General features: G+C 70.1%; 51 protein-coding genes and 1 pseudogene (1 of these 52 running past the window's edge). 17 read left to right on the forward strand and 35 right to left on the reverse strand.

Features of this window, described 5'->3' with window-relative positions:
* The 4 genes from AC16DP_RS41365 to AC16DP_RS41380 form a co-directional block, all read right to left on the reverse strand.
* A partial coding sequence (locus AC16DP_RS41365; RefSeq protein ID WP_483957047.1) for a protein kinase domain-containing protein occupies positions 1-606 on the reverse strand: 606 nt, incomplete at its 3' end.
* 194 nt (positions 607-800) lie between these two features.
* Entirely contained in the window at positions 801-1187 is a 387-nt protein-coding gene (locus AC16DP_RS41370) for a translation initiation factor (RefSeq protein ID WP_329727297.1), read from the reverse strand.
* A gap of 13 nt (positions 1188-1200) precedes the next feature.
* Entirely contained in the window at positions 1201-2544 is a 1344-nt protein-coding gene (locus AC16DP_RS41375; protein WP_329727296.1) for a vitamin K epoxide reductase/DsbA family protein, read from the reverse strand.
* Complete coding sequence (locus tag AC16DP_RS41380; protein WP_329727295.1) at positions 2541-2867, reverse strand: cupin domain-containing protein; 327 nt, start codon at positions 2865-2867, stop codon at positions 2541-2543. Before AC16DP_RS41380 ends, AC16DP_RS41375 begins: the two co-directional genes overlap by 4 nt.
* Positions 2868-2905: 38 nt before the next feature.
* Here AC16DP_RS41380 and ygfZ point away from each other — a divergent pair, with 38 nt between their 5' ends.
* The gene (ygfZ, locus tag AC16DP_RS41385) at positions 2906-3967 is read left to right on the forward strand and encodes a CAF17-like 4Fe-4S cluster assembly/insertion protein YgfZ (protein WP_329727294.1); all 1062 of its coding nucleotides are present in this window, start codon (positions 2906-2908) and stop codon (positions 3965-3967) included.
* A 391-nt stretch (positions 3968-4358) separates the two neighbouring features.
* Here the strand turns inward: ygfZ and hppD are convergent, their stop codons facing one another.
* Both hppD and maiA read right to left on the reverse strand, forming a co-directional pair.
* On the reverse strand, positions 4359-5522 hold the full coding sequence (gene hppD / locus AC16DP_RS41390; RefSeq protein WP_329727299.1) for a 4-hydroxyphenylpyruvate dioxygenase: 1164 nt from the start codon (positions 5520-5522) through the stop codon (positions 4359-4361).
* Positions 5523-5538: 16 nt separating this feature from the next.
* A complete protein-coding gene (gene maiA / locus AC16DP_RS41395) occupies positions 5539-6219 on the reverse strand; it encodes a maleylacetoacetate isomerase (protein WP_329727293.1) in 681 nt (226 codons plus the stop codon).
* Positions 6220-6321: 102 nt separating this feature from the next.
* On the opposite strand from maiA, the gene AC16DP_RS41400 reads away from it, so the two are divergent.
* Positions 6322-6903 (forward strand): TIGR02265 family protein, encoded by a 582-nt coding sequence (locus AC16DP_RS41400; protein WP_329727292.1) that lies wholly within the window; start codon positions 6322-6324, stop codon positions 6901-6903.
* A 3-nt stretch (positions 6904-6906) separates the two neighbouring features.
* Here the strand turns inward: AC16DP_RS41400 and AC16DP_RS41405 are convergent, their stop codons facing one another.
* Both AC16DP_RS41405 and AC16DP_RS41410 read right to left on the reverse strand, forming a co-directional pair.
* Complete coding sequence (locus AC16DP_RS41405; protein WP_329727291.1) at positions 6907-7962, reverse strand: hypothetical protein; 1056 nt, start codon at positions 7960-7962, stop codon at positions 6907-6909.
* A 220-nt stretch (positions 7963-8182) separates the two neighbouring features.
* Complete coding sequence (locus AC16DP_RS41410) at positions 8183-8725, reverse strand: HYR domain-containing protein (protein WP_329727290.1); 543 nt, start codon at positions 8723-8725, stop codon at positions 8183-8185.
* A 353-nt stretch (positions 8726-9078) separates the two neighbouring features.
* On the opposite strand from AC16DP_RS41410, the gene AC16DP_RS41415 reads away from it, so the two are divergent.
* From AC16DP_RS41415 to AC16DP_RS41435, 5 genes and pseudogenes are all read left to right on the forward strand, one after another.
* The gene (locus AC16DP_RS41415) at positions 9079-10476 is read left to right on the forward strand and encodes an efflux RND transporter periplasmic adaptor subunit (RefSeq protein WP_329727289.1); all 1398 of its coding nucleotides are present in this window, start codon (positions 9079-9081) and stop codon (positions 10474-10476) included.
* An 18-nt stretch (positions 10477-10494) separates the two neighbouring features.
* Positions 10495-11241, forward strand: coding sequence for an ABC transporter ATP-binding protein (locus AC16DP_RS41420; protein ID WP_329727288.1), 747 nt, complete (start codon positions 10495-10497; stop codon positions 11239-11241).
* Positions 11238-12470 carry an ABC transporter permease gene (locus tag AC16DP_RS41425; RefSeq protein WP_329727287.1) on the forward strand — a complete coding sequence of 411 codons (1233 nt, stop codon included), beginning with the start codon at positions 11238-11240 and terminating at the stop codon, positions 12468-12470. The genes AC16DP_RS41420 and AC16DP_RS41425 overlap by 4 nt, the downstream gene beginning before the upstream one ends.
* Positions 12470-12808 (forward strand): annotated as a pseudogene (locus tag AC16DP_RS41430) (TolC family protein); the annotation flags it as partial. The gene AC16DP_RS41425 and the pseudogene AC16DP_RS41430, both read left to right, overlap by 1 nt.
* A gap of 10 nt (positions 12809-12818) precedes the next feature.
* Positions 12819-12962: a hypothetical protein gene (locus tag AC16DP_RS41435; RefSeq protein WP_329727286.1), complete on the forward strand. Its 144-nt coding sequence runs from the start codon at positions 12819-12821 to the stop codon at positions 12960-12962.
* Between the two features lie 15 nt (positions 12963-12977).
* On the opposite strand, the gene AC16DP_RS41440 is transcribed toward AC16DP_RS41435, so the two are convergent.
* The gene (locus tag AC16DP_RS41440; protein WP_329727285.1) at positions 12978-13499 is read right to left on the reverse strand and encodes a hypothetical protein; all 522 of its coding nucleotides are present in this window, start codon (positions 13497-13499) and stop codon (positions 12978-12980) included.
* 814 nt (positions 13500-14313) lie between these two features.
* Here AC16DP_RS41440 and AC16DP_RS41445 point away from each other — a divergent pair.
* Positions 14314-15198: a hypothetical protein gene (locus tag AC16DP_RS41445; RefSeq protein WP_329727284.1), complete on the forward strand. Its 885-nt coding sequence runs from the start codon at positions 14314-14316 to the stop codon at positions 15196-15198.
* 19 nt (positions 15199-15217) lie between these two features.
* Here AC16DP_RS41445 and AC16DP_RS41450 read toward each other — a convergent pair whose 3' ends face one another.
* From AC16DP_RS41450 to AC16DP_RS41465, 4 genes are all read right to left on the reverse strand, one after another.
* Positions 15218-16612, reverse strand: a complete 1395-nt coding sequence (locus AC16DP_RS41450; protein ID WP_329727283.1) for an MFS transporter — start codon at positions 16610-16612, stop codon at positions 15218-15220.
* Positions 16613-16651: 39 nt separating this feature from the next.
* A complete protein-coding gene (locus AC16DP_RS41455; RefSeq protein WP_329727282.1) occupies positions 16652-17422 on the reverse strand; it encodes a 3-hydroxybutyrate dehydrogenase in 771 nt (256 codons plus the stop codon).
* 11 nt (positions 17423-17433) lie between these two features.
* Positions 17434-18846, reverse strand: coding sequence for a hypothetical protein (locus AC16DP_RS41460; protein ID WP_329727281.1), 1413 nt, complete (start codon positions 18844-18846; stop codon positions 17434-17436).
* A 104-nt stretch (positions 18847-18950) separates the two neighbouring features.
* Positions 18951-20387, reverse strand: a complete 1437-nt coding sequence (locus AC16DP_RS41465; protein ID WP_483957048.1) for an esterase/lipase family protein — start codon at positions 20385-20387, stop codon at positions 18951-18953.
* Positions 20388-20697: 310 nt separating this feature from the next.
* On the opposite strand from AC16DP_RS41465, the gene AC16DP_RS41470 reads away from it, so the two are divergent.
* Both AC16DP_RS41470 and AC16DP_RS41475 read left to right on the forward strand, forming a co-directional pair.
* Positions 20698-21591, forward strand: coding sequence for an Ig-like domain-containing protein (locus AC16DP_RS41470; protein ID WP_329727279.1), 894 nt, complete (start codon positions 20698-20700; stop codon positions 21589-21591).
* A gap of 344 nt (positions 21592-21935) precedes the next feature.
* A complete protein-coding gene (locus tag AC16DP_RS41475) occupies positions 21936-26909 on the forward strand; it encodes an ATP-binding protein (RefSeq protein WP_329727278.1) in 4974 nt (1657 codons plus the stop codon).
* A gap of 15 nt (positions 26910-26924) precedes the next feature.
* Here the strand turns inward: AC16DP_RS41475 and AC16DP_RS41480 are convergent, their stop codons facing one another.
* From AC16DP_RS41480 to AC16DP_RS41500, 5 genes are all read right to left on the reverse strand, one after another.
* Positions 26925-27839: a class I SAM-dependent methyltransferase gene (locus AC16DP_RS41480; RefSeq protein WP_329727277.1), complete on the reverse strand. Its 915-nt coding sequence runs from the start codon at positions 27837-27839 to the stop codon at positions 26925-26927.
* A gap of 244 nt (positions 27840-28083) precedes the next feature.
* Positions 28084-28623 (reverse strand): GspE/PulE/PilB domain-containing protein, encoded by a 540-nt coding sequence (locus AC16DP_RS41485; protein ID WP_329727276.1) that lies wholly within the window; start codon positions 28621-28623, stop codon positions 28084-28086.
* A 318-nt stretch (positions 28624-28941) separates the two neighbouring features.
* On the reverse strand, positions 28942-29571 hold the full coding sequence (locus tag AC16DP_RS41490) for a hypothetical protein (RefSeq protein ID WP_329727275.1): 630 nt from the start codon (positions 29569-29571) through the stop codon (positions 28942-28944).
* 30 nt (positions 29572-29601) lie between these two features.
* Positions 29602-29994 (reverse strand): hypothetical protein, encoded by a 393-nt coding sequence (locus AC16DP_RS41495; protein WP_329727274.1) that lies wholly within the window; start codon positions 29992-29994, stop codon positions 29602-29604.
* A gap of 163 nt (positions 29995-30157) precedes the next feature.
* Positions 30158-30484 carry a hypothetical protein gene (locus tag AC16DP_RS41500; protein WP_329727273.1) on the reverse strand — a complete coding sequence of 109 codons (327 nt, stop codon included), beginning with the start codon at positions 30482-30484 and terminating at the stop codon, positions 30158-30160.
* A gap of 109 nt (positions 30485-30593) precedes the next feature.
* Between AC16DP_RS41500 and AC16DP_RS41505 the strand changes: the two genes are divergently transcribed.
* The 3 genes from AC16DP_RS41505 (at position 30594) to serA (ending at position 34150) form a co-directional block, all read left to right on the forward strand.
* Complete coding sequence (locus AC16DP_RS41505; protein WP_329727272.1) at positions 30594-30971, forward strand: SpoIIAA family protein; 378 nt, start codon at positions 30594-30596, stop codon at positions 30969-30971.
* A 144-nt stretch (positions 30972-31115) separates the two neighbouring features.
* Positions 31116-32792, forward strand: a complete 1677-nt coding sequence (locus tag AC16DP_RS41510; RefSeq protein ID WP_329727271.1) for a trypsin-like serine peptidase — start codon at positions 31116-31118, stop codon at positions 32790-32792.
* A gap of 107 nt (positions 32793-32899) precedes the next feature.
* Complete coding sequence (serA, locus tag AC16DP_RS41515) at positions 32900-34150, forward strand: phosphoglycerate dehydrogenase (protein ID WP_329727270.1); 1251 nt, start codon at positions 32900-32902, stop codon at positions 34148-34150.
* On the opposite strand, the gene AC16DP_RS41520 is transcribed toward serA, so the two are convergent.
* Both AC16DP_RS41520 and AC16DP_RS41525 read right to left on the reverse strand, forming a co-directional pair.
* Positions 34147-34731, reverse strand: a complete 585-nt coding sequence (locus tag AC16DP_RS41520) for a Uma2 family endonuclease (RefSeq protein ID WP_329727269.1) — start codon at positions 34729-34731, stop codon at positions 34147-34149. The genes serA and AC16DP_RS41520 overlap by 4 nt on opposite strands.
* 264 nt (positions 34732-34995) lie before the next feature.
* Positions 34996-36396: an FAD-binding oxidoreductase gene (locus tag AC16DP_RS41525; protein WP_329727268.1), complete on the reverse strand. Its 1401-nt coding sequence runs from the start codon at positions 36394-36396 to the stop codon at positions 34996-34998.
* A 121-nt stretch (positions 36397-36517) separates the two neighbouring features.
* On the opposite strand from AC16DP_RS41525, the gene AC16DP_RS41530 reads away from it, so the two are divergent.
* Positions 36518-37411: a hypothetical protein gene (locus AC16DP_RS41530; RefSeq protein ID WP_329727267.1), complete on the forward strand. Its 894-nt coding sequence runs from the start codon at positions 36518-36520 to the stop codon at positions 37409-37411.
* Between the two features lie 118 nt (positions 37412-37529).
* On the forward strand, positions 37530-38303 hold the full coding sequence (locus AC16DP_RS41535; RefSeq protein ID WP_329727266.1) for a hypothetical protein: 774 nt from the start codon (positions 37530-37532) through the stop codon (positions 38301-38303).
* Positions 38304-38306: 3 nt separating this feature from the next.
* On the opposite strand, the gene AC16DP_RS41540 is transcribed toward AC16DP_RS41535, so the two are convergent.
* The 13 genes from AC16DP_RS41540 to AC16DP_RS41600 all read right to left on the reverse strand — a co-directional run bounded on the left by AC16DP_RS41540 (position 38307) and on the right by AC16DP_RS41600 (position 51985).
* Entirely contained in the window at positions 38307-38792 is a 486-nt protein-coding gene (locus AC16DP_RS41540; RefSeq protein WP_329727265.1) for a hypothetical protein, read from the reverse strand.
* 12 nt (positions 38793-38804) lie between these two features.
* Complete coding sequence (locus AC16DP_RS41545; protein WP_329727264.1) at positions 38805-39866, reverse strand: COG1470 family protein; 1062 nt, start codon at positions 39864-39866, stop codon at positions 38805-38807.
* The gene (locus AC16DP_RS41550) at positions 39866-40381 is read right to left on the reverse strand and encodes a phage tail protein (protein ID WP_329727263.1); all 516 of its coding nucleotides are present in this window, start codon (positions 40379-40381) and stop codon (positions 39866-39868) included. The genes AC16DP_RS41545 and AC16DP_RS41550 overlap by 1 nt, the downstream gene beginning before the upstream one ends.
* Positions 40368-42959, reverse strand: coding sequence for a putative baseplate assembly protein (locus AC16DP_RS41555; RefSeq protein ID WP_329727262.1), 2592 nt, complete (start codon positions 42957-42959; stop codon positions 40368-40370). Before AC16DP_RS41555 ends, AC16DP_RS41550 begins: the two co-directional genes overlap by 14 nt.
* Positions 42959-43393 carry a GPW/gp25 family protein gene (locus tag AC16DP_RS41560; protein ID WP_329727261.1) on the reverse strand — a complete coding sequence of 145 codons (435 nt, stop codon included), beginning with the start codon at positions 43391-43393 and terminating at the stop codon, positions 42959-42961. Before AC16DP_RS41560 ends, AC16DP_RS41555 begins: the two co-directional genes overlap by 1 nt.
* A complete protein-coding gene (locus AC16DP_RS41565; protein ID WP_329727260.1) occupies positions 43390-43728 on the reverse strand; it encodes a hypothetical protein in 339 nt (112 codons plus the stop codon). The genes AC16DP_RS41560 and AC16DP_RS41565 overlap by 4 nt, the downstream gene beginning before the upstream one ends.
* Positions 43729-45249, reverse strand: coding sequence for a phage baseplate assembly protein V (locus AC16DP_RS41570; protein WP_329727259.1), 1521 nt, complete (start codon positions 45247-45249; stop codon positions 43729-43731).
* On the reverse strand, positions 45246-46007 hold the full coding sequence (locus tag AC16DP_RS41575) for a CIS tube protein (RefSeq protein ID WP_329727258.1): 762 nt from the start codon (positions 46005-46007) through the stop codon (positions 45246-45248). Before AC16DP_RS41575 ends, AC16DP_RS41570 begins: the two co-directional genes overlap by 4 nt.
* 1191 nt (positions 46008-47198) lie before the next feature.
* Complete coding sequence (locus AC16DP_RS41580; RefSeq protein WP_329727257.1) at positions 47199-47687, reverse strand: phage tail protein; 489 nt, start codon at positions 47685-47687, stop codon at positions 47199-47201.
* Positions 47680-48897 carry a phage tail sheath family protein gene (locus AC16DP_RS41585; RefSeq protein WP_329727256.1) on the reverse strand — a complete coding sequence of 406 codons (1218 nt, stop codon included), beginning with the start codon at positions 48895-48897 and terminating at the stop codon, positions 47680-47682. The genes AC16DP_RS41580 and AC16DP_RS41585 overlap by 8 nt, the downstream gene beginning before the upstream one ends.
* A gap of 1 nt (position 48898) precedes the next feature.
* Positions 48899-49582, reverse strand: a complete 684-nt coding sequence (locus tag AC16DP_RS41590) for a carboxypeptidase-like regulatory domain-containing protein (protein ID WP_329727255.1) — start codon at positions 49580-49582, stop codon at positions 48899-48901.
* 135 nt (positions 49583-49717) lie between these two features.
* Positions 49718-50959, reverse strand: a complete 1242-nt coding sequence (locus AC16DP_RS41595) for a hypothetical protein (protein ID WP_329727254.1) — start codon at positions 50957-50959, stop codon at positions 49718-49720.
* Between the two features lie 126 nt (positions 50960-51085).
* Positions 51086-51985 (reverse strand): SRPBCC family protein, encoded by a 900-nt coding sequence (locus AC16DP_RS41600; protein ID WP_329727253.1) that lies wholly within the window; start codon positions 51983-51985, stop codon positions 51086-51088.
* 224 nt (positions 51986-52209) lie between these two features.
* On the opposite strand from AC16DP_RS41600, the gene AC16DP_RS41605 reads away from it, so the two are divergent.
* Complete coding sequence (locus AC16DP_RS41605; protein WP_329727252.1) at positions 52210-52902, forward strand: hypothetical protein; 693 nt, start codon at positions 52210-52212, stop codon at positions 52900-52902.
* A gap of 11 nt (positions 52903-52913) precedes the next feature.
* Positions 52914-53480: a hypothetical protein gene (locus AC16DP_RS41610; protein WP_329727251.1), complete on the forward strand. Its 567-nt coding sequence runs from the start codon at positions 52914-52916 to the stop codon at positions 53478-53480.
* A 60-nt stretch (positions 53481-53540) separates the two neighbouring features.
* Here AC16DP_RS41610 and AC16DP_RS41615 read toward each other — a convergent pair whose 3' ends face one another.
* Both AC16DP_RS41615 and AC16DP_RS41620 read right to left on the reverse strand, forming a co-directional pair.
* The gene (locus AC16DP_RS41615) at positions 53541-54326 is read right to left on the reverse strand and encodes a hypothetical protein (RefSeq protein WP_329727250.1); all 786 of its coding nucleotides are present in this window, start codon (positions 54324-54326) and stop codon (positions 53541-53543) included.
* Positions 54323-57053: the 3' portion of a hypothetical protein gene (locus AC16DP_RS41620; RefSeq protein WP_329727249.1), read on the reverse strand. Its footprint extends 1103 nt past the window's final position; 2731 of the gene's 3834 nt are visible here — the last part of the coding sequence; its start codon lies off the right edge, out of view; the stop codon is at positions 54323-54325. Before AC16DP_RS41620 ends, AC16DP_RS41615 begins: the two co-directional genes overlap by 4 nt.

Raw genomic sequence — 57053 nt, forward strand, 5'->3', positions numbered from 1 at the left:
CACCACGTTGTCCGGCTTGAGGTCTCGGTGCACCACGCCCACCGCGTGCGCCACCCCCAACTGCTCCGCCAGCGCCAGCACCGCCCGGGCCGCCCACGCCGCCCCGGGGTTGTGGCGCTCCACGTACGTGTCCATGGGCAGGCCGGGCACGTAGGGGGTGGCGACGTAGAGGAAGAGCGGCCCGGCCTCCGGGTGCTCGCCGTGGTGCCCATGGCAGTCCACCTCCACCAGCTGCACCCGGTGCAGCCGCAGCAGCACCTCCAACTCGCGCCACGCCCACGCGCCCGCGTGCGGCAGGTACAGCAGCTTGAGCGCGTACAGCCTCTCGCCACGCCGGGCGCGGAACACCGTGCCGTAGCTGCCCGCCCCCAGGCGCTCCTCCAGGGTGAAGCCCGCCACCCCCTCCCCCACCTTCGGTAGGAATTCCTCTTGCGCCCCGGGCCGGCACAGCCGGTTGCGCAGCTGCCGCCACCGCCACCGGGCCACGGCCTGACGCCGCTGCTCCGTACGCCCCACCGCTGCCTGCTCCATGCGCACCACCTCCGAGGTGGGGCAGCGTAGCATGACGCCCCCCGTCACCGGCCGCGCGTGGGCCTTCCTCACCACGGGAGCGCGTCCCCGGGAGGCCCTCTCACTGGTAGACGTCTACCAGTGGTGTGGGTGGATGTGTGCCTCCGATGGTAGACGTCTACCACTGAAGGGCCCTCTGGGGCCACTCGGGACGGGAGCCGCTCCGGCAATCCGCGGCCTGTCTGAGGGGGTCGTGCCGACGCATCCACGCGCTGGAACGAGCGAAGCGCTCACCCCACCGTGACGCGGCGCACGCCGCGGGCCTCCAGGAGCGCGGGGAGGCGCTCGCGCTGGTCGCCCTGCAGCACCAGGGTGTCCTCCTCCACCGTGCCCCCGCAGCCCAGGCCCCCCTTGAGGGCCTTGAGCCACTTCTCCAGCTCGGCGGCGGGCAGCCCCAGCTGCTCCACCACCGTCACCTCCTTGCCGCCCCGCCCCTTGCGCTCCATGCGCACCACGGCGCGCGCGGGGCCCTTGGGCCCTTCAGGCTCCTTGGCCTTCACGGGCGCGGGAGCCGGCCCCGCGGGCAGCTCCTCGCGCTTGAGGCCGAGCGCGGCGAAGGGGTTGTGGAAGGGCGCCGCCGGAGCGGGCGCCTCGGGCTTCTTGTCGCGCTTGCCCATGGCGTCCGTCCGCTCAGTGGGGGTGATCGTGCGCCTGCAGCGCCTGCTGCGCGGGCGCGGGCAGCACCTTGAAGGCCGCCGCGTCCGGGTTCCCGTCCGCCATGATGAGGGCGTAGAGGAACGACGGGATGGCTTGCGCCTCGCGGCCGTTGATGACCACCAGCGGCGTGCCGTGCAAGTCGTGCTGCCGGGCGAACGCGATGTCCTCCGCCAGCTTCTTCTCCGTCTCCGCGCTGGAGATGCACGCCTCGAGCTGCGAGCGCGTCACGGTGCCCGAGGACATGATGCTCAGCACGTTCTGCGCATTGAGCGTGGCCTGGGCGGCGAAGAGCTTCTCGCGCAGCTCCCAGTAGTCCGGAGCGTCCTCGGTGCAGATCTGCGCCTTGGCGGCGAGGCAGCGGGTGCCGGAGCCATCGGTGGCCTGCGGGGGCATGGTGCGGTTGCACTGGGAGTCGAGCGGGAACTGGCGCGCCTCCAGCGACAGCTTGCCCTCGGGGAGGCGCTTCTTCATGAGGGCGAGCACCTCCACCAGGTTCTTGCAGTGGGGGCAGCGGCTGTCCGTCCACTCCACCATCTTCACCGGCGCGTTCTCCGGGCCGTAGCGGCGGCGCGTGGCGGACGGGGCCGGCAGCGGCGTGTCATTCTTGTAGCGGGCGAGCGCGTTGGCCACGGCCTGCTGCTCGGGCTGGGACAGGCTGGTCAGGTACGCCTCCAGCGAGCCGGGCGCGGCGGTGGAGGTCATGGTGGCCACCTTCTCCACGGCGGCGCTGGCCTTGGGCGTCTGCATGCCGGGCATCAGCAGCGCCACGTAGGCGGCGGCGGCGAAGCCTCCCGACCACTGGAGCGTCCGGCCCCACTCCCCGGCCTGCGGCAGCACCGGACCGGGCAGGCCCTTCCAGGCCACGGCGGCGAAGGAGAGCGTGAGGGCGTAGGTGGCCAGACACGTGGGACACAACGCCCCGGCGCTCGCGCTGGCGAGCCCGAAGACGAGGCTGGCCCCCACACCGGCCACGGCCGTCAGACGCAGGCCGTTGGTGGCGGGACGCACGGTGTGCCCGTTGCTCCGCCACACCAGGAAGAGCGCCGAGAGCGCCACGGCGACGATGCCCCACACCAGGCCGAGCGCGGCCACCGGCATGCCCAGCCGCTCGTGCACGCCGCTGGCGAAGGCGGAGTTCCACACCGTCTCGCAGTTGATCTTCTCGGAGATGCCGCAGGCGGTGGTCCCACCGCCGCGCAGGGTGAGGAGCTCCTTCCACTGGTAGATGGAGAGCGCGGCCTCGGCGAGGCCCAGGCCCAGCAGCGCCGCGGCACCGCGGACGGGGACAGGAGGGGGCGGATTGGCCTTCTTGCTCATGCGTGCTCCGGAGGGGGGGTCATCAGGACGAGGAGGCGGGCGTTGTCGGGGCCGTCATTGGTGACGCCGTGTTCGACGCCCGCGGGTGCGAAGAGAGCGGCGCCGGGGCCATGCGAGGCCTCGTCCGCGCCGATGCGGAAGCGGCACCGCCCCTCGAGGACGAGGTACACCTTGTCCGAGGTGGCGTGCCGGTGGGGCTTCTGACTCTGGCCGGGCGTCAGGCAGTACACGTCCAGGAAGAAGCGCTCGGACTTGAAGAGGTTGAGCTTCTGGAGCTTCTCGGCCGAGAAGCCCATGAAGTCCGACAGGTGTCTCACATCCATCGTGGCATTCACTCCCGGGCCTCTATATAGCGACGGTCATGGAACCGCTGTCTCTGCATTTTCTTCATGAGCAGGCAGGAGCCCATTTCCTGGAGGTCCATGGCCGGGAGGCCGTGGCCGACTACGGGGACGTGGAAGCCGAGTACCGGGCGGCCCGGCAGGCGGTGGCCCTCCATGATGCCACCTACCGGGAAGCGCTGCGCATAACCGGCGAGGACCGCATCAGCTTCCTGCATGGGATGGTGACGCAGGACGTGAAGGGGCTGGCGGCCGGGGTGGCGACCTACGCGGCGATGATCACCGTGAAGGGCTCCATGGTAGGTGACGCCCGTATCCTGCGGCGCGAGGCGGATCTGCTGCTGGACGTGGAGCCCGGGATGGGCGCCAAGGTCCAGGAATTCCTGGGGAAATTCCTCATCTCCGAGGACGCCGAGCTGCACGAGGCCACGGGCGAGCTGGGGGTCCTGAGGCTGCTCGGACCCCGGACGGCCGAGCTGATGGGCGCCGTGTCGGGCGGTCCCTTCGCCCCCCTGCCCCCGGACGCCACCCGGCCCCTGTCCCTGGCGGGGCAGGAGGTCCTGGCGGTGGGTCGCCCCGGACAGGAGGGCGTGGACCTGCTGGTGCCTCGGGGAGGGCTGGAGGCGGTGTGGAAGGCGCTGGTGGCGGCGGGTGCGGCCTTCGGGCTGAAACCGCTGGGTTGGCGGGCGCACGAGATGCTGCGGGTGGAGGCGGGGGTGCCGCGCTACGGACAGGACATGGTGGAGACCACCATCCCGCTGGAGGCGAACCTCACGAACGCCATCTCGTACAACAAGGGCTGCTACATCGGGCAGGAGGTGATTGCCCGAGCCACCTTCCGGGGCCACATGAACCGGAAGCTCGCGGGCCTGCTGCTGGGGAGCACCGAGCCGGCACCGGGCACCGAGCTGAAGAAGGACGGCAAGAAGGTGGGCTGGGTGACGAGCGTGGTGCGCTCGCCGCTGAAGGGACAGACGGTGGCACTGGGGTACGTGCACCGGGACTACCTGGAGCCGGGCACGGTGCTGGCGGTGGGCGACGGACCGGCCGAGGCCACCGTGGCGGCCCTGCCCTTCTCCTGAGCCACTCCGCCCGAACCTCACGAGGCCCTTGCTCCTTCGCCGTGCCCAATTTCCCCTCGCCCTCCGGGAGAGGGACGGGGTGAGGGTATTTGAGTCACCCGGCCATTGCTCCCATTTGACTTCCGGGTACGTGGTGTGGTTCGGCTCGTCGAACCTGACCTACTCGAGCGGCCCGAACGCGTTCAACGAGACCGGCACCGTTCACCCGCTCTACGGACGGGTACTACAACCACTTCAACGACGCCTATAACACCGGCCCCCTGCAGGTAGTGCACGGGCCGTGGGCCACGGGTTGGAGCACGGGCCCCGATACCCTCACCCCGACCCTCTCCCGAAGGGAGAGGGGATAGGGGGACAGTGAGGAGCAAGGGGACTGAGGGGACAGTGGGGCTCAGGCCCGCCCTTCCGCGTTCTGCTGACGCTCAATGCTCTCGAACAGCGCTCGGAAGTTGCCGCCTCCGAAGCCCTGGTCTCCCTTGCGCTGGATGATCTCGTAGAAGAACGGGCCCGCCCCCGGATCCTTGTAGAGCGACGCCGCGTCCTTCATGAAGATCTGCAGCAGGTAGCTGTGCTCCCCCGCGCCGTCCACGAGCACCTCCAGGTCGCGCAGCACCTGGATGTCCTCGTCGATCTTCTTGATGCCCAGGTCCTGGATGCGCTGGGGCAGCGCGTCGTAGTACGTGCCCGGCGTAGGCATGAAGGAGATGCCCGCCTTCTCGCGCATGTCCTTCACCGCGGTGAGGATGTCCTTCACCACCAGCGCCAGGTGCTGCACCCCGTCACCCTTGTGGTCCTCGTTGAAGATGTTGATCTGCGAGGCCTTGAAGAAGGGCCGCAACGGCTCGTTGTTGGCGAACTTCACCCGGCTCACCGGATCCCACATCACCTCCGAGCGCAGCCCCGAGCCGTGCGCGCGCTTCTGCTGCGCGGCCACGTCTTCCGTGTGGAATTGAATCTCCCAGAACTTCTCGAAGCCCATCACGTGCTCCATCCACAGGAGCATCGGCTTCATGGTCTGGAAGTTGGACGTGATGTGGTCGATGTGCGTGAAGCCGTAGCGGTTGTTGCCCCCGCGCGGCTTCTCGTGCTGCACGAAGCCCGGGTAGAGCGCCTTGTAGCCATCCCGCTGGATGAAGCGGAACGTCGTGTCACCAAACGGCGTGGTGATGGAGAACTGCGCCAGCTTGCCGCCCTTGTCGTCCGTGTAGCGCTGGATGTCCGTGATGAAGGTGGCGCCGCGCTGCTCCAACAGGCGGTACGTCTTGTCGATGTCCTCCACCTGGTAGTTGAGCGTGCCCACCCCGTCCGGGTGCTTGCGCAGGAAGCGCCACGCGCGGCCCCCCTCGCCCACCGGCTGGCTCACCACCAACACCACGTTGCCCGCCTGGAAGACGGCCGACTTCTGCCGGCCCTCCTTCTCCAGCTGCGGCGAGGACACGCCCTGCTCGGCGAAATCCAACCCGTCCACGTAGAAGCGCCGGCTGCGCTCCAGGTCGTGCACGTACCAGTGGACGCTCTCCAACCCCTTGATGCCCAGCGACTCGAGCTTCGCCATCATCGACTCCTTCGATTCAAGCCGGCACCGCGTCGGGCTGCCGGTCCGCATGTGCCGCCTGGAAGGCGGGAAGGCTGGCGCACGCCGCTTCAATACGGGTGAGCAGCGCGTACGGCCCCAGGTCTACTCCGAAACGCCGGGCCCCGTAGAGTTGGGGAACCAGGCAGATGTCCGCGAAGGACACTGCGTCCCCCAGGCAGTACGCGCCCGCCGTCTCCTGCACGGCCGCCTGGAAGGCCGCCAGGCCCCGGTCGATCCAATAGGCGCACCACGCCTTGTCGTCCCCCTTCAGCTCGCCCTTGATGCGCTGCAGCACGGACAGGTTCTGCAACGGTTGGATCCCCGAGTTCACCATCTCCGACAACATCCGGCAGCGCGCCCGGAGGAAGGGATCGGCCGGCAGCAGGGCGGGCGAGGGATGACGCTCCTCCAGGTACTCGAGGATGGCCATGGACTGGCCCAGGCGGTGCACCTTGCCGCCCTCGGTGACCTCCAGCGTGGGCACGGTGCGCATGGGATTGACGGCGCGGTAGGCGTCGGAGTTCTGCTCGCCTCCGTCCCGCACCAGGTGCACGGGCACGTACTCGTACGGCAGGCCCTTGAGATTGAGCGCGATGCGCACGCGCCAGGAGCACGACGAGCGCCAGTAGCTGTAGAGCTTCACGGTTTCACCACCTTCTGGAGGTGGATGTGTCATGCCGGAATCCCCCACTCCGAGTAAAGGTTGGATAGTCATCCCCTACCCGGAGTCCCGATTTCTCGACCCGGCGTGATGTACCGGTAAGCTGTCACTCCAGCCATGCCCTCGAACAAGAACGAGCTCGCAGCCCGCATCGCCCTCACCAAGCCCACGGACTCCGTGCGGGGCATCTTCTTCCGGGTCGTGTTCGAGCTCATCGAACGCAAGGGAGGCCCCCAGGCCCTGCGCCAGGTGCGCAGCGGCTCGCTGGCCAAGGACATCGCGGACCTGCGGACCTACCCCGCCTCGGACTACCTCACCATGCTCTACGGCGCGGCGGACGCGCTCGAGGGGCAGCTGGGCAACGAGAACAGGGTCTTCAACGCCTGCGGCCGCGCGTGCGTGCAGAACTTCTCCACCGGCCCGGGCCAGGTCGTCTTCGGCATCCTCGGCAAGGGGGACCCGCAGCGGCTCTTCGCCCAGACGCGCGTGGCCTTCAGCACCGTGGTGACGTACGGCAAGCGCGAGCACAGCCCCGCCGGCCCCAAGGGCTGCATCCTCAGCTACCGCGGCGACATGCAGCCGGCGGCCTACCACGTGGGCATCTTCGAGGGCGCGCTCGAGGCCCTCGGCTTCAAGGGCACCGTGAGGGCCAACGTGCTCGGCCTGGACTCGGTGGACTACCAGATCAACTGGGAATGAGGCTCACTCCAGGCAGGTGAGCGTCAGCTCCATCACGCCCACCAGGCGCTCACCCACCGAGGCCCAGCAGTAGAAGCGGTAGTCGCGGCCCTCCACCCCGTGGAGGTGGCTGCCGAACGTCACCGACTCACCGGCGTAGGCGAGGCTGTCGGCGCGAACCTCGCCCCGCGTCACCAGGTAGCGCGCCTCCGGGTTGCCCACCAGCTGGCGCAGCAGCGAGCCCGCCAGCCCCGACAGGCCGCTCATCACCACCGCCACCGGCAGCACCGGGTGCATGGCGAAGTGGCCCTTGCACAGCTCCGCGCTCACCGGGCCCAGCGTCGCCTTCAGGCACTCCCCGTCCCGCACGTAGCCGTGCAGCGGCGGCGGCTGGCGGTGGGGGTTGGTCCGCATCGCGGCGAAGTCGCCGGACGTGCAGCGCGGCCCGCGCTCGGCCCGGGGCTCGCGGCGCATCTCCTGGCGCGCCCCCTGGAAGAGGCGCAGGAAGGCCGCCGCGGACAGCACGTTGTAGTCCACCTCCAGCGAGAAGAGCGCCTGGCCCCGCGCGTCCGTCAGCCGCGTCTGGGCCGTGGCCATGCGCTTGTCCCGGAACTCCGCCTTCGCCGTGCCCACCAGCAGCTCGGTGGCCCGGGGCAGCGGGCCCGCGTGCAACCGCTCCAGCCGCGCGCGCCGCGCCAGGTAGTAGTGCTGCCCCTCCTTGGGATTCACCAGCGACGACGCACACGAGCCCAGAATCGCCAGGTGCCGCCCCACCTCCGCCGCGTTGATGGGCGAGGCCTCGCCCCCCGTCTCCTGCTCCACCGGCACCCGCGCCGTCAGCTCGCCCTCGCCCACCGCCCGCACCTCGCTCAGCGCGTAGTACGGATCCCTCACGCAGATGCGCGCGAACAGCTCCTGCCGGTTCAGCTCCTCGGGAAGCCGCGGCGTCTCCGGCATGAAGTGCACCGGCTCTCCCCACACGCTGGCCAGCGCGGGCGGGGCCATCGCGACGATGGCGGGCGTGGACCGCGAGGACCGGGGGGGGACGGCCAGAGACGAATGCTGCTGTGCGTTACCCATACTTCTTCCCTCGTGTTGGAGCCTCCGGGGGGCAGAGGACTCTTGGGACACAGAGAGGTGTCGGTTCCGACACACCGTGGGTGGACTCTAACCCACTCCCCCAAACTCAGGTAGGGGAAAAATTTGCCGTGAGCCCAAACCTCGTCATGGGCCGGACAGGCGGGCCAGGAAAGCTGATGGGAACTGGGAGCTTTCCCGGCCCGGTGTCACGCGCCGGACGCTACGGCAGGGAGATGGCGGCGCTCACGCGGATGCCGAAGTCGCACGAGGCGGTGTTGCCGGACGCGTCCGTGGCGGTGCACGTGACGTTCGTCAGGCCTGGCAGGAAGAGCGAGCCGGAGGGCCGCGAGCAGGTGACGGTCGCCGGGCCGTGGTCCGGGTCATGGCTGCCGTTGTCCACGCTGGCGTAGCCCTGGCAGGAAGCATCCGCGGGCACGGTGACGTCACGGCAGAGGGCCACCGGCGGCAGGTTGCCCGGAGGCACCTCGCAGGTGAGGTCCACCGAGGCGGAGGCGGTGTTGTTGTCCTCGCGGCACTCGGCGTCGCGGCCCGAGCCCGTGCCGTCATCGTCCACGCGGACGAAGAGCTCGGCGGTGCCGGAGCCGGGAGAGGCCACGGAGGTGGTGACGAGGACGTCCGTGCCCGCGGGCAGCGCCTCGGCGAGCCGGGCCACGGCGAGCAGCGTGCCGCCCGAGGCCGGGTTCCCCGCGGAGAAGGCCACCTTCAGGCCCGCCGCCGCCGTCGCCTGGCCCTGGTTGCGCACGCGCGCGGGTTGAGCCTCCCGAAATCCCTCTCCGCTCGGAAATATTTCGTCATCTCCTCGAAGCGCGCGGTTAACAACCGGTGTGCATCTTCCAGGATGCGACCCGGGAGCAAGCGTCCAACCGTCCCTGAATGGTCAGGCGGTGAGACCTCGTCCCCCTCCAAGTGCTCCCGGGTCGTATCTTCTTGTTTCACGCCCTGTTCATCAGTGAGCCGGAGAAGATCCCCTGACGAGAGAGGCATCGCTCGGCGGACCTGACGCAGGGCAAGCGGCCATGATGGCGGACCTCGCCCGTCATCTTTCGTAATAACGGCGAGATTCACCGAAACATCGCGACGCATAGATCTCGGCCCATGAGGTCAACGACCGAGCTACCGCGACGCGAAGAGCAGTCCCCTCCCCTCCAGCCCAGGTCCCTGCCGGTGGAAGACACCCGGCGCTGGCACCTGCCCGCCCGGTGGCCCTTGTGGCTGGGCGTCATCGCCGTGGTGGTGGCCGCGGGCGTGTGGCTGCTCGAGCCCAAGGCGAAGGACCCGGCCGCCAGCTTCGAGACGGCGGCGGTGCAGCGGCGCGATGTCGAGTCGCGCGTGACGGCGACGGGCACCGTGTCCGCCCTGGTGACGGTCCAGGTCGGCAGCCAGGTGTCCGGCCGTATCCAGGAAATCCTCGTCGACTACAACTCGCCGGTGAAGAAGGGCCAGGTGATTGCCCGCATCGATCCGCAGCTGCTCCAAGCCGCGGTGGAGCGGTCCCGGGCCAACCTCATCGCCGCGAGGGCCAACGTGCAGAAGGCGCGCGTGGAGGCGGACAACTCCCGCCGCCAGGCCGAGCGCTCCAAGACGCTGCGTGACCAGCAGTTCATCTCCCAGTCGGAGCTGGACACCGCCGAGTCCGCCGCCCAGGTGTCCCAGGCCCAGGTGACCTCGGCCGAGGCCGCGCTGGCCCAGGCCCAGGCGGCACTCAACGAGGCGGAGGTCAACCTGCGCTACGCCACCATCGTGTCGCCCACCGACGGCATCGTCATCTCGCGCAGCGTGGACGTGGGCCAGACGGTGGCGGCCTCGCTGCAGGCCCCCACCCTGTTCACCATCGCCGAGGACCTGCGCAAGATGCAGGTGGACACCAGCGTGGCCGAGTCCGACGTGGGCCGGCTCCAGGACGGCATGCGCGCCACCTTCACCGTGGATGCCTGGCCGGGGGTGAACTTCGAGGGCGTCATCCGGCAGATCCGCAACGCCTCGCAGACGGTGCAGAACGTCGTCACCTATGACGCCGTCATCGACGTGGCCAACCCGGAGCTGAAGCTCAAGCCGGGCATGACAGCCAATGTCACCTTCGTCACCGCGCACCGGGAGAACGTGGTGACCGTGCCCAACGCGGCGCTGCGCTTCCGGCCTCCAGCGCCTCCCGAGGGAGCGGCCCCGCAGGGCCCTGGCGTGGGCGGTGCGGGTGCTCCGAATGGCCCGGGAGCGTTCGAGAAGCCCGCCCCCGGCACCAAGACGGTGTTCGTGCTGCGCGACGGGAAGCCCCGGCCCGTGCGCGTGAAGCCCGGCGTGACGGACGGCACGTACACGGAGGTGGAGGGCGAGCTGCGCGAGGGAGCTCAGGTCATCACCGCCATGGCCGCGGGCGCGCAGTCCACGCAGGGCACGAGCCAGGGCTCCGGCCAACGGACGGGCGGCATGGGTGGCATGGGTGGCATGGGCGGCGGCAGGTCCGGTGGGGGATTCCGTCCCCCGGGGCCCTTCTAGGCAGGCGTGAGGCGCGACATGAACGGTCAGCGACAGCAGATGCCGCTCATCGCACTGCGGGGCGTGAGCAAGATCTACCGGACGGGAGACGTGGAGGTGGCGGCCCTGCGGGGCGTGGACTTCAACGTGGAGCCGGGCGAGTTCGTGGCCATCATGGGCTCGAGCGGCTCGGGGAAGTCCACCCTGATGAACATCCTCGGCTGTCTGGACCGGCCCACCTCGGGCCAGTACTTCCTGGACGGCCAGGACGTGTCGCGCCTGGACCGCAATGGCCTGGCCATCGTGCGCAACCGCATGCTGGGCTTCGTCTTCCAGAGCTTCAACCTGCTGGCGCGCACCAGCGCCCTGGAGAACGTGGAGCTGCCCCTGCTCTACGCCGGGGTGCCCGCGCGCGAGCGCAAGCGGCGGGCCCGTGAGGCACTCGAGCGGGTGGGCCTGGGCGCGCGCCTGGAGCACCACCCGCGCCAGCTCTCCGGTGGCCAGCAGCAGCGCGTGGCCATCGCCCGGGCGCTGGTGAGCCAGCCCCGCGTCATCCTCGCCGACGAGCCCACGGGCAACCTGGACTCGCGTACCAGCATCGAGGTGATGGCGCTCTTCCAGGAGCTCCGTCACGAGGGCATCACCCTCGTGCTGGTGACGCACGAATCGGACATCGCCAGCCATGCCGGGCGCGTGGTGGTGGTGAGGGACGGACGCATCATCTCGGACAAGCGCCAGCAGCCGGTGCCCGCGGAAGTGCCGCCGCTCGAGGAGGCCGTGTCATGAACGTGCTCGAGACGATGTCGCTGGCGGTGCGCTCACTGCTGCGCAGCAAGATGCGCTCCTTCCTCACCGCGCTGGGCATCATCATCGGCGTGGGCGCCGTCATCGCCATGGTGGCCATCGGCGATGGGGCCCGGGCCAGCGTCCAGAAGGTGTTCGACGCGATGGGCACCCACATGCTCATCGTCATGTCCGGCTCCACCAACTCGGGCGGCGCGCGGGGAGGCTTCGGCAGCCAGCCCACCCTCACCTGGGACGACCTGGAGGCCATCCGCACGCAGCTGCCGAGCGTGCGCGCCGCCGCCCCGGAGATGCGCACCAACACCCAGGTGTTCTCCGAGGACCAGAACTGGACCACGAGCGTCACGGGCACCACGCCCGACTACTTCGACGTGCGCGGCTGGAGCATCGCCACGGGCCGGCGCTTCACCGAGGCGGACGTGGAGGCGGGCACCAAGGTGGCCGTCATCGGCCAGACGGTGGTGGAGAAGCTGTATGGCGCGGGCTTCGACCCGGTGGGCCAGGTCATCCGCATCAAGAAGACGCCCTTCACCATCATCGGCATGACGGCGCGCAAGGGACAGTCGCCCATGGGGCAGGACTACGACGACAGCATCCTCGTCCCCGCCACCACCTTCCAGCGGCAGCTCCAGTCCCAGAGCCTGGGCAAGTACATCACCGGCGTCCTCAACGTGCAGGCGGATGCCAGCGCCGGCACCGCGAAGGCCCGGGAGGACATCAGCACGCTGCTGCGCGAGCGGCACCGGCTGGGCGAGAACACCCCCGATGACTTCGACGTGAGGGACCTGTCCGAGCTGGCCAACAGCCGCCAGCAGAGCACCGAGACGCTCAGCCTGCTGCTGGCCTCCATCGCCGCCGTGTCCCTGGTGGTGGGCGGCATCGGCATCATGAACATCATGCTGGTGAGCGTCACCGAGCGCACCCGGGAGATTGGCGTGCGCGTGGCGGTGGGCGCGAGGCCCCGGGACATCCTCGCCCAGTTCCTCATCGAGGCGCTGACGCTGGCCCTGCTCGGAGGGCTCATCGGCGCGGCGGTGGGTCTGGGCGTGGCCCGCGTCCTCGCCAACCAATTCCAGTGGCCCCTGTTGATCCGCCCGGAGGTCATTCTCATCGCGCTGGGCTTCAGCGCGCTCGTGGGCGTGGGCTTCGGCCTCTACCCCGCGCGCAAGGCGAGCCAGCTCGATCCCATCGACGCACTGAGGTACGAGTGATGCGAAAACTCCTTCCCCTTCTCGCCCTGCTGCTCGCCGCCAGTCCGGCGTGGGCCCAGCAACGCGTGCTCACCCTGGAGGAGGCCCTGCGCACCGCCACCGAGCGGCAGCCGCAGCTGCGCCAGGCCCAGGCCAACACCACCGCGGCCAACGCCCGCGTGGACCAGGACTTCGCCCCGCTGCTGCCCCAGGTGAGCGCCAACCTCACCTACCAGCGCTCCCTGTCCGAGGGCGGCTCGGTGAACACCACGACCCCGTCCGGCTTCATCAGCCGCGAGGGCGTCAACGCGGGCGCGTCCGTCAGCCAGCTCATCTGGGACTTCGGCCGCACCACGGGCCGGTGGGGGCGTGGGCAACATCATCGAGCTGTCCGACGCGCAGCTCTCCGCCACCAACGCGGCCGTGCAACGCGTCCAGGCCACGTACAACCTGGCCACCGCGCGCACGGAGCTGGCGCGCGCCCTGGGGCGGCGGCCCGGCCCCACCGGGTGAACAATTTCCCATCCTCTACGGCTGGTACGGATAGCGCGCCAGAACCTTCCCGTCCGGGGAGACAGCGTACAATTCGAACCAGTCGGGTGTCGGGCTCACGCCCGCGGCGAAGCGTCCACATCGCTCCGGACGTTGGTTGATACGGACGAAGTAGAGCCCGCCCTGCTCGCCAACGACGGCCTCCAAGGCCTGGGCGGAATAGGTACAACTCCCCGCATACTCCTTCGGGAAGCGAGCCAGCACGTGTTGCATCGCCGCATGTGCCGCGAGCACGGCGGGGCCCTCCAACGTGGCCAACGGACGCACGTCAACAGGCCAGTGAATACCGGCTGCGAAGAGGGGCCTGCGCGCGAAGATGTCCGCATACAGTTCCGAGATGCCGAGCTGGAGACTCGACTCCCCGCGTCCAACTCCGGGGAACTGGATGAGGAACGCCGGTGCTCCCCCGTCCGCCTCCGGAGCGTTGGATGGAGGGGCCTCGCTCCCCCCATCCACCAGAAGCGAAGCAAAGAGGACGAGGTAATTGAGCTTCGACATATCACCACTCGAAGAGGGGGCGGGTTTCTACTTCAACGCGGGGATGCACTTCGGAGAGGCGCCTCCAGGGCTCAGCATGCTGGAGGGCTGAGGCTGACAGGTCGCCTGGAAATCCCAGCGCTTCGAGTCCTCGCTCCATTTGAATACCTCACCCGCTGGATTCCATTTGTAGAAGCGTGGAGTGTCTCGTCGACCCGTGGCGAGCCAATGCCACACCGGAATCAACCCTCCTCGCGAATCACGGACCATCCTGCCACTGGGAGTCGCCCCGTAGGCCACCATCATCCAGACTCCCTCACCTGACTCTACCAGGGGAAAGATGGTCAGATCCGGGCCGCTCATGATCGTTCCGCAGGGGTGGTTGTGAGCGAAGCCGAGAACGGGCAGGTCCGCCCATCAAGGCCTTGAGTGTCGGTACGACCAGGTCATCCGGAATATCGGATGCATCCGAGACCACGGCGGCGATGTCGTCATGCTTCCAGGGTCCAGGTGCCACCGCGAGACCGGGCTCTCCCTCCAGAATGGGTAGCTCGGTTCGCAGGAAGTAGGCTCTTGGCCCTGAGCATGACAGGGAGAGCATGAGTGTCGCGCAGACACCCTGGAGCGGGAGGAGCTTCATCCACGCACAGCCTAGCATCGGCCCTTCGGGTCCCCTCCTCTCCCTCCGGGCCCGGGGTGACGCGCCGCACCAATATGAACAATTTCCCAGATTTCGAGAGGTGTCCGTATTGAACGGAAAATCTTGGTGGTAGGGTTTTCCCCACGCTCGTCTGGAAGACAGGCGGGCGTGAACCCCCCACACAGGAAGTTCCCCATGCACATCCGTACGGCAGTCATCGCGGCGACGGCCACCGCCGCGCTCCTCGTGGCCCCGGAGGCCTCGGCCACCAACTACACGCTGTGGATCCACGGCAAGAATGGCGGCGGTACCCAGCGCGGCAACTACGCCGACTTCTCCAACTGGGGCCCGAGCACCGTCGCGGCCGGCGTGAACAAGAAGGCCGTCAACTGGGATGGCCGGCAGAAGATCTCCGTGGAGAACTTCCGCATCCGTGACGCGCTGGACTGCTTCTGCACCGGCTCCAACTGGTGCTACATCGCCGTGCACAGCGCGGGCAACCTGCAGATCGGCTACGCGCTGTCCCTGTACGGCGGCTCGGCGCGCTACAAGAAGAACGCCGTCCCCAACTCCACGGGCGTGTGCGGCAACACGGACGGCACCACGCAGGTGGGCTGGAACATCAAGTGGGTGGACGTGGCCTCGGGCGCCGGCGGCGGCAGCGAGCTGGCCGACAACGGCGAGTGGGCGACGAGCGATCCCATCGTGGGCGACCTGACCACCAGCACGGCGCGCTCCATGTACAACCACAACACCACGCGCTCCAAGTGGTTCTACATGTTCGCCGCCGCCAAGGGCACGCTCTACTCGGGCATCCTCTCCGGCCAGGATGACGAGGCCGTGGCGTACCACTCCACCGGCGGCGTCTCCGTCAAGGGCGGCTTCTGCAACCCCGGCGACTGGTTCTGCGACGGCACCCTCAACACGGGCACCGCCGCCACCAGCAACGGCAAGGCCAAGTGGAGCTACCACACCGTGCAGTTCCGCGATGACGGCGAGAACCACGACCACTACCAGAACGGCAACTGGGAGAACATCGTCGGCGTGGTGCGCGCCGACATGGCCGCCTACGCCTACTGAGACGCAGGCGGCCTGAAGCTCAGGCCACCTCGCGCCGCTCGCCAGTCCCCTCGGCTCCCGCTGACGGAGCCGGGGGGGCCGGCTCGGAGAGGTGCCCGCGGAACGTCTCGGCGGAGAGGTACACGGAGACGAGGGTGACGAGCGCCAGGCCCACCATGTAGAGCGACACGGGCCAGGGCTTCCCCCCGGTCTGCGACAGCAGGAAGGTGGCGACGAGCGGTGACAGGCCACCGGCGAACACGGAGGCGAGCTGGTAGCCCAGCGAGGCCCCGCTGTAGCGCACGCGCGTACCGAAGAGCTCCGAGAAGAAGCTGGCCTGGGGCCCGTACATGGCCGCGTGGGCGATGATGCCTAGCGAGATGGCCACCACGATGAGGGCCGTGGACTTCGTGTCGATGAGCCAGAAGAAGGGGAAGGCCAGCAGCGCGCAGGCCACGGCACCGCCGAGGTAGACGGGGCGGCGGCCCACCACGTCCGACAGGGCCCCGAAGGCGGGAATGGCCACCAGGTGCACGGTGGTGGCCGCGAGCACGCCGTTGAGCATGGTGGCCTTCTCCAGCTTCAGCTGCTCGACGCCGTAGGTGAGGACGAACGTGGTGACGATGTAGAAGAAGCCGTTCTCCGCGAAGCGCGCGCCCATGGCGAGGAGGATCTGCCGCGGGTAGGTGCGCAGCACCTCGAGGATGGGGAGCTTCTGCGGGCCGGCGCTCTCGGCCTTGGACACCTGGTGGGCGGCCTGCTGCGCGCGGAAGGCGGGGGACTCGGCGACGCTGACGCGGATGAAGACGCCAATGCCGATGAGCACCGCGCTGAAGAGGAAGGGCACGCGCCAGCCCCACGAGACGAACTGCTCCTCGGGCAGCTTCGAGAAGAGGGAGAACACGGCGTTGGCCACCAGCAGGCCCGCGGGCGCGCCCATCTGCGGCCAGCTCCCGTAGAAGCCGCGCCGGTTCGCCGGAGCGTGCTCCACGGCCATCAGCACCGCGCCACCCCACTCGCCGCCCAGGCCGAAGCCCTGGAGGATGCGCAGCAGCACCAGCAGGATGGGCGCCCCCACGCCGATGCTCTCGTAGGTGGGCAGCAGGCCGATGGCGAACGTGGCCAGGCCCATGATCATCAGCGTGGCGCTGAGCATGGACTTGCGCCCGAGCTTGTCGCCGAAGTGCCCGAAGATGATGCCGCCGAGCGGCCGCGCCACGAAGCCCACCGCGAAGGTGGCGAACGCGGCCAGCGTGCCCATCAATGGGTCGAAGGACGGGAAGAAGAGGCGGTTGAAGATGAGCGCCGCCGCCGTCCCGTACAGGAAGAAGTCGTACCACTCCACGGCGGTGCCGATGAAGCTCGCGGCGGCCACCTTCCAGATGTTCGTGTGCTGCTCCTGCGCGGGCGCCTGGGAGGCGTTGGGTACCGTCACGGTCTTTCCCCTGTCATGAAGTGGTACGCGTGCTGCGTTTCAGCGGGCCGTCCAGCCGCAGTCCATCACCTGGGCGGCCCCGGTGATGCCACCCGCGGCCTCCGAGCACAGGAAGGACACGTACGCGGCCACCTCGCTCGGCTCCAGCAGGCGCTTCACCGCCGCGGGGGCCAGCATGACGCGCTCGATGACCTCCGTCTCCGTCATGCCGTGCACGCGGGCCTGGTCGGCGATCTGCTTCTCCACCAGCGGCGTGCGCACGTAGCTGGGGCAGAGGGCGTTGACCGTCACGCCCTTGTCGGCGGCCTCCAGCGCCACCGTCTTCGTCAGCCCCATGAGGCCGTGCTTGGCGGAGACGTAGGCGGACTTGTACGGCGAGGCCACCAGACCGTGCAGCGAGGACACGTTGATGATGCGGCCCCACTTGCGCGCGTACATCAGCGGCAGGGCGTGCTTCGTCAGCACGAAGGGCCCCACCAGCATGATGCGGATCATCTGCTCCCAGCGCTCCTCCGGGAACTCCTCCACCGGAGACACGTGCTGGAGCCCGGCGTTGTTCACCAGGATGTCGAGCCGGTCCCACTCCCGCTGGGCCCGGTCCACCAGGGCCTTGCACTCCTCGCGCGAGGACACGTCGGCCCGCTGCGCGACGGCGCCCGGAATCCCCGCGGCCACCTCGCGCGCACCGGCCTCGTCCAGGTCCGACACCAGCACCCGGGCCCCGCGGGCACCCAGGTCCTCGGCCACCGCCCGGCCAATTCCACTCGCCGCGCCCGTCACGAGCGCGGTCCTTCCCGTCAGCTCTCCCATGGACATCCCTCTCAGAGAATCATGCGCAGCGTGAGGAAGCCCGACAGGTCGCGCTCCTTCAGCTCCGGCTTGCCGTCGATGTCACGCGCGTAGGTGGCCACGCGCGCCCCCAGCGCCACCTGGTCGAACATCCACCATGTCGCGCCCACGTTGAAGTAGGTCATGGCCGTGCGGGTGACGGGCTCGCTGGAGGGCGTGCCGCCAGTGGGGGGCACGAAGGAGGGCGTGTGGTCCGCCACGCGTACGACGTAGAAGCCCACGCCCGAGCGGCCGGAGAGGAAGACATCCAGGCCGCCCGACATCGTGAGCGCGTCGAAGGGCGTCCGCAGCAACTGGTTGCTGTAGCCCGCCACCGAGTTGACGACGTCGTTCTGCACGCGCGCCACGTTGAAGAAGGGCGTCACCTCCACGGGCAGCGCCGGCACCATGCCCTTGAGCTTGAGCTTCACGCCGCCGCGCAGGTTGTAACCCTCCAGGGGCGGATCCTGCGTGGAGGTGGCCTGGTAGTTGATGCTGAAGACCTGGGCCATGGCCTTCACCTCGAACCAGGGGTGCTCGTAGGAGAGCGAGGGGCTGATGACGCGGAAGTGGATGTCGTCATCCGGCTGGCCGTTGCGGAAGTTGCCCAGGGGCCGCTCCCAGAAGCGGCTGTTGCCGCCGAAGGAGCCACCCACCATGAAGGAGGCCGAGGTGCTCAGCGGGTTGGCCTCGGTGTAGCTCAGGCCGGCGGTGAGGCCCCAGCGCGTGTAGCGCGCCTGCACGCCCTGGCCGCGGTTGAAGCCGCTGTAGAGCAACGGGTCACGCGTGTACTTGTCCGCCAGGAGCACGTCGCCCATGTGCGCGGAGAAGTAGTCCACGCTGGCCGGGTCCAGGATGATGCCCGCCTCCACCGTGGCGCCCCAGCGCTGCAGGCGCAGCACCTGGTCACGCACGGACATGGAGGCCGTGCCCTCCCAGATGCCCGAGCCGTGGTTGCGGATGTTGCGCTCGAACTCGCTGCGGAAGGTGACGTAGGGCCCCAGCCGTCCCTCGGCGCCGAAGCGCGCGATGGCCACCGTGGTGATGCGGCTCTCCTTCTCCGGGTTGGGGTTCACCAGCAGGTTCTCCGACTGGAGACCGCCCGCGATGGAGAGCACCGGGCTGATGAAGTACGTGTCGCTGCCCAGGGCGAAGAGGGGCCGGGTCGCGGGCGTCGGCGCCCCCAGCACCAGCGCCGTCGGGTCCTGCTTCGCCTCGGCATCCGGCTTCGCGGGAGCCTGCGGCGTGAGGGCGGGAGCGGCGGGAGCGGCCTGCGTGACGGGCGCGTCGGCGGACGCCGGAGCGGCGGCCTCGGCGGTCTGGGCGTGGGCGGAAGCCGACAGCAGCGCGGACGCCAGCGTGCACACGAGCGCCACGCGAGACGCGGTGGGGAGAGAGGAAGTCATGGGGGGGAGAGAACTTTCTTGGGGGCTGCTCTCCAGAAGGGGAACCGCCGCCCGCGCGGCAGCCACGGGCGCGGGCGGCGGAGCAAGACGGACAGGGACCGCGGCTACTTCGCCAGATAGCCCATGGTGAGCTTCAGGCCCGCCGCCGAGCGCAGGGAGCCGAAGTGGTTGGCGATGAAGCCCTTGTTGAAGTAACCGCTGGTGTCGTAGTCGTTGAGCGTCGTCAGCTTGTTCACCGAGCAGTCCGCCAGGTCGATGCGCGAGGCGGACTCGGACACGTACAGGTCCTGGTAGTTGGCGCCCTGGTCGATGTCCGTCATGGTGATGGTGTAGTACTTCACCACGTTGCCGCCGCACTGGCCCGTCTTGCCGAAGGCGTAGTCACCATCCGCGCACGGCGTGGCGAACAGGTCGCGGGGGCCGTTGAGCGGCTTGTGGAAGTACGTCTGCTGGTAGTTGGTGCGGCTGCCCATCTCGCACACGATGGTGCCACGCATGGTGCGGTTGTTGGCGCACAGGGAGCTGGGCGGATCGAAGGTGGACACGCCGTGGTTGGCGCCCGAGCCGAGGATGACGTGGCTCACCCGCGTGAAGGGGTTGATGGACTCCGGCTTGCCGTCCACGTAGTCCACGTACAGCCGGCGCAGCGCATCCCGCACCACCGTCACGCCCAGCGAGTGGCCGATGATGGCCACCTTGCGGTTGGGGTTGTTGAGCATCACCGCCTTGATGAGGGACTGGAGGATGGGCGTGGACCAGCCATGGTCGATGTTGCCCGCCGCGTTCTCCGTGCTGCTGTTGGCGGTGGGATCCACGGTGGCGACCAGGTCCGTGCGGAAGTCCACCGCGATGACGCGGTAGCGCTCGGCGATCAGCGCCTCGGCCAGCTGCACCCGCGCCTCGGTGTCCGGGTTGAACTGCACCTTCTCGAAGGCGGAGTTGATGGTGGTGCCCGCTGGCAGGAGGAACTTCTCCCAGGAGTGCGGCCGGGTGGAGTTGCCGTGCACCAGGATGACGATGGGCTTGGAGGTGTCCTCGTTGCTCTGGGTGTACTCCTTGGCGGCGCAGTTGTAGCCGGGGATGCGGGCCACGTCCCCGTCGATGTGGTTGGCCGCCTTGTTGGGACCCCCGAAGACGCCGTCCCCGGTCCACTTGCCGTCGTTGTTGCCGTCCGTGTACGGCGTGGAGCCGGCCGTGTTGTTCTTGTCGTAGTAGAGGTTCTCGATGGAGCAGCCGGGGTGGTTGCTCAGCGGGCGGTACTTGCCGTCGTACTGCGTGTACGTCGCGGGCGTCTGGCGCTCCGTGAGCGAGGGCTCGGCCATCTCGGGCGCGTCGCGGAAGGACCAGCTGGCCACGTCCACTCCAGCGGCCACCAGCTCGTCGTGACGGGCGGAGATCTGCTTCTTGCACGCCTCCACCGACACGACAGCCTCCTCCTCCCCGTTACCATTGCCGTTGCCGTTGGGCTTCTCGCACGCCAGCAGCGCGCACGCCGCGAGACCGGTCGCGTAGAAACGGAGGGAGAACCTGGACATCCTCATGTATGGCTCCTGTGGAGAAGACGAGAGGCGTGGGGGACTGCATGGGTCGGGTAGCGCCTGCTCGAGCCGGCCGTCGGGGCGGCGGCGGCATACTACCGTAACATGAAGCCGGACTCATGTTTGTATGATGCCCGGTTCAGGTTCTCCCCACCGCCCGTCCTTGACGTCACGCGTCATGCTCGGCGGTTCAACCTGATGCCGGGTTCATGTCTTCATGATGCTAGCTTCATGTTCGCAAGGGTTTGACATTGCGCGTCATGGACGGAGGGATTCCCTTACACAAATCCGGATAAGGAGCATTCAAGGAATTGTGTTAAACCTCACCCGCGCGAAGGCGTGGGTGGACAGCATCTCCGTGGGCCCGCCGACGGCCTCGTCCGACACCACGCCTCCCACGGTGAACATCACCGCCCCGGCCAACGCCGCCACCGTCAGCGGCACCGTGGACGTAACGGCGAGCGCCTCGGATGCCGTGGGTGTGAAGAAGGTCGAGTTCTACGTCGACGGCTCGCTGGCGGACACCGACACGGCGGCCCCGTATGTCTTCACCTGGAACACGGCGGGCGTGGCCAACGGCAGCCACTCGATCATGGCCAAGGCCTATGACGCCGCCAACAACGTGAGCACGGACAACGACACCTCGGTCACCGTGAGCAACACCAGCGGCGGGACCACGACCGTGTCCTTCTCCAGCATCGCGGCGGATGACGGGTACGTGAAGGCCAACGCGGATGGGACCTCGCCCGCGGTGGGCACCATCAGCACGCCGGCCATCGGCAAGGGCACGGACGCGAAGCTCAACCGGGCCTTCTTCTCGTTCGACACCTCGGCGCTGCCGGACACCGCCACCCTCGTGCGCGCCTCGCTCAAGGTGACGCTGTCCTCCTCCGCCGGTGACCCGTGGGCCGACCCCGCCGCCGGCAACACGCTCGTCATCGACCTGAAGAACGGAGTGTTCGGCACCAGCGCCGCCACGGAGACCGCCGACTACGCCGCGGCCGCCTCCGCCTCGGCCGTTGCCGAGCTCATCAAGTTCACCACCGGCACGCAGAGCTCGGCGGACTTCAACGCCTCGGGACTGGCCTCCCTCAACAAGACGGGCAAGACGCAGGCCCGCCTCCAATTCAAGCAGAACCCCTCGGGCACCTCGTACCTCTTCCTCACCGAGGGCACCGGCGCCACGCTGACGGTGGAGTACAAGTAGAAGCCACACGCGCCTACGGCACGGCCGCCGGCAACCACGACGGCCGCAACTACCGCGTGGTGAACAACACCGTCACCCGATGAGGCGCCGAATCATTCAAAGGACGGGCCTCGAGCCAGACTCCGGGGCCCGCCCGCTCCTCTGCTCTCCAGACGACAGCACGGGCGTACGGGCCCCTCCCCGGGGGGATGCGGAAGCGAGCCCGCCTGCTCATTTGAAGCACCCTACCCTCTGGCGCATGAGCCGCCTCGCCCCCCTTGGCACCGCACTCGGCGGTCCCAAGCTTGTCGATGACGCGCCGACCCCACCACCGTAGGTGGTGCGACCAGAGGGGGAGGGCATTGATGGCGGAGGGCTACGAACAGGCTGGACCCTCTCTGGAAGGGGCGCATCCCGGCAGGCGGCTGGGCAACCGCTTTGAGTTGACCCAACGCATCAAGCAGGGCCGTGGCATCACCACGTGGCTCGGGGTGGACCTGCATACCGGGGCCCGGCTCGTCATCAAGACGACATCCGCCCTCTCCCTGGTCCCCACCGCCCGCCAGCGCCTGGAGCACGAGGCCGGTGTGCTGCGCTCCCTGCACAGCCCCTACCTCGTCCCCGTCCTGCACTTCGGCTCCGGGGGAGACCTGCTCTTCCTGGCGACGCCCTTCGTGGCCGGAGTGTCGCTCCAGGAACGGCTCGCCAGTGGCACCCTGTCCGTCCCCGAGGCGCTCATCGTGGGCCAGTGTGTCCTGGCCGCCCTCGCGGAGACGCACGCCCACGGCATCCTCCACCGGGATGTGAAGCCCTCCAACATCATCGTCGAGGGCCGCCCCACCCTCACCCGCGCCACGCTGGTGGACTTCGGCCTGGCGCGCAGTGAACGGTTGGACCCGTCCCTGCGCGACCTGCCCGTGGGCACCGCGCGCTACCTCTCGCCCGAGCAGGCCGGGCTCCTCAACCGTCCGGTGGAGGCCACTTCGGACCTGTACGCGGTGGGCGCCGTCCTCTTCGAGGCGCTCGCCGGCCACCCGGCCTTCGACGGCACCTCCGTGGGCGAGGTGTTGCGCCAGCACCTCACCACCCGGCCCCGCCTGCGCACCACCGGCGTGGAGGTGCCCCGCGCGCTGGAGGAGGTCGTCTCGCGGCTGCTACAGACGGACCCGCAGGACCGCTACCAGTCCGCCGAGTCCGCGCGCGAGGACCTGCGCGCCATCGAGGCGGCCCTGGCCCGGGGTGAGCTGGACCCCGAGCTGGTGGCGGGCGCCCACGACATGCGCCACAGCCTCACCGAGCCCTCCTTCGTGGGCCGGCACGAGGAGCTGGCGCTGCTGGAGCGCGAGCTGGAGCGCGCCCGCACGGAGCCGGGGCGGCTGCTGGTGGTGGAGGCCGAGAGCGGCGGCGGCAAGAGCCGGCTGCTGGAGGAGTTCGCCACGCGCGCGCGCCAGCACCGGGCCTGGCTGCTGCAGGGACAGGCCGTGGCCCAGTCCGCGCAACGGCCCTTCCAGCTCTTCGTGGACGTGGCCTCGGGCATCGCGTCAGCGGCCCTGGAGCGGCCCGCCCTGGCGGAGCTGCTGCGCGAGCGGTTGCAGGAGCAGGCCGCCTCGGTGTGCACGGTGCTGCCGCAGTTGCAGCCGGTGCTGCGTCCCGCGCAGCAGGGCCTGGGCCCCGAGTCCCTGGGCGAGAGCCGCGGCGTCTGGGCCCTCACCACGCTGCTGGGCGCGCTGGGCACGGAGGCGGAGCCCGCGGTGGTGCTGCTCGAGGACTGTCAGTGGGCGGATGAGCCGACGCTCCGGTCGCTGGAGAGCTGGCAGCAGGCGCGCCGCACCGTGGGTGGACACGTGATGATCATCGTGTCCTTCCGCAGCGAGGAGGTGGGCCCCGGGCACGTGCTGCGGCGGCTCAACCCGGCGGCGCACCTGCGGCTGACGGCCTTCGGGCCCGCGGACGTGGCGCGCATGCTGGAGTCCATGGCCGGCACGCTGCCGCGCGAGGCGATGGAGCTGGTGGTGCGCCTGTCCGAGGGCAATCCCTTCATGGCCTCGGCGGTGCTGCACGGGCTGGTGGAGGACGGCGCGCTGGTGCCGGGCCCCCGGGGCTGGCAGGTGGAGCCCGAGGCCATGGCGCACGTGCGCTCCTCGAGACAGGCGGCCTCCTTCCTGGTGCGCCGGCTGAAGCTGCTGCCGCCGGAGTCCCTGCGCCTGCTGTCGGTGGGCGCGGTGCTGGGCAAGAACTTCGACCTGGAGCGGGTGGCGAGCCTGTCCGGCACGCCGCGCGAGCGCGTGGTGGCGGGGCTGGTGGAGCCGCGGCGCCGGCACATGCTGTGGGAGGGCACGGGCGGCCGCTACACCTTCGTCCACGACAAGCTGCGCGAGGCGCTGCTGAGCCTGCTCAAGCCCGAGGAGCGCCGGGAGCTGCACCGGCTGGCGGCGCGCGCCATCGCGGCCAACCCACCGGCGGACCCCTTCGAGCTGGCCTACCACTTCGACGCCGCGGGCGAGTACACCCAGGCCCTGCCCTACGCGCTGGTGGCCGCCGAGCGGGCCCGGCAGCAGTTCGCCCTGGAGACGGCGGAGCACAACTACCGCATCGCCGAGCGCGGCGCGGCCGGGGCCGACCCGGGCATCCGCTTCCGCATCAGCGCCGGCTTCGGTGACGTGCTCATGCTGCGCGGCCGCTACGACGCCGCCCAACAGCAGCTCTCGCTCGCCCAGTCGCTCGCCCATGACCGGCTGGACCAGGCCCGCACGCTGGCCAAGCTGGGAGAGCTGGCCTTCCGGCGCGGCAACGTGGACGAGGGCAACGCGGCCATGGAGCAGGCCCTCCGGCTGCTCGGCCGCTTCATGCCCCGCTCGTCCGCGGCCCTGAGCCTGGCGGCCCTCTGGGAGGTCGGCGTCCAGGCGGGCCATACCCTGCTGCCCCGGCTCTGGTTGGCACGCCGTCCCCTCGAGCAGAGCGAGGAGGACCTGCTCGCCGTCCATATCTACAGCCGGCTGGCCTACAGCTACTGGTACCTGCGCGGCCGCATGGCCGTCCTCTGGGCCCACTTGAGAGACCTCAACATCGCCGAACGCTACCCGCCCACGCCCGAGCTGGCCCAGGCCTACTCGGAGCACTCACCCGCGATGACCACCCTGCCCTGGTACCGCCGGGCCAACGCCTACTCGGAGAAGTCCCTGGCCATGCGCCGGGAGATGGGCGACGTGTGGGGACAAGGACAAACGTTGCATTTCTACGCCCTGGCCCTCTACGCGGAGAGCCGTTTCGAGGAGAGCATCGAGAAGTGCCGCGAGGCGGTGCGGCTGCTGGACCGGACCGGAGACCGCTGGGAGGTCAACAACGCCACCTTCAACACCATCATGTGCCTGTACCGGCAGGGGAAGTTGAAGGAAGCGCTGGAGGCCAGCCAACGGCTGCATGGCGACGCACTGGCCATTGGAGACCGGTACGCGGTGCGGCTGGCGTTGGAGGCCTGGGGCAAGGCCTCCGGAGGCCGCATCCCCCGCGGGCTGCTCGAGGGGGAGATCTCCAACCCGGAGGCGGATCCGCAATCGCACTCGGGCGTGCTCCAGGCGGAGGCCATCCGCCAGTTGCGCGAGGGGGACGCCGAGGGCGCGGTGGCCACGCTGGAGGAGGCACAGCGCATCGCCGAGGCGGCCCACCTGCATTCGGAGTACGTGGCGCCCATTCCGGGCTGGCTGGCCACCGCGCTGCGCCAGCGCGTCGAGCAGGTGTCCTCGCTGGCGCCCCATGAGCGCAAGGCGCTGCTGAAGCGGGCCGAGCACGTGGCCCGGCGCGCGCACGACGTGGCGAACACCTACCGCAACAACCTCCCGCACGCCCTGCGCGAGCGGGCCCTGCTGGCGGCCATGTCCGGCCATGCGCGCCGCGCGCGCCGCTGGTTGGAGCAGAGCCTGAACGTGGCCAACGAGCTGGGCATGCGCCACGAGCGCGCCCAGACGCTGCTGGCGCGTGGGCAGGTGGGCCGGGCACTCGGCTGGCCGGGCGCCGCCACGGACCAGGAGACGGCCACCCGCGAGCTGCAGGAACTGGAGCAGGGACTGGGCCAGGAGGGCCCCGGGAGCTCGGAGCGCTCGGACACGCTGTCCCTGGCGGACCGCTTCCCCCGCGTGCTGGACGCGGGCCGGCGCATCGCCTCCGCCCTCACCCGCGAGGCGGTGTTCGACGCCGCGCGCCGCTCCATGATGGAGTTGCTGCGCCCGGAGCACTGCGTGGTGTTCGACCCGGAGGCGCTGCTGCCCGAGGACGAGCTGGCCGCGGCGGGCGTGGGCCGGACCGCCATCGCCCGGACGCTGGAGACGGGGCGTCCGGCGGTGATGGGCCAGGGCATGCCCGGTGGCGTCAGCGAGAGCATGGAGCTGCTCGGCGTGCGCTCGCTGCTGTGCGCCCCCATCCAGGTGCGCGGCAAGACGGTGGCCTGCGTGTGCGTCAGCCACCGGCAGGTGGGCGAGCTCTTCGGCGAGGACGAGGAGCGGCTGGCCTCCTTCGTCTGCATCCTGGCGGGCGCCGCCCTGGAGAACGCCGAGGGCTTCGAGCGCATGGCCGCCCTCTCCGAGGAGCGGGGCCGGCTCTACCGCGAGGAGCAGGAGGCGGTGCGCCGCCGCGATGACTTCCTCTCCATCGCCGCGCACGAGCTGAAGACGCCCCTCACCTCGCTGCAGCTCCACATCCAGGGCCTCATGTCCCAGGTGCGCCAGGGGCTGGAGCGGCTGCCCCCGGAGCGGCTCGGCGCCAAGCTGGAGTCCGCCAACCTCCAGACGCAGCGCCTGGGCAAGCTGGTGAACGAGCTGCTGGACATCTCGCGCATCGCCCAGGGGCAGATGCTGGGCAAGCTCGAGGACGTGGACCTGGTGCACCTGGTGCGCGGGGTGGTGGAGCGCTCGCGCGAGGCGCTCAACCGCGCCGAGTGCGACCTGCGGCTGAACCTGCCCGCCTCCATCGTGGGCCACTGGGACGCCATGCGGCTGGAGCAGGTGGTGGTCAACCTGCTCACCAACGCGACGAAATATGGCGCGGGCCGGCCCATTGAAATCACCGTCGAGGGCGACGCCACCCAGGCGCGCCTGCGTGTGCGAGACGAGGGCATCGGCATCGCCGAGGAGGACGCGGCACGCATCTTCGAGCGCTTCGAGCGCGCCGTGTCCGTGCGCCACTACGGTGGCTTCGGCATCGGGCTGTGGATCGTCCGGGAGATCGTCCAGGCGCTGGGCGGCACCATCGAGGTGGAGAGCGCCCTGGGCAAGGGCGCCACCTTCACCGTCACGCTGCCCCGCCACGGCCCCGAGGAGCCGCGCGAGGCGCATGAGACGCACTAGCCGGCGCCCCCGCCCTCAACGGCGGGTGAGCGACAGGTAGATGACGTTGTCCACGCTGTCGCGGAAGAGCTTCACCTCGGCCAGCTCCGAGGGATCGATCTCCGCGGTGAGGGCCCTCATCTGGTTCTCGTCGCGGTAGACGAGCCACCAGTCCATGAAGGCCTCCATGTACCCCGTCTCGGGAGGGAAGACGGCGAAGTTGGCCACCAGCAGCTTCCCGCCCGAGCGCAGCATGTGGAAGAGCAGCCGGGTGAGCCGCGCGGCGGTGCCCTCGGCCAGGTAGTCGTACAGGCCGGCCGAGTAGACGAAGTCCATGTCCCGGAAGGACGTCTTCCCCAGGAGCATGGAGCGCACCGAGCCGCACACCGTCCGCACCGGGCCGGTGGGGAACACCCGGGCGATCTCCGCCAGGCAGAGCGGATCCTGATCGAAGGCAATCAGCTCGCCGAGCCGGTGGTCTCGCACGGCCGTGGACAGCTCCGCCTCGCGCAGGTGGCCACACGCCACGGAGAGGATGCGCGGCAGGTGCACGCGCTCGGCGGTGGCGTCGAGCTCCGCCGCCAGCAACTCACGCCGCTCGCGCACGCTGCGCGCGCTCGGCTGGTCATGCATGTAGCGGTAGATTTCGCGGCCCTGGTACTCCAGGCCGTCCACGTGCGCGTGGTCGTTGTAGAGGTAGTCGATGAGCTCGGCGTCCCCCGCGTAGCCACGTGGACGTTCGAACGCGTGACGGGTGAAGGGACACTGGTGGATGACTTCGCGCAACGGGTGGGTGCGCACGGCTTCCAGACAGAAGCGCCGCCACTCCTCCCTGTCCCATTTGCGGCGCAGCGTCCGCAGTCCCCGGTGCAGGGACTCCATGCCGGACTGCACGTCTCCGCCCTGGGTGATTTGCGCGTGGACGTCATCCAGCCACGACGTGGCCCGCACAAAGGCATCACTCCAATCGACCCACTCCATCACAGGCGAGGCCAATTTGTTCCGCGGGTTGGGGGCATGACCAGGAGAAACAGCATCGCTCGAAGAGGAGGGAGGTCCTTCCATCGCCACCAAAACGAAGAGACCTTCCACTCCCTTCCCTTGGAGTGGGCCACCGGCCCTGTGCTGCCCTGGTGGGCAGGAAGGCGTGTGATCCAAAATGGAAGGCGTCGCGGAACGCTCTACATACACCGGCTCACAGCGCGAAATAGTCCCGGGTGATGTTCAAGCGCACGTGTGCGTCCTCGGGGTTCAGCTCGATGGAGCGCACGCGCGAGTGCGTGGCGAGGATGCCCACGCGCCGCAGCAGGTGCTCGATGTCCTCGGCGAGCGCGAGCACCGGGCGCACGGAGCAGCCGGTGGCGAAGGACATGTCATCGAGCTTCACCAGGTTGCCCGGCTCGCTGGTGGCCACGAAGACGGTGCCGCGCACCTCGTCCCGCCACTCCACCCGCAACGGGCACATCCGCAGGCGCTCGAGCACCCGCGGCGGCACGCACCGCACCATGCCTTCGGGAACGCGCTCCAGTCCCTCGCGGCGGATGAAGGGGACCTGGAGCTGACGAGCCAACGAGATGAGCAGCTGCTCCGGCCCGAGCAGTCCCATCCGCACCGCGGCCTCCCCCAACCTGCACCGCCACCGCGCCTGGAAGGCGAGCGCCGTCTCCACCTGCGCCGACGCCAACAGCCCGCTCGCTACCCACAGCTCGCCCAGCCGCATCCGCCGCACGCCCACGACCACCCCCCACGCCGCACGCCCCCAACACACTGCACGCGCTCGGGCGCCCCCCAGCCCCACACCACCCCGACCCGCCCGAGCGCTCCCGGCCCCAATCCCCTCAACCCACCCCCGACCCCCAACCCGTGCGCTTCTCATTGCGCGTCGCGTGCCACGCCCCACCTCATGGATTCCAAGGGGTTGGGCTCCTCGCCCCGAGGGGCCCCGCCGGTAAGCGGGAAGAAATTCAGGGGTGGGAGGGAGGGAAATCGGGAGGGCCGCTCCCCGTAGGTAGAGTGTCCGGCAGGCGATTCATCTTACGAGAGGGCCGGGCCGTCACCACGTCACGCCGAGGTTGAGCGTGCCGGAATAACGGCCCGCCTTGCCGATGGTGAGCGCCGGGGGCTCGCCCACGTTGGACACGGGCGCGCCGGTGGCGTAGCGCTGATCGAAGAGGACGGTGTAGTTGAGGCGCGCGTCCGCGGTGAGGCCCCGCCAGGACGCGCGCACGCCGGCTCCGAGCGGGACATTGCCCACGAGGTCATCACCGAAACCCCGCACGGTGCCGCGGATGTTGTAGACGCTGAGGCCCAGGCCGCCCATCAGGTAGGGCCGCACCACCGAGTGGAGGAGGCCCACGGTGGCCGCCGCGTGGACGCCGTGGCGCACCAGCTCCACGCCATCCGCCGAGGCCTGGGGAGCGCGCGTGTCGAGCCCGTTCACCGCGCCCGAGAAGCCCACCTCCAGGCCCACGTCCAGCACGCCCAGCAACGGAGGGGGCAGCACGTCCAGCATCACCCCGTACGTGACCCCCGGGTCGATGAGCGGCGCCAGGTCGAGGGTGTAGCCCTCCACGCCGGCCCCCGCGGTGACGGACAGCTCGCGCAGATGGGACCAGGGCGCCGCCCCCGCCACCTGGCTCCCCACGCCGAGCGCGAGGAGCACTCCCCACCCCGCTCGCCGCATTCCCGCTCCCACCCGGACGCCCGCGCCAGGCTAGTGGCCGAGGAGCTCGGCCTTCTGCTTCACCTCTTCCGCCTTCTGGCCCGTGAGGAGCTCCACCTTGTACGTCTTCTCGGCGCCCGCGGCCGGCTCGAAGCTCACGCGCACCGGCGTGCCCTCGTTGATGTCATCCCACGTCACCAGCTGCCCGTCGCGCTCCAGCTTCGTGTCCGGGGTGAGGGCGAACCACACCTCCTGCGCGGCCGGCTCGCTCACGCTCTTCACGGCGATGCGGTGGGCGTCCTTGTCGATGTTCGTCACCACGCCCTCTTCCTTCTGCGAGAGGCCGGGCACCGCGGACTCGACATCCCGCGCCGCCTCCTTCGGCCCCGCGCACCCCGCGCCGCCCAGCACCGCCGCCAGCATGACCGCTCCCAAGACCTTCACTCGCGTCCCCATACGCAACCTCCGGGCACGGCTCCCGGCCCGGCACGAGCCGAGCCCGGGGCCTGTGCGAAGCTATGAACCCGGGAAGGGGGGCGCCAAGAACACCCCCGCCCCTGCGGCCCACGGCTCGCCCACCGGGGCGTAGGACAGGCAGGCCACCGGGCTACGCCCGGAGCGGCTCCACGCTCTCGGGGCACTGCCAGTACGTGTACTCGCACGTGGCCGCGGCGGGGTCACACGGCACCTGCATCACCGTGATGAGCTCGCACGGGTGCGCCGGGACGCCGGGCTCCAGGCCCGGCCCCCCCTGCGGCGACGGGGGAACCGCGGCCTCGTTGCCGCCGATGAACCGCTCCGTCCGCCGCGACGCACCGCCCCGCGACTCCTCCTCCCGCTTCTGCCCGGAAGGCGCCCACGGGGAGCACGTCACCGGAAACAGGGCCGGCAGAGACCCCAACACCGCACTCAGCACATACAGCTTCTTGTTCATGACGCTCCCCCTTCCTGGCCGCGAGTGGCCCGGTTCCAGGGACGTCCGGGGCCCGGGGAGCTGACGGGGTTTTCGACCTGGGCCTGTCTGAGGCTAGAGTGCGCCCCGCATGCCCTTTCAGATCAACGTCTACGAGGCAGACCGCATCATCGACGTCGTCTATCCCCCGCAGCCCACGGCGGAGGACGTGACGGACTACCTCAAGCGCATCCGCGAGACGATCATCCGCATGGGCGGCCCCTGGAGCGCGCTGGTGGACCAGGGGCAGCTGCGCGTGATGCCGCCGGAGATGGTGGCCACCATGGCCAGCCTCAACGCCTACGCGCAGCTGCACGGGATGAAGCGCTCGGCGCGCGTGGTGAGCGATGCCGCCTCCGGCCTCCAGGCCTGGCGCATGACGAAGCAGGCCATGCTCACCATCCCCACGCGCACCTTCGAGACGCGCGAGGCCGCCCTGGCCTGGCTGCGCAACCCCGACGACGAGTAGCCCGCCGCCCCCGCGGGACGGCCTCGCACGCACGCTCCGTCAAACGTATGCCCTCGTAGGGTTTATTTGAGGCATCATGGGGTTGCCCGGCTTCCGAGTCTGGCGCGTTTTCTCACCCCCCCAAGAAGACAGGAGCGAATCACCATGCGACATCCCCGGTACGGGCGGACGGCCCGGCCCCTCGTGGGCGCGGTGCTGTGGACCCTCACGCTCGCGGCGGGCTGCGGCCCGGCGGAGGAGCTGGACGCGGCCCAGGGCACGCAGGCCCCGGAGCTCGGCCAGAAGCAGAGCGAAGTCGTCTACGGCACGGACAACCGCCAGGACGTCTACGCGCACCCGGACGCCACGCTGCGCCTGCGCGCCCAGCAGGCCACGGTGGCGCTGATGAACCCGTCCGACTTCAACGCCACCAACCCCAACAACGTCACCTTCAACGGCTCGAACCTGGGCACCTCCTACAACCTGTGCACCACCGAGCGCTTCCGGGATGATCCGACGGCGGCCTTCTGCTCGGGCACGCTCATCGATGACGACCTGGTGCTCACCGCGGGCCACTGCGTCACCAGCGCCACGGACTGCACCAACACCCGGCTCGTCTTCAACTACTACCGCCCCGCGGCGGGCACGCTGCAGCCGGTCACCACGGCGGACATCTTCAGCTGCGTCTCCATCGTCGCGCGCCAGCAGGCCACGGTGAACGGGCAGAACCTGGACTTCGCCGTGCTGCGGCTGGACCGCTCGGCGGCGCCGCGCTTCACCCCGGCGCCGGTGCGCACGGGCAACACCGCGCTGGCGGTGGGGCAGAACGTGGCCGTCATCGGCAGCGGCAGCGGCATCCCCTTCAAGATCGACTCGGGCGGCTCGGTGCGTGACACGCGCTCGGGCACGCTGGACTACTTCATCGCCACCACGGACACCTTCGGTGGCAACTCGGGCTCGGGCGTGTACGAGACGAACGGCTACACGGTGGCGGGCATCCTCGTGCGTGGCGAGACGGACTACGTCACCAGCGGCAGCTGCCGCGTGGTGAACGTGTGCACCGAGACGGGCTGCCGCGGCGAGGACGTCACCTACGTCTTCCCGGCCATCCGCGCCGCCTGCACCGCGATGAACAACAGCAGCGCGCGGCTGTGCACGGGCCTGCCGCCGCCTCCTCCGCCGCCGGCCAACTCGTACGCGTACACCGCGACCAACACCAACAGCGCCCAGCAGAACACGGTGGACAAGACGCTCACGTTCGCCGCGGGCGACGTGGTGGAGGTGGGCACCTGCGGCGTGGACGGCGCCACGGTGGACGGGGACTCCTTCCTGCGCCTCAACGGCGCCGCGGGCGAGGTGGCCTCCAACGATGACTCGTGCGGCGGCCGTGGCTCCTACATCAAGTACACCGTGCCGGCGGCCGGCTCCTTCACCATCCGCGGTGGCTGCTACTCCAGCGGCAGCTGCGGCGGCACCGTGGTGTGGAAGGTGACGCCGGGCACCCCGGGCGGTGGCACCAGCGGCTCGTTCAACTTCAGCGCCAGCAACACCAACAGCGCCCAGCAGAACACCGTCAACCAGAGCGTCACGGCGGCGGCCGGCCAGGTCATCCGGCTGGGCACCTGCACGGTGGCCGGTGGTTCCGGTACGGGTGACACCTACCTGCGGCTGTACGGCCCCTCGGGCACGCAGGTGGCCTTCAACGACGACGGCAGCGGCTGCGGCACCCTGTCGTACCTCACGTACACCGTCCCCGCGGGTGCGGGCGGCTCGTATCAGATCCGCGCCGGCTGCTACTCCAGCAACAGCTGCAGCGGAACGGTGGCCTACACCCTCCAGTAGCTCACACCGGGAGGTACCGGGCCGCTCGTCCTCGTGGCGGGCGGCCCCGGTGTGGGCGTAGCAGACGCTTGACAGCCCGGGGGGCGGGATCTAACGCGGTGCTTCATATGAGCACGCCCAAGTTCCCGTCGCCCTCCACCCCGGTGTCCATCGAAGGCCCCCTGAAGGTCCTGCTGCTGGAGAACATCCACGCGTCCGCCGAGGAGATGCTCGCGGCGGAGGGCTTCTCCGTGGAGCGGCTCAAGGGAGCGCTCAAGCCCGAGGAGTTGGAGGAGCGGATTCAGGGCGTGCACCTGCTGGGCATCCGCAGCAAGACGAACGTGTGGGAGCCGGCGCTGGCCAAGGCACCCAACCTGCTGGCGGTGGGAGCCTTCTGCATCGGCACCAACCAGGTGGACCTGAAGGCGGCCAACATCCACGGCGTGCCCGTCTTCAACGCGCCCTTCAGCAACACGCGCAGCGTGGCGGAGCTGGTCATCGCGGAGATCGTCATGCTCACGCGCCAGCTGGGAGACCGCAACCGCGAGGTGCACCTGGGCCAGTGGCGCAAGGTGGCCACGGGCAGCCACGAGGTGCGCGGCAAGACGCTGGGCATCGTCGGCTACGGGCACATCGGCACCCAGGTGGGCGTGCTGGCCGAGTCCATGGGCATGCGCGTCATCTTCTACGACGTCATGACGAAGCTGCCGCTGGGCAACTCGCGGCCCACGGCCAACCTGGGCGAGCTGCTGGAGAGCTCGGACTTCGTGACGCTGCACGTGCCGGCCCTGCCGTCCACCGAGTGGATGATTGGCCCCAACGAGCTGGCGCGGATGCGCAAGGGCAGCTGCCTCATCAACGCGAGCCGGGGCACGGTGGTGGATATTCCCGCGCTGGCGAACGCGCTGCGCTCGGGCCACCTGGGAGGGGCGGCGGTGGACGTCTACCCGACGGAGCCGGAGACGAACAGCGACGGCTTCGTCACCGAGCTGCAGGGACTGCCCAACGTCATCCTCACCCCGCACATCGGCGGCTCCACGGAGGAGGCGCAGGCGGCGATTGGCAAGGAGGTGGCCACGTCGCTGATCAAGTTCGTGAGGAGCGGGGCCACGACGGGGGCGGTGAACTTCCCGCAGGTGGAGACGCCGCTGATCGCCAACACGCACCGCATCCTCAACGTGCACCGCAACACGCCGGGCGTGCTCCGCGACATCAACCGGATCGTCTCGGACCTCAACGCCAACATCCACGCGCAGGTGCTGAGCACGGACGCGAACATCGGCTACCTGGTGATGGACCTGGACCAGGACGTGGCCGACCCGGTGTGCCACGCCATCGCGGGCCTGCAGACGGACATCAAGACGCGCATCGTGTCCTAACCGGGCTCGGGCGACTCGGAGAACCAGAGGGCCTCGAGCTCCAGCTCGAGGGCCTCGAAAGGCTCGGCGCGGACGCGGGCGTTGCCGCTCCAGGAGCCCCGCTCCAACCAGCGGCCCTCGTGGCGCTGGAGGACCTCCAGGATGCGGAGCACCGGATCCACGAGCCAGACGAACTCCACCCCCTGCCGGGCGTAGAGGCGCTTCTTCACGGTCCGGTCGATGCGGGCCGTCGACGGGGAGAGCACCTCGCAGACCCAGTCCGGAGCGAGGGTGAAGTGGGCCACGTCGGAGCGCACGGGCATGCGCGAGCGCTTCCAACCCACCAGGTCCGGCACCAGCACGTTCTTGCCGAAGTGCAGCTCCGGCTCGTTGAAGAACCACCAGCCGCCCGGACCGCCCTTGCCTCGCTGGAAGGGACCGCCCAGTTCCATGGCGAGCGCGAAGCTGGCGGCCGAGTGAGGGCTCGCGGGCCGGGGTGAGGCGATGAACTCTCCTTCGAGGAGCTCCCCCACCACGTGTGCGGGAAGGGCGATGAGCTCCTCGTAGGTCGCCTCACGATGAGGGGGCTTTTCCTCCGCCATCCCAGCGCGTCCTCTCCAGTCCGTCGATCCAGTCCAATCCGTCGTTCCAGGACTCAGCATCTTCCCTCCGCGTCCGCGATGCCAGTCCCCGGGAGCCGTGATTCTCGGCAATGCGGGGCCGTGGACATGCATGGCGGCCTGCCCTCCCGGTATCCGGGCAGCAGGCACGTCGTCTCACGAGGAGATTACTTCCGAAGTCATCCGGAAGCAACCTACGTGAAACGTCACGTGACGGGTCCTGGCGTCGGGAAGAGGAAGGGGCCACTACACGTCGAGGATCTTCCCCGGGTTGAGGATGTTGTTCGGGTCCAGGGCGCGCTTGAGCGTGCGCAGCATCTCGAGCTCGGCGGGAGAGCGCGAGAAGGACAGGTAGTCCTTCTTGAGCAGGCCGATGCCGTGCTCGGCCGAGATGCTGCCGCCGTGCTTGCGCACCAGCTCGAACATCGTGGGGTCGGCCTTCTTCGTGTGCGCGAGGAACTCGGCCTTCTCCATGCCCTCGGGCTTCATGATGTTGATGTGGAGGTTGCCGTCCCCGATGTGGCCGAACAGGGCGATCTCCCACCCCGGGTAGCGCTCGCCGAAGACGGCGTCCATCTCCGAGCAGAAGGCCTCCAGGTTCGCCACCGGCAGCGACACGTCGTTCTTGTGCGGCAACCCCGTGGCGGACAGGCTCTCGCTGATGCTCTCGCGCAGGGCCCACAGCTCGCTGGCCTGCGAGGGACTCTGCGCCATGGTGCCGTCCGTCACCAGCCCCTTCTCGAAGAGCGAGCCCAACCAGCCCTCCACCTCGGCGGCGTCCTTGCCCTCGGCCTCCATCAGCACGTAGCACCCGCTCGGGGCCTCGAAGGGCGAGCGCAGCTTGCGGTGGCGCTGCACCCGCGCCAGGCACTTGTCGGTGAAGAACTCGTAGGCGCTCAGCAGCAGCGGAGCACGGCGGGCCTCGCGGAACAGCCGCAGCACGGCGGCCACGTCCGGCACGGCGAAGAGGAACACGTCCTGCTTGCCCGGCAGCGGCGTCAGCTTGAGCGTGGCCTCGGTGATGATGCCCAGCGTGCCCTCGCTGCCGATGAAGAGCTGCCGCAGATCCGCGCCGGTGTTGTTCTTCTCCAGCGCGCCGTTGAGCTCCAGCACCTGCCCCTGCGCCGTCACCACCTGCAGGCCCAGCACCCACTGGCGCGTGAGGCCGTAGCGGATGACCTTCACCCCGCCCGCGTTGGTGGCGATGTTGCCGCCCACCTGGCTCGAGCCCTTGGAGGCGAAGTCCACCGGCCACGTGAGGCCGTGCTCGGCGCAGTGCTGGTGCACGGCCTCGGTGACGGCCCCGGCCTGCACGCGCACCGTGTTGCCGAGCAGCTCCACCGGCTCCATCCGGTTCATCCGCTGGAGGGACAGCACCAGCTCGCCCCGAGCGGCCACCGCTCCGGCCGCCAGGCCCGTGCGCCCGCCCGAGGGCACCACCGGCACCCGGTACTGGTTGCACAGCGCCAGCAGCCGCGCCACCTCGTCCGTGGTGCGCGGGAAGGCCACCGCGCTGGGAGCGGGGGTATGCACGCGCGTCCAGTCGCGCCCGTACTCCTGGAGCTCGCCAGGCTCGCGGGTCAGGAAGTCCGCGGGGAAACCATCGGCAACAGCACGGAGGAACGCCTCGGGAAGCACGTCGGCCATGAAGGGAGCACTAGTGCAGGGGCCCGCCCATGGCAAGCCGGCGAGCGGGACACGAAGCGCTTTCCAGCCTCGTCCCGGTGCGGCTCGACATCCAGGCTCCCTTTGTCCTTTTCTTGGCTCCATGACCATTTCGCGCCCCTCCCTCCTCCTGCTGTGCTCCAGCCTCGCCGCTGGCTGCGTCGACAGTGGCCGCTCCTTCGAGCTCACCCTCACGCGCCCCGACGGCACGAAGTCCACCCACTCCCTGTCGGATGACTCGGGCTTCAGCTACGACGGCTCGCAGCGCGCGCTCGCGAGCTGGCCGGACATCGCCGAGTGGAACACCCGCGTCCCCGTCGGCGCGTCGATGTACCTCGTCCCCCTGCAGGCGGGCAGGTACACGACGTCGGGGAACCTCCACCTCGGAGACGGCACGGTCGCCACGGCGAAGCCGCTGAGCTGGACGGTGAAGGTGGACCGGGTGAAGTGGCAGAACAACGGCTCCTACCCCTTCCGCTGGGAGGGCAGCGCCGAGGGCACGTCGCCCGAGGGCCACCGCGTCGAGGGGCGCTTCTCCGCCTCCACCGACGACTGCGCGGACAAGGTCCGCTCCAACAACTCGTCCTTCATCTGCGGATTCCCCTTCCCCAGTGACAAGTACACCGAGCAGACCTGGAGCATCGCCAACTGGCAGACGGAGGGTGACTGCCCGGCGGGCCTGCTCGCGCGCTACGGCGGCGGAAAGAACCTCGTCCTCGACTCGAGGCAGGCGAAGGCCGGCGGAGAGCGCTCGCTCCAGTGTGTCGTCACCTACGCCAACGCGTACCGCGTCATCTGCGGCGCGAACGAGGAGAACCTCGAGCTCGACGGCTGCAAGTGGGGAGTCACCGCGCTGGCGTACCCTGGCGCCGTCCCCACCAACCTGCCGGCCATGTACATCGTCGCCGGGACGACGGACGACTCGTGCCCGCAGCGGTTCTGCACGCTCACCGCCTCCGGGTTCACCCACGTCTCCGGCGCGCAAACCGGCCAATAGGCGGAGCGCGCGTTCGTCTTCAGAACAGGTCTCCCTCCACCTCCGGCCCGCGCGCTCCCCCATGCTTATCCTCCCGCGCGGCTCGGGGCGGCAGGCGTGAGCCGGGGGGAGTCCACACATGGAGCTGCGCAAGCCACTGTTCATCGCGGCACTGGTGTTGCTCGGCCTTTGTGTGCTCGTCGAAGTAGGTGCATCCATCCTCCTGCCCCGCCCCGTCGCCAGCCGCGCGGACATCGAAGCCAACCTGCGCGGCGAGGGCGCTCAGGATGATGTCAGTGTCGACGAGGTGCTCGCCATGCAACGCGAGAACCCCCCGACTCCCGGGCTCGGCATTCCCTACCTCGCGCTCGTCGACGGGCTCCTGCTGCTCACCCTCGGACTCATGGGCGCCAGCCTGCTCATCCCCGAGCGCGTCCAGGGTCAGGTGCAGGGCGTGGTATCGCTCGTGGGCGCCATCGTCGCCCTGCTGGCCGGTATCGCCATGCTGGTGGGCGCCATCGGCCTGCTGCTGCTCATGGTGTCCCTGTTCACCGCGGTGCCCTTCGGCACCATCGCCTACCTGGCCATCTGGGGCTTCTTCAACCGCGGTGGCGCCTCCGCCACGCTCGGCCTGCTCATGGCCTTCAAGGTGGCCGCCGGTGTCTGCCTCGTGCTCGCCCAGCCCCGATTCCTCCAGAACAAGGGGCTGGTGCTGCTCTTCCTCACCTCCCTGGTGGCTGGCGCCCTGCTCAGCATCCTGCACGGCTGGGTGCCCATCATCCTCGTGAGCATCACCGACGCCGTGGGCGCCATCATCGTCTCCATCCTCGGCCTCATCTGGGCCGTGGTGCTCTTCATCGGCGCGCTCGTCTCCATCCTCCGGGTGCTCAAGCTCAAGCGCACCGCGGCCTGAGCTTCAGCGCAGCTTCACCAGGCATTCGGCGCCGTTCCCCACTCCCCGGGTGCACGTCAGCGACAGCAGGGCCCCCTCCTCCGGCACATCCAGCCCCCGGCGCTCGCCCAGGCCATCGATGGTGGCCGGGACCGCGGGCCCGCCCTTCGGCTCGAGCCGCACGTCCACCAGACTCCCCGACAGCGGCTCCACGTTCACCGTGCGCACCCGCACTCCCGACTTCGCGATGTCCACCCGGCACGCCCCTCCCCGCGCCACCCGTACCGTGCCCTCGGACAGCACGCAGCCCGTGGTCTTCAGGTCCTCCTCCGCCACCGGCCTCGGTTTGACGAAGCGCTCGCGCCACTGCTCGCGCTCCTCCTTCGATACCGGGTTGGTGCTCCTGGAGGAACGATCCTGCGCGCCCAGGCCCAGGCCCAGCACGTACATCATGACGCAGGCGAACACCGCCAGGATGAGCAGGACGGTGGAGGGCTTGGGCTGGTCCATGGCGCAAGCTCCTCAGGGAGTGGGAACCGTGCGCCGCGGCTCTATCTGGAGCTCATCGAGGAGGCGATGGTCCCGGATGATGGCCGGCCTCACGCACTGGCCATCGACGCAGATCGTCCCGAGCGGGCACCTGGGGCACAGCACGACCCCCCGATTGCACGTCCCATTGCAGGCCCCGGAGACACACTGGGAGGGATGGGTGCACTTCTCCCCCAGGGGGATGAGGCAGAAGCCCTGGAAACATGTCAGGGGAGAGCGGCAGTCGTCGTTGCTGTCGCACGTGTCTCCCAGGGTCACCTGTTCCTTGCACGTGCCCGCTTCGCAGCGCCCCGTGACGCATTGCTCGGGCTTGTCGCAGCCACTGAACCCCGCGAGTCCCCGGCACGCCGCCTCGTGACACGCCAGGGGCTCCGCGCAGTCATCCGCGCTGTTGCACGTCCCCAACAGGGCCACGCGCTCCTCGCAGGTGTCTCCCTCGCAGCGGCCCGTGGCGCACTGCCCACCATTCGCGCATCCCTTGAAGCCCGCCGTGCCGACGCACACGTTGCCCGTGCCACACGTGAGGTCCTTTCCACAGCGCGGCTCCTTCTTCGCGCAGGCCGCTCCGAGCCCGGCTCCCTCGTCCCCGCCTCGCGAGGAGAGGATGGCCACCACCACACCCACGATGAGCAGCACCCCGGCGGCGAGCGCCACCAACCACCAGGGAAAGGGCTTCTTCACCGGCGCCGCCGCTTCCCGCACGGTGAATGCCACCGAGGGCCCCCGGTCATAGTGCTCGTCCGGGTTGGAGATGCTCGCCACATCCAGGGCGAAGCCGTACGAGCCCGGGGGCGTGCCCGGGGGAACGGAGAACCTCACCGGAATGACCGCCGTCCCATCCGGCGGCAGGGTCCGCTCCATGCCAGCCGGGAACTGCATCCACTCGGCCCGGGTGTTGCCATCCGGCACCACCGTGGCCCGGGCGGTCACCCCCACGCCCAGCTTGTTGGAGACGGTGAAGGACACCTCGCCCTGGCCCGAGGCGTCCAGTTGCACGCTGCTCGTGGTGGCGGTGATGTCGAAGGCGCGCGGCATCAGCTCGCTCCTGGTGTGGGCTGCCCGAAGTGCAGCTCGTAGGTGACGTAGGCGGGCTTCTCCCGCTCGATGATGGCCTCCACCATGGGCCGGTGCGCGGCCAGCTCGGCCGGGGCGCTCACGCGCAGGTGGAAGGGCCGGGGACGCCCGTGGAGGCCGGGCACCTGCTCCTCGATGACGAAGTCCTCGCGGCCCGTGGCCGTGCGCAGGAAGAGCAGCAGCCCCCGCGCCGTGCCCCGCCAGCGAGACAGCTCCACCGCCGCCGACACCAGCTCGCGCATCCGTCCCAGGCCCGTGGTGACGGGCACGCCCAGGTCCACCCAGTGCGCCAGGAAGGGCACGAAGCGCTCTGGTGCTCGCAGCGGGTGGAAGAGCGCGGGCAGCTCGGCCAGCAGGGCCTCGGAGGGCGCGTGCAGCGCCTCCATCACGTCCATCAGCGCCACCAGCGGGCCGTTCTCGTGCAGGGTCCGCTGGAAGACGCCGGGCAGCAGCCGGGTGATTTCATTCCGCTTCATCGACCGTCACCACCTCGAGCTCATGCGGGCCCGACACCAGCAGCCAGGAGGGCGGCAGCGTCACCTTCTCCGTGAACTCCTGCGTCGAGCAGTTGCCGTACTGCCCTCCCGGCTCGCGCTGGCGATGAACACCGGCCGGGCCGCCCGCGAGCAGCAGTCCGCCCCCAGGCGCCGCCGCCAGGGCGAACACCGGTTGGAAGAGGCGCTCGCGCTCGCGCAGGGGCAGGCCGCTGTCTACCCCGGGGCGGCTCCACGAGGCCTCGCGCCGGCTCGCGTCCATCCACAGCACGCCCGCACGGTGCGTGGCCGCATAGGCCCTCGCCCCGTCGAAGGCGAGCGCGAGACAGCTTCCTCCATCCCAGTTCTTGTCCAGGGGGCGCCACCCATCCGGCGGGTCCGCCGAGCCGAGCAGCTCCCAGCTCAAGCACCCCTTGCCCGGGTCCGCGCCACTCGCCGCCGCCAGTCCCGCCCAGAGGAAGGAGCGAGGTCCATCGCGCTGCACCTCCAGCACGCGCACGTCCTGGTTGCGCAGGCCGATGTGCCGGAAGCTGTTGCCGCGCCCGCCGCTGCTGGAGAGGTACACGCCGCGCAGGCTCATCCCCGACACCGCGACGCTCACCCCGCCGCGCGCGTCCGTGGAGGCGGCCACGGAGAGGAAGCCCAGGTCGTGGTCCGACGGGTCCACCAGCACCTGCAGCGGGGTGGCGCCCTCCTCCACCGCCAGCTCGAAGAGGCCCACGCGCGTGGCCATCAGCAGCACGGGCACGCCGTCGCGCACCATCCACGCCAGGTCCTCCACATGGTCCAGCGTGTGCGTGGTGCGCTCCCACGTCTCGCCACTGTCCAGCGAGAGGTGGAGCCGGGAGCGCTGGGGCTCGTCCGCCAGCCGCGCGGCCACGGCCACCAGTCCGGCGCGCTGCGGGTGGGCCTCCACCACCTCCACCTGCTCTCCGGGGAAGCGGCCCACGCGCTCCCAGCCATCCGCGTCGGACACGGTCCGGAAGAGCGCGTCCCCTCCGCCCGCGTAGTAGGTGCGCGGCTGGAAGGCGTCCTCGCAGAGCGTGCGCACGTCCTTCGGCACCTCGTCCACCAGCAGGCGCACCTGGTCCACGTAACTGACCCCGGGCTCGGCGAGCAGGGTGTCGTAGACGTGCGAGACGCGCAGCGACTGGCCGAAGCGCCAGCCTCCCGGTTGCAGCTTCGTGGGCAGCGGGTTGAGCGCCTGGTGCAGCCGCTCCAGCGAGCGCCGCTTCAACGCGGCCGCGTCCTCCGCCCCGTGCACCACCACGCGCGCCCGCACGCGCACCGTCTTGTAGCGCGCCCAGCCCACCTGGCACGTGGTGCCCAGCGGCCTCCGCTCGTTCAGCGCCGTCTCGATGCGGGCGCGTGCCTCCTCCGTCTCGTGCTGGCGCAGCGATTCCTGGGTGACGCCCTCGCCCGAGGGCCCCTGCACGTTGGGCGGCAGGTAGGGCACCAGCAGCACCTCCACCGAGCCCGGCAGCGCGTGCGCCCACAACTGGGCCTGGGTGAAGGCCTTGGCGCGGGCCACCGCTCCCGAGCTGCGCAGCGCCAGCCGCTCGTAGTCCTGGGCGGTGATGGCGCGCCCCAGCGAGTGCAACTCCTGAGGGCCCCGGACGAGCGCGTTCTCCAGCGTCTCCGCCGCGCGGCCTCCCACGGCCGGCGAGGGGTTGGTCACCTTCACCCCGGGCAGCGCCGTCTTGAGGGTGTCCAGGGCTCCCGCGGCCACGTTGCCCGTGAGCCCTCCGCCGCGCAGGTACCAGAGCATGATGGCCCGCCCCGCCTTCGGCACGGCCGCCAGGGCTCGCGGCTCGGTGGACAGCGCGCCGTCCTCTCCCGTCATCCGGGCCGAGGGCGCGAAGGTGAGGGTGCCCGTCATCCGGTCCACCACGTAGGCGGGCTCGTCCGGCGGCAGGTTGGCGAAGCTCTCCACCTCGCGCCAGATGCGGAACGTCTTGTCCCCCAGCTTGCGCGCCGGCACGCGCCCGTCCAGCTCGCCCGGCAGCGCCTCCACGCCCACCATCAAATCCCGTCCATCTCCCGTGGGCGCCACGATGGGCGGGCGGCGCGCCGTCACGGACAGGCCCGGCATCCCCGTGCCCACTCCCGCCAGCTCCGCCTCCACCTGCTCGCCATGGTGGGCGAGCACCTCCACCTCCGTGCCTCCCACCGGAATGCGCACGGGCTCGGCGGTGAGGAAGATGACGGGCTCGGCACCGGCCTCGGCCCGTGAGGTGGTGACGCCCGTGCTCCGGGGAATCTCCACCATGCTCGTGGCCGGACGCGCGAGGCTGAAGCGCAACCGCACCGTGGCGGCGCTCGGGGGCTGCAGCCGCACGCCGAGCAGGCGGAGGAACTCGACGTAGGCCTTCTCCGGCAGCCGGTTGAGCCGGTAGAGCATCGTCTCCGTCAGGTGGGCGAACACTTCCAGCAGCACCATGCCCGGGTCATGCGGGCTCAGGTCGGTCCACTCGGGGCTCGTCCGCGCGATGCGGTTGCGCGCCTCCTCGAGGAGTTGCTGGAAGCCGCGGTCATCCAGGTTGGGCGAAGGCAGCGGCATCAGGCGGGCCCTCCCGCGAGGTCGAGGCCGAAACGCAACCGCTCCGTCCGCTGCGTGGTGCGCACGCGGTACTCGAGCGAGATGTCGAGCCGGAAGGGCTCCTCGGCGCTCCGGTTGGCGTCCACGTCGAGCAAGTCGATGCGAGGCTCCCAGCGCGCCAGCGCCCGGCGCACGTAGTGGATGGCGAGGCCCGCGGTGGTGTCGTCGTTGGGAGCGAAGACGAGCCGGTGCAGCTCGCAGCCGTAGTCCGGGCGCATGACGCGCTCGCCGGGCACGGTGGACAGCAGCAGGAGGATGGCCTGACGCACCGAGGCCTCCTCCTGCACCATGGCGATGCCCCCCGAGGGCGACAGGTGCAGGCCCCCGGGCCCGACGCCGACGAGGTCCAGGTCCGGGTGGAGGAAGCGCCACGCACGGTAGCGGGGAACGTTCATCGGTCCTCCGACACGAAGGGCTGACCCGGTGCGGTGCAGTGGTACTTCACCACGCCCGGCGGCGTGCCATCCGTGAGCCCGGTGACGATGTCGAGGACCACGGGCCTGCCGTCCACGCGAATCCACGAGGAATAGCCCGCCTGCACCTTCAGCGTGGTGGTGCACGGCTTGATGGTGGGCCCGATGTTGGGACAGCCCGCGATGGGCCGTCCCTCGGGGTCCGCCTGCACGAGCACCGGGCGGCCCTCGATGGTCACCCACGACTGCGAGGCGGTGAGGCCGATCCTGCCCAGGTGCGCGCACTGCATCAGTGCGTCCACGGTCACCCAACGCATTCAGTCCCTCCTCCGGAAATCGATGGTGGCGGCTTCGATCGTGATGGACTTGCCAGGAGCCTCGATCTCGAGCGCCGTCTCGGCGTGCAGGCGGACGACGTGGGGAGACAGCTGCAGGTAGCTGCCGAGCGGGTCCTCGACCCGGAGCGTCTGCGTCTCGTCGTTGAGGCGCAGCTTGAGCCCGCCCGGGGTGAGCAGGTTGAAGCGGCGCACCGCCGCGCCGGAGACACCGGTGTCCGGTGGGCCGTTCGCTCCGTAGAGGCCACCCACCACCACGCCGCGTGCCGGGTCCTCCCCCGAGAGGACGAGCAGCACGGTGTCTCCCACGTCCGGCAGCATCACCAGGCCCTTGCCCGCGCCAGCACCCGCGGAGAGCACCTGCATCCAGTCCGTCTCCACGTCGCCGCAGGTGGGCAGCGAGACACGCACCCGGCCCTTGTTGTCGGGGTCATCCACCCGGCTCACCACGCCCGGCATCACCGAGGAGGCGCGCGGCCGGGTCCGCCGGGGCGGTGGCGCGGAGGACAGCTCGGAGAGGAAGCCGTGCTGTGCATCCAGGGTGTGTGAGACGGAGGTGAGGACGTACTGGCCCGCCACCACTGGCACCACGCCGCGCACGTCCACGCGCGTGCCGGGGCGCAGCCGGGGATCTCCCTCCGCCACGCCGGTGAGCACCACCTCGCGCGCCAGCCGGTGGTCCAGCTCCGCCCGGGCCAGCGCCTCCGCGTGCGCGGTGTCCTCCGCGTTCTCGTTGACGAGCGCCCGCTCGCCACTGCCCCCCAAGCGCTCCGGGGGTACGGAGGCCTCCACCCGCCGGCCCACGCGGCCTCCAGAGGGGCTCGCCGTGTAGACCTGGCCTTGCAGGGCATTCCACCCCGCCGAGCTCACCGAGCGGCACGCCGGGTCCCCATTCACCTCCACGCACGCCTCCAGCAGCGACTCGCCCATCACCAGCGGCACGGGGTCTCCGTGGCCGTCCAGGGACAGCACGTGCAGCACGCCCTCCTCCAGCACCAGCCACAGGCCACAGCGCTCCGTCTGCTCCACCAGGAACTCGAGGTCCGACTGTCCGTGCTGGATGAGGTGGTGCGAGAGCGGCCCGGGCTCGGAGGCCTCGACGGACAGGCCCAGGTCCGACACCAGCTCGCGCGCCAGGTCCCTCGGCGTCACCTGCGCGTGCACCCGCACCGGCTGACGCTTGCGCAAGCGATGGAGCAGGTCATAGCCCCGGACGCGCACCTGCCTCGTGCCCGAGGCGCCGTGCACGTACTCCACCGCCGTCACCTCGCCCACGAAGAGCGGCTCGCGCCGGGCCGCCACCGAGAGGCGCAGCGCGGTGCCCGGAGGCAGGCCTCGCGTGGCCAGTGCCCCTCGTGGATCCGTGAAGGTGAGCTCGCACTGCGCGGGCAGGGACAGTTGCTGCTGGACGCGCACCGACTCCAGGGCGCGCAGCTCCTCGGGCGCCAGGGGCGTCCCGTCCACCTCTATGCGCAGCTCTGGCAGTCCCCGGACGGACTTCATGTCGACCCCCGGATGGCCGAGGCCGGTGGCAGGCGCAGCACCGTGCCCGTGTTCAGGTGCATCGGGTCATTGATGCCGTTGAGCGAGGCGATGAGCCTCCACAGCGATGGATCCCTGTAGCGCTCCCAGGCGATCTCATCCAACCGCTGCCCCGAGCCCGGATCCGGTCCACCGCTGAGCACGGATTGGGTGTCGAAGGCCTCGGGCGGAAGGCTCGCGGCCACCTGCTCGGCCAGTTGCTCGTTCTCGGCGCCGACGCCGCCCGGGGGGACACGCGGGGCTTCCACCTGCCGGGCGACTTCCTCCTCCACGCGCAGCAGGCGCAGCGAGAGCCAGGAGCGACGGGGTGCACCGGTGGGGGTGAAGTGCTCCAGGCGCTCGGCCACCGCGGCCACCACGCACGGCATGTTCAGCACCTTGCCCCAGACGACGCGCAGCAACGAGGGGCGGCCATAACCGTCCTCGGCATGCGCGTTCTCCGCGAGCTGCCACAGGGGCCGCGTCAGGTCCCTCACGTCCTCCGATGTCACCGAGGAGCCCGCCAGTGTCACGTCGAAGAGGAGCTCCAGGTTGAGCTCGGTGGTGCCGCCGCCGGTGAAGAGGAGCGGATCATCCATGAGCCCCGTCCCCGTGAGCGGCACGCCCAGCGCACGCCGGGGCCGCACGCCCGCCGTCCGGCGCACCACGAGCGTCTCCGGGTTGAGCAGCGCGCCCAGCCGGAGTCCCTCGGGCTCGATGAGGAAGGCCACGCGCTCCATCACTCACCTCGCTGCTCGCGCTCCAACCGGCGCAGCCGCTCCCAGTCGCGGAGCACCACCCGTGGATCGCCAGGTTCAGGGGAAGGAAGCTCCGGAGGCTCCGGCCACGGGTGGGGAGCGTCGAAGGAAGACGCCGCGACGGGAACGGGAGAGGGTTCGGTCCTGGCATGCGGCTGGGGACGCGAAGTCTCCAGAACAGAGGGCTCGGGAGTCGGAAACGGAGAAGACCGGGTCGGAGGCGGAGAGGCCGCGCCCACTGCGTGGCGTGGACCCGTCCCCCCCGGCACCCCTGTCATCACTCCGCCCATGACCCCTCTCCCCCCGGGAGAGGGACGGGGTGAGGGTATCGAAGACCCCGGGTTCCCCTCCTGTTGGACCAGACGTGTCCCGGGGAAGGACGTGGGCCGCTGATTCTTCTCCGGAGACGAAGACGTCTCGGGAAGCGGGCGGAAGGGGAGCCCTCGGGCCCGGGTGAAGCCCGCTTCTCGCGGAGGGCCCGTGCGAGGTGCCGTGGGTATGGCGCCCCCTTCACGCGGCGTCTCCCGAGCCTCCCGATGCGCCATGCCAGACACCGGAGCAACCGTCTCGCGCTCCATCGGTGGACGAGGCACGAGCCCACCCGTGCGCGGTCCGGCGCTCGACGCGGGCACGGGAGCGGAATGCCGCACGGCAGGAGCCGTGCTCACCGGAGCCTGGGGAACAGCGGGCCGCACCAGCGGGACGCTCCCGGACTTCTCACGGACAGGAAGCGAGGGCTTCGACAAAGGAACACGGGGCCGCGCATGGGGAGCAGGAATCGAAGCAACGACAGACATGGGCTCCCGCCTCGGAGGCACGACCGGAACCCGGGGCGCTGGAGGCACGGCCTCGGGCGGAATCCCGGGCGGGACCGGCTGTGCCTCTTCCAGCTCCAGTCCCTCGAGCAGATGCGGCGCTCCACGGCGCACGCGCTCCACCCAGTCCGCGGGCGGGCCTCGCCGCGTGGATTGCACCAGGTGTCTCCAGTGCTCCGGGGGTCCTCCGTCTCCGTCCGGCGGCGGGAAATCCCTCACCCCACCCCTCTCCCAGAGGGAGAGGGAGTCTTGCACGGGCACCTCCACGGGGGGCTCGTTCAGGACGGACTCCGCCCAGCCCTTCACCCACCGCGCCACCGTGCGCACCAGGGCCCTGCCCCGGCTCTTGTCCGCTCCGTCAGCCGCCACGGTTGATGGACTCGAAGACGAGCGTGACGGACTCGATGGCCACCATCTGCCCCAGCGCATCCAGCGCCGCCCCCTTCCACCCCGAGGGCCACGCATCCACCAGGTTCCAGCGGAACACCTCCGTCAATCCGTCCGGCCCCGTCATCAGAATGGACACGTTCTTGCGGCTCGGCGTGCCGTTCACCGATTCCATGAACCAGTTCCACAGCTCGCGCGAGGTCGTCAGCCCGTAGCGCAGCGTGACATCCCCATACGCCACCGGGCCAGCCAGCCGGCGCACCACCGCGCCCGCTCCGCCCTCGCGGTAGCGCAGCGCGTTCACCTGCACCTCCAGCCCGTGGCACTCGGTGAAGTGCCCCTCGTTCACCCCGTTGATGTCCAGCTTGAAGTTGTACGCGCGCATCGGGTCCACCAACGTCCCCGGCTGCGCACCCGCCTCCTGCGGGGGTGGAGTCTCCGCCTGCTTCGGATCAGCCACCGGCCACCTCCTCCGTCTGCTCCACACCGCCCGAGTGCTGGCCGATGCGGAAGATGATGAACTCCGCCGGCTTCACCGGCGCGATCCCGATGACGCACACCAACTGCCCCGCATCCACCACCTCGGGCGGGTTCGTCTCGTCGTCACACTTCACGAAGAACGCCTCCTGCTCCGTCCGGCCCACCAGCGCCCCGTCCCGCCACAGCCGCCGCAGGAAGGCGCTCACGTCCCGGACGACAGCCCGCCGCAGCGACAGATCATTCGGCTCGAACACCACCCAGCGCGTTCCCTGGCCGATCGTCTCCTCCACCATGCAGAAGAGCCGCCGCACGTTGAGGTAGCGCCACTCGGGGTCGCTCGACAGCGTCCGCGCGCCCCACACCTTGATGCCGTCCCGGGGGAAGAAGCGGATGCAGTTGACGCCGCACTGGTTGAGCACGCCCAGCTCCTCGCGCGTCAACGGCGTCGCCAGGCCCTCGGCCGCGTTCACCACCTCGTTGGCCGGGGGCTTGTGCACCCCGCGCGTCCCATCCACCCGCGCGTATATGCCCGCGATGTGCCCGGACGGCGGCGCGTTCACCAGCCGCTTCCGGTCGAACGGGTCGTACAGGGAGACCCACGGGAAGTAGTACGCACCGTACTTCGAGTCCCGGGCCCGCTCGCCCCGGGAGCGGCGTGGCCCCGGCCCGCCCTCCCCTTCCTTCCCCGCCGGTGGGGCCGAGACCGTGCCCACCTCGCACAGCCGCTCCACGGTGGCGTCCTCGGGTGCGTCCAGCACGGCCACCCGGTCCATCATCTGCTCGGCGTGGGTGAGCAGCGCGTTGTACGAGCCCGGATCCGTGTAGCCGGGCGCCGCGACGATGGCCACCTCGTCCACCTCGCGCAGCACGTCCAGGCCCTCGCGCTTGGGCCCGCTGCCCAGCAGGCTGGGACTGTCGCCGATGTTGACGACGAAGCAGCGCCGCCCGCCGTTCTCGAAGAAGCCATACACGGCCAGCGACAGCGGCGTGCTCTTCACCTCCTTGCCCTGGCAGAACTCCTTCACGAACTGGGACCAGTTGTTGATGGCCACCGGCTCGTGCAGGCGCGCGCCGGGATTGGGGGCCCTGCCCACGAAGCCCGCCGTGCTCGTCCCCGCGGCCTCCAGCGGCTTGGGCCCGGTGGACACCTCCTCGATGTAGATACCGGGTGTCAGATAGCTCGTCGCCACGTCATCCCTCCTTCAACGGCAGGCGCACCAACAGCGCTCCCTCCTCGGTGGGGAGCTCCTCGGCACGCACCGCGAGCACCGCCCCCTTCGCACGCACCTCCAGCCGTCCGAGCGGCGTGTCGGCGGGCACCGAGGCGAAACGGAAGCGGCCCTTCGCATCGGTGCGCGAGTGGAGCCCCATGGACGGCAGCTCCACCTGGGCATCCGGAATGGGGATGTCCCCTGGCCCCACCACGCGGCCGAGCAGCACCGTGCCCGGCACGGTCCGCGTGATGAGCGGCACCCGCACGCGCGGAATGGCCGGCAGCGGACGCTCGCGCTCCAGCGGCACGCGCAGGCGGAAGGCGGGCCTCGGAGGTATCCCCAGCGCCGACCACAGCGTCACCGGCACGGGCGACAGGTCCACCTCGAAGCCCGGCTCCTCCATGGCCGCGAAGACGAGCTCGCCCAGCAGGTGGTGGGCCCGCTCCGGAGAGTCCCCGCCCGCGGTGACGAGGTAGCAGAGCGACACCCGGAGCGGCGGCCGGCGCGACGTGCGGGGCGGCGGCGCCGGAGCGAGCTCCAACAGATAGAGCCCCACGAGCCGGTCCACGGAGTCCCTGTCCGGCGCGGACAGGGAGACGGGCGCATCACCGAGCACCCGTCCCACCCAGCTTTTCAAGCGCTGATCGACTTCGTCGATCATAGGCCCCTTCGCCGAGGTTCCGGGGATTTCGAGAGTTGGCTCTCGCACCCTTTCTCGGAGTGCCGCGAGACTGGCCACGTGCCAGGGTCCAAGGAACTGGTCCAAAGGGAGGTGGGCGCGTCGGTGCGCCGACACTCAGCGCTTCGGCCAGTCCGCCAGGAGCCGCACGGCCTCCGCCTGCAGGCTCCAGCCCACCTTGCCACTCAGGGAGCCCTGGCCCGAGCCAGGTGTCTGGGCCTCGAGGCGGATCTCCTTCCACACCGGGGCGCTCGCGTCGTAGCGGGAATCCCACGCGCTCCAGCGCACGCCTCCCGCGGCGGCCACGGCGCGCTGCACGCACGCATCGAACTCCGCCTCCGAGGACAGATACCGGAGCTGCTCGATGACGTGCGGTATCTCGCCCGCCCTCACTTTCGGGGAGGAGCGCGAGCCGGTGATGGCCCGCAGCGCCTGCGTGCCCCGGTTCCCCGGCAGGAACGCGACGTAACCGGGACGGAGCACCGCGTAGCCCCTGTCGGACGCACCGCCCGGCAGGGCCATCCCCTTGAAGGTCACCTCGTAGCAGAGCACGTCGGCCAGACGCTCGGTGCGCGCGGAGTCCAGCAGCGGATGACGGCGCAGCTCCAGCAGGACCGCGAGGAGATGGCCCTGCGCCGAGTCCTGGATGAAGAGCTTCCGCTCGCCCAGGACGCGCACGCCGAGGAAGGAGGTCCGCAGGCCGTCCTCCGTGATGGAGCGCAGCGAGAGCTGCACCGGCTCGCCCGTGTAGGGCCTCCACACGAGCCGCTTGCTGGTGAGCCAGTATCTGCCGGAGCGCAACACGCCATGGACGATGTTCGCGACGAGCAGCGACAGCAGCGCGAAGGCCAGGGGCTCTCCCCCCAGACGGTGGGCGGCCGGCCCCAGGGCGAGCGCGCCGATGATCGACACATAGAGCCGGAGCGCGAACGCGGCGTCCGCCGTGTCGCCCTCGAGCAGGCGCACCTCGCCCGGAATGGGTTCCAGGGGAATGGCCTCGGAGACGAGCCGATCGAGCCGGGTGAGCTCCTCCACCAGCGAGGGCGCACCGGAGACGGGTGCCAGCTCATCGAGCCGCTTGCGGACGAGCGCCTCCAGCCGGCTCCGGAGCATCCAGACGTCCCGGCTCATGGCGAGCACCGGGGAGTGCACCGGCCAGCCGTCCACCCGGGCGCGGTGCTGGATGCGCTCCATGGCCTCGTGGAAGGCGGCTTCGTGGCGCAGCACCGCGTCGAGCGCACCGGGCTGCGCGCGCAGGCGGCGCTTCCACCTGGCGCCCGAGAGCAGCGACTCCAGCGCGGCGTAGCGCTCGCGCGAGGCCTCCACCACCTCGACACGGCCCTCGAGCTGACGGCGCATGTCCTCGGCGGAGGGGAACTCCCCACGGGAGCCAGAGGAAACCTCTGTGCGCACGCGCTCGGACATGGTGGCCGTGCAGCATAACGGGTGCGCGGGCCCGTGGCGTCCGCGCGCGGCCCACCGGTGTCAGGTCGGCGACGCCGTCTGCCCCTCGGCCGGAGCCGGAGCAGGAGCGGGAGTCGGCGCCGGAACAGTGGGCGAGGACTCCACGGGCGCCTGCTCGCCGGAGGGAACCCCCGGGCCCGGCGAGGCAGGAGCCGCTCCACCCTCGGGCGCGGGAGGCACGGCCACCGGGGCAGCGCCCTCGCCCGCATCGGGCACGTGCGCGACCTCCACCGGAGGCACGGCCACCGGAGCAGCGCCCTCGCCCGCGTCGGGCGCATGCGCGACCTCCACCGGAGGAGGCGCGGACGGCACGGGAGTGGACGGTGCCGGAGCCTCGGCCTGCTCCACGGGAACCGGAGCGGGCGCCGGCTCGGGCTGGGCCTCGGCCGGGAGCGGGCCGGACGCCACCCGCTTCGCGAGCCCGGCCAGGCCCTCCTCGAGGTAACCGCCGAGCCTCGAGCGGATGAGGGGAACGAGGTAGTGCGCGAAAGGGTTGCGGCCGATGTCGCCCTCGTCCACCCACGTCACCCGGGTGCCCTGGCCCTCGGGCGCGAAGGCGATGTGGCCGTGCACCAGATACCGGCCGTTCTCCACGGACATGTCGTAGGCCACGCCCGTCTTCGGATCCGCCCGGGTGAGGGACAGGGTGCCGTTGCCCACGCTCCCGCCACTCCAGCCGTGCACGGCGCCCACGCCTTCCCGGGGCCCGCCGAACACCCACTGGCTGCCCGGGTACTTCTCCGCGCGCCAGGGCCCCCACTCGCGCCAGCGCTCGAGGTTGGCCACGTAGGGGTAGATCGCCTCGGGCGGAGCCTGGAGGGTCGTCGAGCGCTCGACGCGGAACGTCGAGGGCAGCACCAGACCGATGGCGAGCAGCAGCCCCACCAGCGTCGCGGAGGCGATCAGGATCTTCTTGAGCATCGAGAAATTCCACGGGCCAGCGGCACCCGGAGGGCACACCGTAGCAGACCCCACCGGTGGGTCGAGCCCTCCCCGAGGGCAGGCCGATGTCTCCCCCCCACCGGCCCCGCCCCGTCCGCCTGTCTGCCCTGCCGGGAAGTGAACCCCGTGTTCGCGGCTTCTCTCCGGGCCCCGGCTCGCGAATGATTCGCTCCGGGCCGGGATGGTCCGGAGGGGACGGAGCGATGCGCACGACAATCAACCCGAGGGGCGGTCCGGGCAGAGCGGGCCTCGCGCTCACCTGCCTGCTGATGCTGGCGGTGTCACCCGTCGCCCGGGCGCAGCAGGACCCGGAGGACCTGGACATTCCGGACACGGAGCAGGAGGAGACGGTGGCCACGCCCGCGCCCACGGATCCGGACGCCGCGCCGCCGTGGAACACCCGGTTCGGCATGAGGCTGGTGGCGGGAGCACCCGAGGGCATTGGAATCGCGGCCCTCATCCATCCCCGGCGCTGGGCGCGGGCCCACGTGGGCGCCACGCGCAACAACCTGGGTTTCGGGGCGCGCGGTGGGCTGAGCCTCATTCCGCTCGAGCTGCTCATCTCCCCGGTGTTGGAGCTGGAGTACGGCTACTACTTCAACGCGGACTACGAGGAGCTGCTGACACAGCTGCACGGCCAGCCCACCACGCCGGCCACGGCCATCCGCAAGGTGGGCTACCACCAGGTGAGCGGCCACGTCGGGCTGGAATTCTCGCCCGCGCGCTACGTGACGATCTTCGGGGGCGTGGGCATCAGCTACTGGTTCATCGAGGTGGCCGACGCCAAGGCCTTCATCCGCGAGGCCGGGGAGGATCCGGAGCTCACCGCCCGGCCGCTCAACATCGGCCTCTCCAGCCCGGTGGCGAAGCTGGGCCTCCTCATCTACTTCAACTGACAGGCTCCCCCATGCGTGCCCTTTCCCGCGTCCTGCTGTCGACCGCCCTCACGTTGTTCGCTCCCGGCTGCCGGAAGATCGCCGACACCTTCTTCGTGGTGAACGCCGAGACGGAGGAGATCTGCAAGAGCCAGCGGAGCATCGAATTCGCCGCCGCCGGGCCGGACACTCGGACGCTCACGTACGTCTTCGAGTTCCCGCTGGGGCAGTTGGGCGCGGACCTGCCCGAGGGGCGGCTCGAGACGGACTTCCGGCTGAGGCTGTTCCAACTGGACGTGACGGGGGGCGGCGTGGACCTGAGCGGGCTGGAGTCCGCGAAGGTGTCCTTGAGGCGGGTGGGAGCGGACGAGGTCATCCGGACCCTGCTCGAGTACCAGCAGCCGTCGCAGGCGTTCTCGCCCACGCAGTTGACGCTGCGCGGGGTGGAGGCGGCGAGCGTGGCGGAGCTGGCGCGCGAGGACCGGCTGGAGCTGGTGTTCGAGACGCAGGGCACCCTGCCCGCCCGGGCGTGGACGGCGGACATCCTGGCCTGCGCCGGGCTCCGGGCCGAGGTGCACTACTTCGACTTCATCTTCTGACGGCGGCGCCCGCCCACCCGAACGGACGCTCAATCCGCGAGCGGTTGAATCCGGCGCCCCTCACTGATTCCGGAACCACTCCGCCGGGATGCCCAGCGCCGCGAGGATCCGCTCGGGCGAGCGCTCGCCCTTGATTTCGTTGACGGTGGGCCGAGACGAAATCACAGGCCGCGGCTGCGCGAATCTTTCAACACTCTCGCCTTTGCGAAAAACGGTAACGAAGAACATCTCGAGATTCGGCGAAGCAGTTACCGCATACACCGTTGCATGAGGAAACCGCTCCGACACAGTCATATCGGCATACCCTATGTCGCCTGTGCCGCTGGCAATGAGGAGTCCTCGCGGCGAGTCCTCGAGCCGGTAGTACCCTGGAGGAAGTGACTCGTCAGCATCTTCTTCCAACGCGCGGCGAGCCTCCTGTGCACGGACTCCTTCCACCAATGCGACAGTCTGCAGGGGCGTCCTCGCGGGCGAGTCCCCGGGGCTCTCTCTCTCTGGCAGAGGACAGCCAAGGGACTTCGCCAGAGCGTCCGGGCCCACATCGAGGAGCTCCAGCACCCCCTTTCGCCACGACATGACGGTCCACGGGTCGTTGGCGCGCTCAATCGAGTACACAGGCTCGGTGCACTCGAGGGAGAGCTTCTCGGCGATCTGCATCTCGGTGCCCACGTCCCTGGGGTCCGTCCCCACGATAGCGTGGTAGCCGCCACTGCCCGGGATGACCTCGAAGGGCAGTTCTCCTCCGTCCTCTTCGTCCCAGTCAGGCATCACGATGCCCAGGGCCCGGCCTTCCAGTCGGGCGGGCTCACCTGGAGCCAGGACCGCCCAGAGAGGCCACCGGCTCATGGCGCACCTCCAGACAGGTCTTCCGGCAGCCTGAGTGCCGCGCGCAACTGCTTCGTTTTGTTCAGGATCTCCGCTTCCTCGATCTGGATGAGTTGCGTACCTGGCGCATGTCTCTCCAGGAATCTCTCCAACTTATCTCGGGTCGGTCCACTCAGCTTGTCGGTAACGACAAGAAACGGGTTGCCTCGGGGGGACTTCGCGGCGTCCGCGAGTTGGTCAAGCAGGTGCTGGAGTTTTTCCGCCAACGCCTCCTGTGCTTCATTGAGCTTCCGAGTGCCCTGCTTTGCCCTCCAGGTGTCCAGCGATTGGCGCCATCGGTTTTCGTTCCATCCCTTTGCTTCCACCCCATGTTGAAGCCGCGAGCCCCCCATCGCTGTCAGCTCGTTGTCGATGATGTGCCCCTCTTTCAGTCTCACCTGCCGCCCGGACAGCCGGAAGCCAGGGAAGAGCTTCTGCGCATTGCGCTCTGTCAGCATCTCCACGGCGACGCCACGGAGTTGCTCACGCGCTTGCAGTTGAAGCTTCAAGTTCGCCGCTTCCGCCGCCGCGCGCCGGAAGAGTCCCCAAACCATCTTCTCGTTCCTGGCCATGAAGTTGAGGTCCTCCATCGGCAGGTTTGTCGCGAGCAGCCAACCCAGGTCCACGCTCGCCCTGCGCGCCTTCCTCGCCAGTTCAATCACTGCCTCGGCTTCCAATTCCGGGTGACTGACGAGCCACTCGGACTCCTTCAGGAATGCAAGCGGGTCCTTCAGGCTCGGAGCTCCCGAGCGCCTCAGCAACTCCGCGAGCGCTGGTTTCGCCGTACCGCGGGTAGCGGCGCGCAGCGCTTCCACCCCGGCAAGGTAGGCCTGGGCCTTGTCGGCCGGCAGAGCCGCCGCGCGCCGCGCCACCGCGTTGTAGGCGAGCGCCAGATCCTGGCCCTCCGCCGCGAGCAGCTTCAGCGCCTCCAGCGTCTTCTCGGCTTGCTGTACCGCGAGCCCCGCGCCGCGAATGCCCCCGAGGACCCGTGCGGCGGCCATCTCCCCCCGTATGGCGAAGAAGGCCTGCTTGAAGGCCTCGGCGCCCCCAGCAAGGGAAAACCGCAGTCCCTCCGGTGTCGCAACGGCCTTTCCCTCGGCGAGCGCTCGCTCCAGCGTTTTCACCAGGGCCTGGACGGACTCCACCGACTCACGCATTCCGGACGAGGCCCGGGCGCCAGCCGCGCTCAACACCAGCCCTCCCCGGTGGACCAGCTCACGTCCTATGCCCGAGGTGGCGAGCTTGTAGATGTCCCGGCCAGCCAGCGCCGCCATGGCCAGCTCATGCACGGCGAGAAGGTTCCGTCCCTCCGGCGTCCGCGACAGCTCGTCCCGGTACGTGTCCACCACCGCCAGGGTCGCCACCAACGAGATGCGGCCCGCGAAGAGGCGCACCGCCGCTCCGCGTGCCGCCGCCAGCGTGCCGCCTTGTGTTGCCGTGGCGGGCGCGCCTGTCAGCAGCGGCGCCCGCGCCAGGGCCGACACGGCGCCGTACACCATGTGCATCTCGCCGATGCGGCTCACTGCCGACCAGCGAAGTGACGCGTCCGGTGTGGAAGCGAGCAGGGCCAGCTCCATGGCCGTCATCAAGTGCGTGCGCGGTTGTGGCCCATGGACTTCCACCCGCGCCCACTCCAGTGGGTGCAGAGCCCGGCTGCGCGGCGCCTCGTCCACCGAGGACAGGTAGCGGGCCTGGAACGCCTGCCGCACCGGCTGGAAGTACAGCGCCATGCGCCTGGAGGGCCCCACCTCTTCTCCGGGCAGAGCGGGTTCGGCGCCCAGGCGCACTCCCTGCTGCACCTCCCACGCCTCGGGGGACACCAACACCGTGGACACCCACCCAGCGGGGACATTGAGCAGGTGTGTCGTCTCGTCCTCGCGCCCCAGGTGGAAGGTGGGCAAGGACTCGAGGAGGTCCAGCGTGAGGGGAAACGAGGCGAGTGCCTTCTGGGTGAAGGCCTGCCCCAGCAACACCTTGTTGTCCGGTGCGTTGCTGCCGAGCAGCTTCTGCAGCGCCCCACTCGAGGTGAGCTCGCGCTCCAGGGCGGGGAATTCCGGGTCAGGCGTGGACAGCAGCACACGCGTCAGCAGGTGCACTGCGTCCTCCCTCATGTCGGAGTTGAGCGCACGGCCCGTGAGGAGGGTGTTGAAGACGCCCACACGCTCGTCCGGGGCGAGCAGGGAGAGCACGTCATGGTCGAGGGCGAGGAGGGGCTGGGGCGCTTGCGGTGTCGCCGTGGCGAGGGCTGTCCGCAGAAGCTCCCGCCGCAGGGCCGCCAACCCGCCCGTACCCGCCCCCAGCCCCGGCCGCCAGTCACCCGGGTGGATGAGGAGCGTGCCCGGGTAGTACCAGGAGGCATTGCCCTCCGGGTGCTCGAGTGGCTCGCGGGCCCCGGCAACGGTGTTGAATTCGGCGCTGTAGCCCCGCCAGAGCCCGTCCTCCCCGGGGATGATGACGCGCGGGCTTCCACGAGGAGCGTTGCGCACGCGCAGCTCCGCACGCTCCAGGGATGTCTCCTCGGTGAGCAGCAGCAAGGTGCGCACCTGGACGCTGGAGCCATCGGCGAAATAGAAGCGGCCCACCACGCTACCCGGGGCGAGGACGGGCGAGCCATCCGTGACGCTGTAGCTCGCCTTGAAGCGTCTGGAGCGCAGAGCGATGGCCTTGCGCAGGGGCTCAGCGGCCTCTCCAAGGATGTGCCCGCGCTGA

It is taken from the genome of Archangium sp. (genome assembly GCF_057119385.1).

Coding starts and splice junctions, on each gene's coding strand:
- AC16DP_RS41370 (WP_329727297.1), bottom strand. CDS start 1,187: ATGGGCAAGCGCGACAAGAAGCCCGAGGCGCCCGCTCCGGCGGCGCCC.
- AC16DP_RS41375 (WP_329727296.1), bottom strand. CDS start 2,544: ATGAGCAAGAAGGCCAATCCGCCCCCTCCTGTCCCCGTCCGCGGTGCC.
- AC16DP_RS41380 (WP_329727295.1), bottom strand. CDS start 2,867: ATGGATGTGAGACACCTGTCGGACTTCATGGGCTTCTCGGCCGAGAAG.
- ygfZ (WP_329727294.1), top strand. CDS start 2,906: ATGGAACCGCTGTCTCTGCATTTTCTTCATGAGCAGGCAGGAGCCCAT.
- hppD (WP_329727299.1), bottom strand. CDS start 5,522: ATGGCGAAGCTCGAGTCGCTGGGCATCAAGGGGTTGGAGAGCGTCCAC.
- maiA (WP_329727293.1), bottom strand. CDS start 6,219: ATGACACATCCACCTCCAGAAGGTGGTGAAACCGTGAAGCTCTACAGC.
- AC16DP_RS41400 (WP_329727292.1), top strand. CDS start 6,322: ATGCCCTCGAACAAGAACGAGCTCGCAGCCCGCATCGCCCTCACCAAG.
- AC16DP_RS41405 (WP_329727291.1), bottom strand. CDS start 7,962: ATGGGTAACGCACAGCAGCATTCGTCTCTGGCCGTCCCCCCCCGGTCC.
- AC16DP_RS41415 (WP_329727289.1), top strand. CDS start 9,079: ATGAGGTCAACGACCGAGCTACCGCGACGCGAAGAGCAGTCCCCTCCC.
- AC16DP_RS41420 (WP_329727288.1), top strand. CDS start 10,495: ATGAACGGTCAGCGACAGCAGATGCCGCTCATCGCACTGCGGGGCGTG.
- AC16DP_RS41425 (WP_329727287.1), top strand. CDS start 11,238: ATGAACGTGCTCGAGACGATGTCGCTGGCGGTGCGCTCACTGCTGCGC.
- AC16DP_RS41440 (WP_329727285.1), bottom strand. CDS start 13,499: ATGTCGAAGCTCAATTACCTCGTCCTCTTTGCTTCGCTTCTGGTGGAT.
- AC16DP_RS41445 (WP_329727284.1), top strand. CDS start 14,314: ATGCACATCCGTACGGCAGTCATCGCGGCGACGGCCACCGCCGCGCTC.
- AC16DP_RS41455 (WP_329727282.1), bottom strand. CDS start 17,422: ATGGGAGAGCTGACGGGAAGGACCGCGCTCGTGACGGGCGCGGCGAGT.
- AC16DP_RS41460 (WP_329727281.1), bottom strand. CDS start 18,846: ATGACTTCCTCTCTCCCCACCGCGTCTCGCGTGGCGCTCGTGTGCACG.
- AC16DP_RS41465 (WP_483957048.1), bottom strand. CDS start 20,387: ATGAGGATGTCCAGGTTCTCCCTCCGTTTCTACGCGACCGGTCTCGCG.
- AC16DP_RS41475 (WP_329727278.1), top strand. CDS start 21,936: ATGGCGGAGGGCTACGAACAGGCTGGACCCTCTCTGGAAGGGGCGCAT.
- AC16DP_RS41490 (WP_329727275.1), bottom strand. CDS start 29,571: ATGCGGCGAGCGGGGTGGGGAGTGCTCCTCGCGCTCGGCGTGGGGAGC.
- AC16DP_RS41500 (WP_329727273.1), bottom strand. CDS start 30,484: ATGAACAAGAAGCTGTATGTGCTGAGTGCGGTGTTGGGGTCTCTGCCG.
- AC16DP_RS41505 (WP_329727272.1), top strand. CDS start 30,594: ATGCCCTTTCAGATCAACGTCTACGAGGCAGACCGCATCATCGACGTC.
- AC16DP_RS41510 (WP_329727271.1), top strand. CDS start 31,116: ATGCGACATCCCCGGTACGGGCGGACGGCCCGGCCCCTCGTGGGCGCG.
- serA (WP_329727270.1), top strand. CDS start 32,900: ATGAGCACGCCCAAGTTCCCGTCGCCCTCCACCCCGGTGTCCATCGAA.
- AC16DP_RS41520 (WP_329727269.1), bottom strand. CDS start 34,731: ATGGCGGAGGAAAAGCCCCCTCATCGTGAGGCGACCTACGAGGAGCTC.
- AC16DP_RS41525 (WP_329727268.1), bottom strand. CDS start 36,396: ATGGCCGACGTGCTTCCCGAGGCGTTCCTCCGTGCTGTTGCCGATGGT.
- AC16DP_RS41530 (WP_329727267.1), top strand. CDS start 36,518: ATGACCATTTCGCGCCCCTCCCTCCTCCTGCTGTGCTCCAGCCTCGCC.
- AC16DP_RS41535 (WP_329727266.1), top strand. CDS start 37,530: ATGGAGCTGCGCAAGCCACTGTTCATCGCGGCACTGGTGTTGCTCGGC.
- AC16DP_RS41540 (WP_329727265.1), bottom strand. CDS start 38,792: ATGGACCAGCCCAAGCCCTCCACCGTCCTGCTCATCCTGGCGGTGTTC.
- AC16DP_RS41545 (WP_329727264.1), bottom strand. CDS start 39,866: ATGCCGCGCGCCTTCGACATCACCGCCACCACGAGCAGCGTGCAACTG.
- AC16DP_RS41550 (WP_329727263.1), bottom strand. CDS start 40,381: ATGAAGCGGAATGAAATCACCCGGCTGCTGCCCGGCGTCTTCCAGCGG.
- AC16DP_RS41555 (WP_329727262.1), bottom strand. CDS start 42,959: ATGCCGCTGCCTTCGCCCAACCTGGATGACCGCGGCTTCCAGCAACTC.
- AC16DP_RS41560 (WP_329727261.1), bottom strand. CDS start 43,393: ATGAACGTTCCCCGCTACCGTGCGTGGCGCTTCCTCCACCCGGACCTG.
- AC16DP_RS41565 (WP_329727260.1), bottom strand. CDS start 43,728: ATGCGTTGGGTGACCGTGGACGCACTGATGCAGTGCGCGCACCTGGGC.
- AC16DP_RS41570 (WP_329727259.1), bottom strand. CDS start 45,249: ATGAAGTCCGTCCGGGGACTGCCAGAGCTGCGCATAGAGGTGGACGGG.
- AC16DP_RS41575 (WP_329727258.1), bottom strand. CDS start 46,007: ATGGAGCGCGTGGCCTTCCTCATCGAGCCCGAGGGACTCCGGCTGGGC.
- AC16DP_RS41590 (WP_329727255.1), bottom strand. CDS start 49,582: ATGATCGACGAAGTCGATCAGCGCTTGAAAAGCTGGGTGGGACGGGTG.
- AC16DP_RS41595 (WP_329727254.1), bottom strand. CDS start 50,959: ATGCGCCGTCAGCTCGAGGGCCGTGTCGAGGTGGTGGAGGCCTCGCGC.
- AC16DP_RS41600 (WP_329727253.1), bottom strand. CDS start 51,985: ATGCTCAAGAAGATCCTGATCGCCTCCGCGACGCTGGTGGGGCTGCTG.
- AC16DP_RS41605 (WP_329727252.1), top strand. CDS start 52,210: ATGCGCACGACAATCAACCCGAGGGGCGGTCCGGGCAGAGCGGGCCTC.
- AC16DP_RS41610 (WP_329727251.1), top strand. CDS start 52,914: ATGCGTGCCCTTTCCCGCGTCCTGCTGTCGACCGCCCTCACGTTGTTC.
- AC16DP_RS41615 (WP_329727250.1), bottom strand. CDS start 54,326: ATGAGCCGGTGGCCTCTCTGGGCGGTCCTGGCTCCAGGTGAGCCCGCC.